Source organism: Streptomyces sp. NPDC004266, from assembly GCF_042874095.1.
Classification (GTDB): domain Bacteria; phylum Actinomycetota; class Actinomycetes; order Streptomycetales; family Streptomycetaceae; genus Streptomyces.
The window spans coordinates 1-50,508 of record NZ_JBIAMM010000027.1 but is presented as its reverse complement, the minus strand read 5'-3'; the positions used below and the strand labels follow the sequence as shown (position 1 = coordinate 50,508).

Below are 50,508 nucleotides of genomic sequence, written 5' to 3'. Positions count from 1 at the left end.
GCGACCGGCATTCTCCTGGCCCACCTGCTCGCCGACGACATGAACCAGCCCACCGTCCACCACACAGGCCAGTGGGAGCACGCAGCCCCCGTGGCCCAGCACACGCTGCCCTAGAACCGATCGAGCCCGGTACACCCGTGCCGGGCTCCCCGCCCCGCAGGCGCCGGCCCCGGCAGGGGCGCGTACCGCTTCGCGTGCTACCGATGTGCTGGTGGAATATGCCTCTCCTGCGGGTGACCGCCTCGCTGTCCCACCGTGGAGGTGGCGGGCATCGGCACCGCCTCCACAAGCCCCCGCACGAGTGGTACACCCGCATCTTCCCGCCGTCCTGGTGAGGGCGACACACGCCACGCAGCTCACACGCTGAGCGCGGCCGTGCGCGCGCTCGATCGTGTCCCCGCCACAAGTGAAGAGGCCGCCGGTCACGGGAGTGACCGGCGGCCTCATGACACCCACGCGCCAACATGAGTGCCAGAAGTTCCCTGATCCAAACTGGTTGCAGTCCACAAGTCGTCAGGGGTCAACACGCTCAGCGAAGAGCGCTGTCCACGCATAGAACCATGCTGACTCCAATCTGCTCCAACGATCGTGAACACCAGTGAGCGAAACCCCTTCGTATCCCTGCACTCGATGGCCACCCACAGTGAAAAGTGAGGGCTGCAGAGATCTGCAACGGTCCCCGCAGACCTGCGCTCACGTGCCCTGTTGCGTAACTCTGCAGGTCGCAGCGACGCTAATTTTCCGCTCTTAGTCCCGCTAATAAATCGGCGCAGAAAGTTTCTTTAATTTCGCTCGGGAACACCGGCGAACGAATCGACCCGGCGGGCCATGGAACCCGGTCTGCCCCTGGATCATCACCTGCCACAATGTGATGGCCGCCCCGAGAGCGCCAACTCCTGGAGTGGTGAATGCAATTGCAGTCCACAAGTACGTCGGGTGCGAAGCGCTCCTTCGCACCCGACCACGTCAGCCCGAAGGGGCATCCACATGCCTGTAAACAACACTCACTCCCTGATCACCGGTGTTCCGACCCCCTTGCCGGTCGTGACCGACAGCCGCACCTCCCACGCCGCCACCCTCAGCCCATCGCGGTCTTCGCCGTCCTCGGCACCGTCCTGACGCTCGCGGGTGTGGCCCTGGGCACGATCGCCCAGATCCTGCTGTGCTGCGCCGCTATCGGCGCCGGCGCCGGTGCCGCGGTGGCTGGAGGCAGGCGCCTTGCCGCCCTGCTCTCCTCCGCCATGAGCAACCCTCAGTAGGTGGTGAACATGGGACGCCCCGCGAACCCCATCAACTACGACGTGCTCACCCGGGGGCGCCTCGCTGAACTCCTGCGCCAGGAGAAAGCGGGGAGGACCTACGACGAGCTGGCCGTCCAGACGGGGGTGTCGGCCGCGACGCTCAAGCGGGCGGCCTCCGGCAACGTGGTCCCCTCGGAGAAGGTCATCGACGCCTTCCTGGCGGCCTGCGGAAGCGGACCCCGCACCGTTCGTTCGGCCAAGGCGCTACGGCATCAGGCCCGAAGGGATGAGCTCGGCGGATACACCCGAGGAGTCGCTGCGGCCACGGTCAACACGGGCGCCATGCTTGCCGACGCTCTCGATGTCCTCTACAAGAACGCCGGAGCCCCGACGTACCGGGAGATGCAGACCAGGGCCGGCGGTGCCTACCTGCTCCCGCTCAGCAGCATCTCTAGAATCCTCCGCCGACAGATGCTGCCAGTAGATGAGAAACAGATGCTCGCGTTCCTCAAGGGCTGTCATGTGCCCCAGCGTGAGCATGGCGAGTGGATCAAGGCATGGCGCCGGGCCGTAGGGCGTAGTTCGATCTCTGCGAATCAGTGGGTGGCGCTGTCGATGCTCGACGCGATCCGCGACACGGTCCTCAAGGTGGGGGAGAACTGGACCTCTGAGTGGGCCGCCGAGATGGCCTCGGTCGTGACGGCCGCGGCGAGGTTGCCGAACCAGGTCGCCGCTCCTGAGCTGGCCGCAGGGATGGCCTCGGTCGTCGAGGCCGCCGAGAAACATCTGGACACATCGCGGGTAGACGCCATCCTCTCCTCGCCCGTAGCGGCCTCCGCCGAGACATCCAGACGTCAGCTGTTCTGGAAAGCTTCCGTGTTGCCACGCACCGCCGCGCCTTCCGGAACGACTGAGGCAGCGGCCTAGAGGTCGCTTGCTCCGCCCCGAAGCCCCTGCCGTACACGGCGGGGGTTTCGTCGTTTCAGCCGCCGCTGCGCTCACCCGGGCGGGTGATTTCTGCCCTCGCGTACGCGTACGCGACTTGTGAGGCGCACCCCCAACTCGCCCTGAAAATCCGGCTATTGACATGAATCGGGATCTTTCGGCATGTTTCCGGCGCGGCCCGGTGAACGGGCCGCACCGTCGCGAGATTCGGAGGGAGTGATGCGTGAGACGTACGACGCGTACGAAGCCGCGGGCCGGCTGCGGGTGCCGGTCGCGGCCTGGCGCTGGGCCACCGCCTCGGGCCTGGTCCCGGCCGCCGACGCCGGGCCCGGCCGCTGGTCCCGGATCACGGTGGAGGCCGCCGGCCCGGAGGCCGTCCGCGCCGCGCTGCGCGGACCGGCCGGAGCGTCCTGGGTGGCGGACCGGCTCACCGCGGCCCTGGGGGAGCCCCGGCGCTTCCGCCCGCCCGTGCCCCTCTCAGCGGTCGGCCACCTCGTCGGCTCCGGCCTGCTGACCTACCTCGGCGGCGAGACCGCCTATCCCGACGTCCACCCCGACCGGGTCGCCGTCCGCGCCCGCCGCCGGGACCTGCCCGCCCTCCTCGACCGCCACGTCCCCCTCGGCCCCGACCAGGCCGCCCGCCGCCTCGGCGTGCGCCGCACCGACTTCGACCAGATCGTTCGCCTCGGCTGGATCACCCCCACCGGCACCGTGGACATCGACTACAAGCACCACGGCGGCGTCACCACCGTCCCCCTGTACTCCGCCGAGGACGTCGCCCTCCTGCCCACCGTCCGGCCGGCCGTGGACTGGCACGCCCTGCGCATCCTCGCCCCGGGCCGCCGCTCACCCCTCCACGCCCTCGCGGGATCGGTACAAGAAAGGGGTGTCTGACGAGTTGGTGCGTGGTGGTGGAGACGTGTGTGCCTGATCGGGGTGGTGGTCACGTGTTGGCGGTGCGGTCGGGGACGAGGCCGGCGATGGCCCGGTAGGGGTCGGGCAGGCCATCTCGCCGGTGGGTCCATCGGGTCAGCTGTTTCCAGGGTCTGGGGTCGGCGAGTGCGTGCTCGACGGTGGTGCGTTTCGATGAGTGTCCGTGCCGGGCTTCTTCTCGGGCGGCGTGTACGTGCGGCAAAGCGATCTTGTTCGGTTTTCCGGGTGGTGCGATCGCCTGGCCGGGGTGGTCGCGCCGTAGCCCGAGGCAGCCGTCGTCCAGAAGCGCTTCCACTTCTGGGAAGTGCCGGAAACGGATCCCGATGCCTTCGTTGCGTGCGGCGGTCGCAGCGTGCATTTTCCGGGCCGCGGGGCGTCGGTCCAGAGCGTGCGGCCCTGGTGGTCGGCGACGACGGTGGTCTTCATGGTGTTCTGCTTCTTCTCGCCCGAGACGAACGCCCGGTGTCCGCCGCGGCCGGCCGGGGACCGACGGACCTGGATCTCGGTGCGTCCAGTTGCAGTTCGACACCCTCGGTGTGGGCATAGGCGAAGACGTCGGCCAGGGTCCGCGGCCGCAGGCCGGGCCGGTCGGGGACCGCGCGGCCCGCTCGGCCAGGAGCCCGCGTATCTCCCCGATGGCGCGGGTGACGGTGGAGCGGTCGACACCGAACGGCAGGGCGAGGACGGAGTGCGGGAGGTCATGCCACAGCTGGATCTGCGTGGCGACCGGCCGGCCGGTGAACACCAGCCGATGCCGCACAGGCGTCCCGCCTCAGGTTTCCTGGCTCTGCCTCGTGCTTCATGACGACGCCCCTCGACCGCGGCGACCTTCCACGGGTCGGCCAACTCCTCCACCGACCAAGCCAGATGCTGCCGGGAGATCCCGGTGAACAGCTGAGGGGCGAGGATGTCCCGGTTGACCATGATCGCCACGGGCTGGATCGCCCCACCCTCGCGCGATCATCCCTCAACCACCCTCACGCACCAGCTCGTCATCGAGCGCATTGCGGCTCCTGGGGTCGCCACAGCCTGAGCCGTCGCGACCCCAGGGGCTCCGTGACAGTGTGGATCAGAAGTGCGGATCGAGCAGGGAGCCGAACGTGTAGGTGCCGCGGTCCCAGCCGACCGTGTTCGTGTCGGGAAGGTACGCCGTCGGCAGTCCAAGCCTGGAGAGGCTGGACGTCTGACCGTAGACGCCGTCGTACGGCACGACACAGTCCTTCCACGTGTACGTGCCGGCACTCAGATAGATCTCACGGGTCGAATATTTCGCACCGTCCCAGAGCTGGGTCCATGTGTAGGTCCCCGAGGCCAGGTAAATCGACTTGCTGGTGCAGGCGGGCGCCTCTCCCGCCGACGGGAGGCCGTTGAGCCACACGCTCCGCGTGTTGTACGCCGTGGCCCCGGCGCTCGCCGGAGCCCCTGCAAGCGTCACGACCGCCGCCGTCATCGCCGTGGCCGCCGCCACCTTGCCGAGCGTTCCCCACATGATTTCCCCTTCGCGGATTTCTTGCCGGTTCCCTGTGCTGCCCTGCGGATGGAGGTGTCAGGATCCGGTGAGGCGGCTACTGATCGTGTGATTCGCCGACGCGGACAGCCCGTAGAGGTCGGACTCCAACCTGGCTACGGAGCCGGCTCCATTCGGCAAGAGGGAGCAGTAATTCCAATACATGAAGGTTCTTTCGTATGCGGGAGAGGCGATACTGCATTTCCATTCGTACCACCCCTCCGCGAGGTAAATCCTCCTCGATGCATAGCCCAGGATCTGACCGTTGGAGTCGCGCGTGGTAGCCACCTGCCATTCGTACCAATCAGCCGCAAGGTAGATGCTTCGGCTGACGCTGGCGAGTTCACCACCGTAGGGGTACTGAACGAGGTACAGCGAGCGGCTCATCGTTGCTGTGCCCGCCTGGGCCGGCGCACTGGCCAAGCAGATCATGGCGACACCCGATGTCAATACGCCCAGAACACGAGTCAGGACTCTAGACATTCTTCCCCTTCAGGAGTGGCTTCCGGAAGACGCTACGATCTTCAATTCGATTTGGTCAAGGCTGTTTACGCAAGGCGTCTCAATTCCCGCAGAAGGGGCTTCGCCGCCAGAAATAAGACACGTCAGCACTTCAAAGGGTTGTGCCGATCTCGACGAAAGAATCGGAATACTGAGTTCCGTATTCGGGTAGAGGGCGAATGCGGAACCAAGAGCCGAGGACGCACGGCCGGTACTGACAGGCGGTGTCTTCACATGATCACGGCTGGTGGGTCATGGTGGCGTGATACGTCGTCATGAACTGTCCGATGCCGAGTGGGAGTTCGTCCGGCCGTTGCTGCCCGAGTCGTTGCGAGGGCGGAAGCGGCTGGACGACCGCCGGGTCCTGAACGGAAGCATGTGGAAGTTCCGGACCGGGACGGCCTGGCGGGACGTGCCCGAGCGTTACGGGCCGTGGGCCACGCTGCACACACGTTTCCGCAGGTGGGCGGCGGACGGAACGTTCGACCGGATGCTCCACGCTGCCCAGGCGAAAGCGGACGCGGCGGGCGACATCGACTGGCTGGTGTCGGTCGACTCCACCATCGTCCGCGCCCACCAGCACGCCGCCGGGGCCCGAAAAGGGGGCTGCGCGATCCGGCCCTCGGACGGTCCAGAGGCGGGCTGACCAGCAAGATTCACCTGGCCTGCGACGGCCGTGGCCGTCCGCTCGCCTTCGTCGTCACGGGCGGCAACACCAAAGACTGCACCCGGTTCACCGCCGTGATGGAGGCGATCCGGGTGCCCCGGATCGGTCCCGGGCGGCCCCGCGTCCGGCCCGATCATGTGCTGGGCGACAAGGGCTACAGCTCGAAGGCGATCCGCGCCTGGCTCCGCCGCAAGGGCATCGCTCACACGATTCCCGAGCGGGCCGACCAGGCCGGCAACCGGGCCCGGCGAGGTAGCCGAGGAGGCCGCCCGCCCGCCTTCGACCGCGAGGCGTACAAACATCGCAACGTCGTGGAACGGTGCTTCAACCGCCTGAAGCAGTGGCGTGGCATCGCCACCCGCTACGACAAGACCGCCCAGTCCTACGAGGCGGCCGTCACCCTCGCCTCACTCCTGATGTGGGCGTGACATTTGACGACAGAACCTAGGGGGTGTCTTTCCGATCATTGGATCGGTGGTCCGATAGGGAGGAATGGAGAGTTTTCTGCCGCCAGGTGGACAGTGATCGCACCACTGCTGCCGCCTGGGGGCCGGGCTCGTGACCAGTGGCGGGACCATTGCCAGGTGCTCGAGGGCATCATGTTCACGTTCCGCACCGGTCTGCCCTGGAGGGACCTGCCCGAGCGGTTCGGCCCCTGGCAGACCATCCACGGACGGTTCGCCCGCTGGGCCGCCGACGGCACCTTCGACCGCCTCTTGGCCGCCTCCCAGACGCGGGCGGAGGTGGACCGGCTAATCGGATCGGCGCGGATGCTGAGTGGGAACGACGGCCGTTCTTGCGGTCAGCGCCTACGCGGTCGAGGGGGGAAGAAAGGTGAAACCGTGCAGACCCCGCGTGCTGCAGGCGACTAGGCCGAGATCGTTGCCGCCGGGCCAGGAGCAGGTGAGCAACGGCGCCTCCGTACGCATCATCGTTATGCGTCTGCATGTTGCCCTGTGCCAGACCTCGATGGTTCGTGGTGAGGACACGATGCTGATCCACACCCCGTCCGGAGAGATGGCGATGCTCTTCACCGGGCCCGAATCGGTGCGGAAGGTTCCGGTGACGGTGCCCCGGGGCATGTCCAGGACGCAGACGGTTCCGTGCATGTCTCCGCTGGCGAGCCAGGTGCCGTCCGAGGCGATCGCCGTGCTCGTCACCGCGGCCGGGTGCCGGGCGATCCTGCGCGGCTTTCGAGATGTGACGTCCCAGACCTTGATCTGTGTGTCAGCACCGCCGGTCACGATCCAGCTGCCGTCCGGTGCTGAGGCCGCAGTGGTTACTTTCCCCCGGTGACCGGGCACGGCCAGAGACGTGTCCTCCGGAGCTCCGGGCGCCCAGAACATGATTCTGCCGTCCGCGGTACCGGCGGCGATCGTGCGGTCGGGGGTCACGGCGAGGGCGGTGATCGTCGCTTCGTACCACTGGTACCGGTGCAGCCGCCCTCCCGACGTGTCGAACAGCCGTATGTGAGCGGTGCCATTGCCCGGAGTCGTCCACGTTCCCTCCTCACACACGGCGATGAGCGTGCCATCCGGGGACAGGGCCGCGAACGGTTCGTAACCGTGACGGAAGGACCCGTTCCGATCGTAGAGCGGCAGCTCCGTCGTCTGGCCGGCGCCCGGGTCCACGGGAGGCCTTCGCACCGTCAGGTTCCCGGCCGTGCTGATGACTGCGAGGTACTCACCGCCTGCGGATACGGAGGCACTGAGGGCGGCTCGCGGAAACGCGACCCTACCGCCCTCCGACCGCACGGTGCGCGGTCTCTCACGCCGCAGGTCCCACGTCCTGACCGTCCCGTCCGACCCCGCGGTCATGAACCAGGAGCCCGAATGGGCGAAGGCCACGTCGTTCACCGCTCCCAGGTGCCCGGTCGCGACGACCTGGGAGCCGCTGCCGAAGGGGCGGATCCGAGTCGTGCCGGTAGGGCCCGCGATAGCGATGAGGTCGCCGTCGTCGGAAACGGCGAGAGCCGTCACCGGCCCGACATCCACGATGCGTTGCGCGTCCCCGCCGCCCAAGGCCGGCACTGCACGATGGGCGGGACGGCGCACCAAGTACAGTCCGCTGCTTGTGGACAGGACGGCCCCGCGATTACGTGCCACGGCGACAGAACCGACATGGGCGTCATTGGTAGAGACAGGGGTACTGCGCCGGGACGTGCCGGTCTCCCACCGCACCACCTCTACGAGGCAGGTGGAGAAGAAGTGAGAGCCGTCCGGGTGGAAGGAGATGCCTTTGATCGGCCACGCGTGGTGCTTGAGCTTTGCGGTGCAGGAGACGTCATCCGGATTCCAGGTTCTGAGCGTGCGATCCGCACTGCCGGTGACCAGCAGACTGTCGTCAGGGGAGAGAGCGAGAGCGGTCACCGCCTTGTGGTGGCCGGAGAATGTTCCCGCACACGTCCAGGTCGCCGTCTCCCACTTCTTCGCGGTCCCATCCGCGCTCCCCGTCACCAGCCAGGAGCCGTCCGACGCTACGGAGACGGCAGCCACCCGGTCCGTGTGCGCCCGCACCGTGGCCAGACGACTCCATGTACGTGTCTCCCACACGTGGAGGCTGCCGTCCGCACAACCGCCGACCAGCCACGCGTCATCGGGAGCCACGGCGAGTGCGGTGACCGGACCGGGATGGACCAGCGAGCTGCGCAGGAGGTCGTCGGTCAGGTCCGGTGGCTCCCACCGCTGCGCAAGCCCCGGTCCCGTCCGGTTATGGACCAGCGCGGCGACCTGACCACGCCAGGCCGAGCGATATCCGAGCCTGCTGTAGAGGACGTGCTTCAGCGCGTGCTCGGGGGTGGTGGGTGTGAGCAGGTGCGCGACGCGGGACAGCTCCCGGACACGTTGTGCTGCCTCGCGGGTGCCCAGCTGGGCGAGGTCGCTGTACGGCGCCACCGGACCGCGCTGGTACAACCGGCGTTCGATCCATCGCAGGTCCTGGGCCACCGTGCGGGCCAGTTCGGAACGATCGGCAGCGATCAGGTGGGCGATCAAGTGATCGAGCGCGTAACCGTACGGTGTTTCCCACCAGCTCGTCTCGGGCGACGGATCATCCACCACCAGCGGTTCGGCCGGCGCCAGGTCCAGAGCCATCGCGCGCGTGAGCTTGCCGTGCACGAGGCTCAGTTGTCTGCCGGTCAGTTGCCGCTGTAAGTAGTCACGGACGACGTCGTGCAGCGAGATGAATCCACCGCCTTCGCTATGCAGGGTCAGCAGGGACAGATTCGCCAGCGTGCGGATCAGCTCACGGGCGCGGCTCCCTTCATGCTCCCCGTACCAGAGGCTCGCGACCAGTGCGACCGGGATGCTCTCGTCTTCGGCGAACACGCCCAATTCGATGAAACGCCGTGTGTCCTCGGGGGTGAGCAGACGCGTGGCAGCCTCCACGGTCGCCCGGACGGCCTTGCGTCGCTCCTTGGGGTCGTCGACATCGAGCGGGACCGTAGGATCGACGCCGACCGGACCGTGGGCCCGCAGCCGCTCCAGCACGTCGCGTGTCGCGTCCGCCGGATCGGCCCCCGTCTCCAGGTCGGCGGCGATGAGGCGATTGGCCAGACGGAGCAGGAGGGGCCATCCTCCCGTCACGGCGAGGATCAGCTCGGTCGTAACCCGGGGCAGTTCCGGGAGTCCCCAGGTCAGGGCTGCGCGGGCTTGGTCGTCGGACATGGCGTCGACCCGTACTTGATAGGCGCCGCCAGGCAGGGCTTTGGGGACGCGGGTCGTGACCAGGCGTACGACATTGCGTCCCCCGTGCAGGAACGGCTCGAGCTGTTCCCGTTCCCAGATATCGTCCAGCACCAGCAGGGTCCGTGGCTGCTGGTCCAGGAGCCGGCCCAGGTGGGACCCTGCCAGTCCGGGGTCGTCGAACGTGGTGGTGTCCCCGGTGACGAACCTGGTGACCTCGGCGACCTTGGCGGCCAGAGCCTCACGACCGCGCACCTCGCGCCCGATCGTCACGACGAAGATCCGTCCCCGGAACCGTCTGCGGACCTTGGGGTCCGCGCACGCCATCTCGGCCAGTGTCGTCTTTCCGAATCCACCTGCTCCCCGCAGAGCAGTGGTGATGCCGATCGTCCCTTGTGCCCGCTGGCACAACGCCTTGATCACATCGAGGGACTCCGAGCGCGCGACCACCCATTCCGGTACGGGCGGCACCGCCGGTACCGGCGGCCTGGCCGGGGTCCACCGGCTCGTCAGCCGCTGGAGCAGGAGGCTCAACAGCACCCCGACCACGGTGAGCAGCGTTCCTGCAGGCCAGGGATGCTCCCTCAGCACGTCCAGCGGACCTGGCCAACGCTCCTGCGAGGAAGCCTGGTTGGTTGCCAGACCCAGCAGCGTGACCACCACGGCGCTCGTCACGGCCAGGGCGAGTAGCCCCGCTGCCCGCAGCGTCATTGTTCTCAACCGCACCCCCCGATGCTGTCCCTCCATAAAGGGGACGACCTGGCGTACCGAGGAGTTCCCGTCGGTTACACGGCCACACCTAGTACCCCAGTCATACTTCGCGATCTGGTTCGATGGCCATACAGCGGTGACGTTCTGAGGTGCTGCGGAGGTGGGGCGGGTTGAACGAGCGCGTGGTGGTCCTGAACCAGTTGGCGCAAGGCATCTGTCCGCTTGATCAGGGCGTCGACTGGTTCGGGAGCCTGGACGGCGCCGAGCAGTTCGAAGTCTTGCGTGACCTGGCAGGCTTCTGCATCCAGGCCCGCGCCCTCGTCGAGGACGGACCGGAGGCTATCTGCAGGGCCGGGATCCGGTCCACCCACACCCCGGCCGTGCTCATCACACGCGGGCACCTGACCGAGCAGCTGACAAAGATCATCAATCTGCCGCAGGACGAGCGCGTCAAGGCGTTCCGGCTGCTGGTCGCTCTGCTCGGCGTGGCCGACGAGCGGCGGCGGGCTCGGTTCTGTGCCCAGGGGTGCAGCCATGTCTGGCACCATCTGGGCACGGGTGTAGGAACAGGAGCGGCCATCACGTGATCATCACGGGTTGTGTGGACTCCTGAAGATCATGCTGTGACCGCGGGCCACAGCATAGATGCAGCCCGCTGGCGGGCGATGTTCGACCAGACCATGGCCCGGATCGCGGGCCGGTTCCGCAGGGTGGAACCACGGACGACCGCTCGTGCCTATCTGCTCGGACTGCTGTCCCGAACCGAGCGGAAGAACTGCTGGCAGCTGGCCGAGCAGGCTGGTCATGACCGCCCCGGGCCGATGCAGCGGCTGCTACGATCCGCCCGCTGGGACGCCGATGATGTCCGTGACGACGTCCGCTCCTACGTCCTTGACCACCTCGGCACCGACGACGGCGTACTGATCGTCGACGAGACGGGGTTCCTGAAGAAGGGCCGGAACTCGGCAGGCGTACAGCGGCAATACACCGGCACCGCAGGCAGGATCGAGAACAGCCAGGTCGGCGTCTTCCTCGCCTACGCCTCCAGCCGAGGACGGGCGCTGATCGACCGCCGGCTCTATCTGTCCGATGTCCCGTGGTGCCAGGACGCCGAGCGCCGCACCCGCTCCGGCGTGCCTGACCAAGCCCGGTTCGCAACCAAGCCTGCACTGGCCGGGCAGATGATCGCCGCGACACTGGACGCCGGGATCGACGCCTCGTGGGTGACCGGTGACGAGGCATACGGCCAGGACCCTGGCCTGCGTGCTCTGTTGGAGGGACACCGGATCGGCTACGTCCTGGCCGTCGCCTGCAGCACGCGGGTACGGATCAACCAAGGAAGGACCGCCGCCCGCTCGGACGTGGTGGCCGGCTGTCTGCCTGTCTCCGCCTGGCACCGGCAGAGCGCTGGCACCGGTGCGAAGGGGCCGCGCTACTACGACTGGGCCTGGATCGAGATCGGTGCCGACGGCCACAGGTACCTCCTGATCCGCCGCAATCCGACCAGCGGTGAACTCGCCTACTACCTGTGCTGGTCCCCGACCCGGGTCGCGCTGTCCGAGCTGGTTCGGGTGGCCGGGACCAGATGGTGCATCGAGGAGTGCTTCCAGGCTGCGAAAGGCCAGGTCGGGCTGGACCACTACCAGGTCCGCCACTGGACCGCCTGGCATCGGCACATCACCTTGGCCATGTTCGCGCTCGCATTCCTGGCGGTCCTCGCCGCCGACGCGACGCCGGAAAGGACCGCTCAGCCAGACCGAGCCGCCCGCAGCACGGACCCCATCGACCTGACCGTCCCCGAGATCCGCCGCCTGCTCGGAACTCTGCTGAACCCGATGAGCACATCTCCGCGCAAGCTGCTGCACTGGTCAACCTGGCGCAGACGACACCAGGCCGCAGCTCGCCGCAGCCACTACCGGCGGCGGCTCGCCAGCCCCTCAATCGGGTAGATCACGAAGTCGCACTGGAGTACTAGGCGTTTCTTCTGGATCTTCTCTGACCACGCCGTCTGGCAGAGCACCCCGTCGCGACATCTCTGTTTTCCGTCATCCGAGGCATGACAGCGGAGGATGAGGGCTGGCAAACAGTCGGCTCTGCACAGCAGTTCGAGGCACGATGGCCGCCATGAGCAGTGTCATCGAAGCGATCAAGGGGAACCCTGAAGTCTTCGCCGCAGTGGTGGCGTTCATCGGGATCGGTGGGGGTATCCTCGGCAACTTCATCGGTGCGCGGATCCAGCTGCGGGGTGGCCGTGCTCAAGCGGATGCCGCTCGGGATGCCGCTCGCATCACGGCAGAGGCGCAGCGGTTGGCAGCCCTGCGAGACGACCGCAGGCGTGAGATAGCCCAGTTCGTACAAAAGGCGCGAGAGACAGTGTCCTATGCGAAGGCGCTGTACCAGCGGGACCACGAGGGGGTTGACCAGGCGGCCATTCGGACTGCATATCTGGAGCTGTCACAAAAGCAGGCAGAGCTTGAATTGATCGCCCCGGCAAGCCTGGTGGAGTTGGCTCGCCAGGTTGTCGTGGTGGTGGAGAGCTGCATGGACCTCGCAGATGACCGCGCGCCGGCGGAACGAGTTCGCCGCAGGTTGGAGGCCATCCCCGTGTTGTCGCCGCACCACCTCTGGGCACAGCGAGCGCTCCGCGCGCTGGATGACGCACGTGTCGCCAACCTCGCGCGTGACGGCGATGAGTATGCGGCGTTCAGATCGGCGGCCCGTACGGCGCTGGAGGAGCTGCCCCACATGAGTGACGACGAAAGGCTTCTCTTGCTCGACGACACGTACCGGTTTCACCTTCGCGAACGGCGGCGGGACCATGAGGAGAGCCTCAACGTCGCTCTTGGCGAGCTGGTGACGGCTGCACGCCGCCTGCTGAAGTCCGAGGATGTCGGCTAGTGCCGTGACCGAGAAGGTTCACCGAGCTACGGTCTGGTGACGTTCGGAGGCCTGGGGGTGTGGAAGGCGACAGCCAGGCCGTTCTTCAGTTGATCAGAGAGGACAACACGTCCGCGAAGGACATGGCCGTGTCGGGTTGGAGGAGCGTGGTTTCGCCTCGGAAGGACCGCACTTCCAGCCAACTCTGCGGCGATGCCGTGGGCAGTACGTCCATGAGCTTCTGGAGGTCGGCCGACCGGTAGACCTTGAATTTCGGTGACGGTCGGTAGTGCGACGGCTGGATGTCGAAGCGCATGTCAACGGCGGGATACGGGGATCGTCCCCAGTCGCTGTAGGGCAGCGCGGCGTGACCATGGATGCGGGCGTCGACCAGCACTTCCGAGTCCCCGTCCCCGATCTCGCAGTTGAACACGGGAAAGGCTGTCGCGACCCTCGCTGCCACTCCCGGATATGCGACGCACGCGCGGCCCAGTGCCGGCGAGCAGAACAGCGCATGGTCGAAGGACCCGACCGGGCTCGGCAAGACCACCTTGTGGTGGGACTGGCCGCCGAAGGCGAGATCACGCCTGGTGCAGAGGAAGTCTAGGAACCCGGCAACCACCGTGTCCTGGTGGCTGCTGGCTCGCACTGTGAAGCGAACCGCGCTGTGTCCCGGCTCCCGCAGCACGTAGTACTCGAAGAAGCCCATCGGGTGATCGGGCGTGTGTGCGCGGCGGTAGACCTGGTCGAAGCCGTCGACCGGCAGGTACTGGGGTGCCAGCGCGTGGGGACCCGCAGACCTGGTAATGACGTCCAGCACCGGTGTCCCGGCCTCGGCTTCTGCCGGATCGCAGGGCGGGTCCACCTCGGTAAAGCCCTTGCGGAGACGTTCGTTGATCTTGCGTGCTGCGTGACGTCGCGCCTGTTCCTCGTCGTCGAGGATTGTCGTGCTCCCTTTGCCCGAGGTGCGGTCAGAGCCCCAGCGAAGGAAGCAGCGGATCCCTTCCTGACGGATCTCCCAAAATTCGAGCCTGGCCTCTTGGCGTTCGAACCGCCGCCATGTGGTCATCGGGCCTCCCATGCCGCCTGCGGTAGGTCTGCGCCGGGACCGCACGCGGGTGACCCTATCGCTCGCCTGCGAGCCTGCTTCTCCGGTGGTCAGGACGCCGGGATGCGCATCCGTCCGCCCCAGCGGATGCCTCTCTCGCTGCGGATACGGGCGCGTTTGCGGCGTTGGGCGGCGAGCACGTCGGGGTGGCGAGCGTTCTGGTTGCGCCGGCGCAGGTAAGCGTGCAAGGCTCGGGTCTGGACGGTGTGGTTGCGGTGGTTCGAGTTCGCGATCGTGAACTGTCGCAGCGGCCCGAAGTGCGCCTCAATCGGGTTCGCCCAGGACGCGTACGTCGGCGTGAAGCACAGCTCCACCCGGTTCTTCCGCGCCCAGCGCCGGATCGTCTCGCCCTTGTGTGCGGACAGGTTGTCCAGGATGACGTAGATCGGGGCGTCGTCCGGGCGGGCCAAACGGATCGACCGGAGCGCGGCCAAGGTGTTCGCGGCACCCTTCTTGCGGCGGTTGACGCCCCACAGGGTGTCGTCGCCGACCGAGTAGCAGCCGTGGAAGTACCGCACGCCGTGGGTGCGGTGGTAGGTCGCGGGATGCCGCTCTGGATGACCGGTAGGAGACCAGCCGGAGCCGGCCGTGGGCCGGATGCCGAGCGGCCCGAACTCGTCGAACGCGAACACCCGGTCCGGGAAGTGATGCAGGACGTGCTCGATGCGGTCGAGCTTGGTGTCCTGGTCGGGGTCCGGAGACTCCTTCCACGTCTTGGTGCGCTGGAAAGTGACGCCGCGGCAGGCAAGCAGGCACCGTAACGCCTCGCGGCCGATCCGGATCACGCGGTCGTGCACACGTCGCAGGTAGGCGGCGAGTTTGCGGATCGACCAGCGGGTGAAGGGCTGGCCGAGCTTGGTCGGGCGAGTGGGGGCCGTCGCGACGACGAAGTCCTCGTCGTCAGGATCGAGAAGGCGGGGGCGGCCTCCCGCCCACCGAGGGTCCAGTGTGGCCAGGCCGATCTCGTTGAACCGGTGGATCACATCCCGGACGGTGTCCTCATCGGCCTGCAGCAGCCGCGCGATCACCGGGACCCGGTTCCCGTCGGCCGAGGCCAGCAGCATCATCGCCCGCCGGAACCGCACCGAACTGGTGCTGCCCCGGCGCACGATCTACTACAGCTTCTGCCCCTCCTCGTCGGTCAACCTGCGCACACGGACAGGCTCAGCCACCATACCCCCTGCAGTCGGATGGACGTCGCCGCACATCAAACCGCCGCAAGGGCCACCCCGGCGAACCTAAGTGGTCAAGGCACTAGAGGCCTGGGCTCGGACGCGGTCCGGGGCAACCCGGGTGCGGCTGAAGTAGTGGACGCAGGACCGTGACCGGCGAGCCTACGTGGAGGTGCTGCTGTAGGACGGGACGAAGATAGCGCTGGAGGCGCAGCGCACGCTGATGACCGACGACGGCTGGCGTCAGCGGTACCGCGACTACGTTCGCCAGGGTGTGGTCGACGCGTGGGACCGATGATGACGCTCCAAAATCAGAGATCGTCATCGCCCGCTCCGATCAGTCGCACCGTCGGCAATGGAAGGCATGTCGGCAAAAGAGCGGACTTCCGGCGCCGCGGGCCCATGACGTGTGACTGTACGCACTGCTCACCTCCGCCTGGGGCGCGGGCCCGCTCGGTGGCGGCCGCGCGCCGTGCGGCGAGCGGGGCGCACTCTGCGAGTTGTGCGGCGCCGGCCAGCAGATGGCGAGGTGGCCTTCCCGTAATCGAACCGCAGCCCGCCGGAACCTCAGTGCAACTGTCAGACCGGACGCATAGAGTCCGCCTGTTCAAGAGTAAGGACTGGAGTTCGAATGAAGAAGATGAGCAGAACCGTCCGTGCAGCCGTCGCGCTCAGCCTCATCGGAGGTGTTGCGGGGTGCACGGCCGGTGGGAGGGCGGGGGAGGAGCTGCCGGCGGAGCCGGTTGGTTACGGGTCCGCTGAAATGCTGCCGGAGCGGCTGGCTGTGGACGGGACCACTATCTGGGTCGGGAACCCTGCAGCCCGTTCGACGGTGGAGATGTTCGAGGACCCGCGCTGCCCCGTCGTCGAGGAGTACGAACGCACTGGCGCCCGGGAACTCAAGGAGCTGCTGCTTGAGGGAGAGATCAAGGCCCAGTACACCCTCGCCTCCTTCAAGGACATTCGTCTCGGCGGCGATGGCTCGAAGCGGGCCGTCAATGCTCTGCGCGCCGCACTGCAGAAGGGGAAGTTCGTTGAGTACCACACGGTGTTGTGGAAGTTCCAGACGGAAGTCGAGGCCAGCGGCGGGTTTACCACGGAGCGGCTGCTGGAGCTTGCGCAGCAGGTGCCGGGACTTCGCGACGCGGCATTCGACCAGGCAGTCCGGACGATGAAGTACCAGGCGTTCGTCACCGCCTCCGAGCAGGCTTACGAGAACACTGGAGACGATCCGAGAGGTCCTGGCACGCCCACCATCATCGTCAACAGCCACAGCATTGATGGCGGTCTGTACGGGATCAACTTCGACCGAAAGCTGTTCCGCCAGATGATAGTGGACCTGCACGACTCCCCCTACACCTGGGAGAAGATCTACGAACCCCTCAAGGAGCAGGCCGAGGCAGAGGACGCCGAGTCCTAAGGGCTTGCAGATCATTAACACGCTGTCTTGGTCTTCCCTTCGGGATCGTTGCTCTGGGCGAGGACCCGAGCCTGGAGGGACGCGAGGGCAGCGGGTGGGGCGGCGGCCGGTTGGATGACGACGCCGTGGGCCGTGAGGAGTTTCCTGATCTTCAGGAGTGTGCGGTGCATGGCTGTGCGGCTGCTGCCGAAGAGCACGGCGAGGGGTTCCGCTGCCAGGGCGAGGTGCAGGTGGAGCACGGTGGCCAGGACCTGATCGGGGAAGTCGAGCCGGGGCGGGCGGCCGTGCCGGTCGTCCTTGTCCGGGGTCAGTGCCTGCGTGAGGTCGGTCAGTTGCTGCGGGGACATGCCGGTCAGTGCGGGGTCGGACAGCAGGGACTCGTCCCACTTTGGCGCTGGTGTCTGCGGGATTCGGGCCGCCGGGATGACCGGGACCTGCTGGGGATGCAGGACGTAGTTCCAGTCGCCGTGGAAGGCATGCCGGGTCAGTGGCAGAGCCGCCATCTCCGCCTCCCCGATCTGTACTCCGGTCGGGTAGGTGTTGTTGTCGAGTTCGGCATGGATGCGTAGTCCGGTGCGGGTGGTTGTTGCGGAGATGCACTGGACGACGACCTCGTGGCTGGTCAGCGGGCGGCCCCGCCAGTTCATGGTGATGTGGGAGAAGAGCCGGTGCTCGATCTTGTTCCACTTCGATGTGCCTGGCGGCAGGTGGCAGACGGTGATCGTCAGGCCCGTCTCGGCGGCGAGGTGGGCGAGCTCGAGTTTCCAGGCCCGGGTGCGGTAGCCGTTGGAGCCGCCCGCGTCGGCGGTGATCAGCAGCCGCGTCGCTCGCGGGTAGGAGGTGTGGCCCTGGCCGTGCCACCAGCGGCGGATCGATTCCACCGCGAACGCGGCGGTGTCGTGATCGGTGCCGACGTTGACCCAGCCGGTGTTCGCCGCAAGATCGTAGACCCCGTAAGGGATCGCCTTGCCCAGCTTCGGGTCGGCGAAGTCGTGCATGTTCACCGGCACCGGATCACCGGCCGGGCGCCACTGGCGGCCGTCGTTCCTGAACTCGCCGACGAGCTCCTTCTTCTTGGTGTCCACGCTGATGACCGGCTCGCCGGCGTCCCGGTGCATGCGGGCCTGCTCGTTGAGGTAGCGGAACTGTGCGTCCCGGTCCACATGCCGGCCGCCCTCGAGTGTCTTGGCGTTGGCCTGCAGGCTGAAGCCCTCCTCCCGCAGCAGATCGGCGACGGTGTCCGCGCTGTCCCGGTGCCCGGCCCGTGTCAGTTCCCTCGCAAGTACGCGGGTCGATTTCACCGTCCACCGCAGCGGCGACATCGGATCACCCCGCTCGTCCGGCTCAACCAGTGCCAAGAGAGCCGGCCGCAGTCCCGGATCGAGTTCCACGACTCGCTTACGGCCCCCGCCCGGACGCCGCACCCAGCCCAGGGGTTCCTCGCCGGCCTCCAGCTCGAGCACGCCTTTGCGGACCGTCGTTTCACTCACCGCGGCCGCCAGTGCGACGGCCCGGACGCCGCCGTGCCCCAGGACACGGGCCTCGGCAGCCAGCAGCAACCGACGCTGCCGCTCGTCGAGATGCGGGAACAACACCGCAAACTTCACTGAGAGCTGGCTACGAGTCTCGTCCGGGATGCGCATACCACACCAACGAGCCGCAGAACGGGAAGCAACACCTTGATTCCTTGCAAGCCCTTAGCACCCGACAGCCTTCCCTGGCGAGGCACGTGCGGTACGTGGATACAGCCAGAGGGCCCTACCGAGTCAGGCTCCGGAGTGGGCCTTGGAAGCGTGGCATGATCATGCGCATCCCTCTGTCCGGCTCAGATGGTCATGGGGTGGGTGGTCTGTGGGCCGTGCCAGTCCAGGCACAGGACGGTGGCGTCGTCCTTGGGCGGGTGGCCTTCGTAAGCGTCGGATACCGCGCCGACGAGGGTGCGTACGACCTCACGCGGGTGCTCGTCGGCCGTCTTGCGTAGAAGGCCGGGCAGGTCGACCGATTCGGCGTCACGTTCCTGCATACCGTCCGTGTGGAGCACGAGGCGGTCGCCGGGGTGCAGGTCGAGGTCCTGGACCTGGTAGGCGCCTTGCATCGGAACACCGAAGGGCATGTTCACGGCGAGGCGCAGTTCGGTGACCGTGCCGTCGCGCAGGCGCAGCGGCCAGGGGTGGCCTGCGTTGACGAGCTGGGCACCGGTGCCGTCAAGAGCGATGCGCAGCAGTTGGCCGGTGGCGATGCTTCGGTTTCCGTGGTCGAGGAGGGCCTGGTGCACCTGGCGGGCTTGTTCGGCGAGGTTTTTCCCGGCGCGGCGGGCTCTACGGGAGGCGTTGACGAGGAGGGTGGCCATAAGGGAGGCGCTCACGTCGTGGCCCATAGCGTCGGTGATCGACAGGTGCAGGGTGTTCTGGTCGAGGCTGTAGTCGTAGGTGTCCCCGGCGATGTCGGAAGCCGGGACCAGCGCTCCCGCGAGGGTGAACTGCGGGGCCTCGCAGGCGGCAGCGGTGGGCAGGAGCTGGCGCTGGATCTCTGCGGACAGGCTGACCGTGGTGGTGCGGTTGCCCCAGTGGTAGAGGTCGGTGAAGCGGCGGTCGGTGACGATGATGTACGCCAGCGCATGCGCGGCCTCCTGGATCTGCTCCAGAACGCCCGGGGTGACGTGGGTCAGGAACAGCTCCAGAACACCGACCGTGTCCCCGCGGTTGGTGACCGGGGCCAGCACACGCTGGCCCTGCCCGCCGTCCTGCGCCAGCACCGGGCGCTGATGGCGCAGGACCTCGTCGTAGACGCTGCTACCGGCGAGCGGCACCTGCTCGGCCCGCTCTTCCCGCTGCGTCCGCGCCGTGTCATGGACCCGTAGCAGACGTCGGCCAACCACGTCGACGAACAGGAACGACACGTACCGGGCTCCGAACCGGTCGCGCAGGTTGCGTGCCACGACATCGAGAGAGTCCACCGGCGCGGCCGCCTCCGCCGCCGCCAGCACCTCAGCCAGTCCGATCCGATCCTCTGCCACATCAGCCTCCAAGGGGTTTATGGGCTCTCCTTCCCGCGAAACGACCAAACCACGAAAGAGACACACGCCCTTCGTGCCCCCGGCCCGGCACGGCTCCCCCGGACTAACGAGCTGGTGCGTGATAGCGATGGAGGCGTGTTTCGCCTGATCGTGGCCTGTTCTCAGGTGTTGGCGGTGCGGTCGGAGACGAGGCCGGCGACGGCCCGGTAGGTGTCAGGAAGGGCATCTCGCCGATGCGTCCAGCGGGTCAGCTGCTTCCAGCGTTTGTGGTCGGCGAGCGCGTGCTCGACGGTGATGCGGTTCGATGAGTGATGGTGCCGGGCTTCTTCTCGGGCGGCGTGCGCGTGCGGAAGGGCGATCTTGTTCGGTTTTCTGGGCGGTGTGATCGCCTGCCCGGGGTGGTCGCGTCGGAGGCCCGGATATCCGTTGTCCAGGAGAACCTCCACGTCCGGGAAGTGCCGGAAGCAGACACCGATGCCTTCGTTGTGTGCGGCGGTCGCGTCGTGCATCCGCCCTGGCCGCAGGGCATCGGCCCAGAGCGTGCGGCCCTGGTGGTCGGCGATGACGGTGGCCTTCATCGTGTTCTGCTTCTTCTTGCCCGAGACGAATGCGCGGCGTCCGCCGCGGCCGGCCAAGGGCCTGCGGACCTGGATCTCGGTGGCGTCCAGCCGCAGCTCGACGCCCTCGGCCTGGGCATAGGCGAACACATCCGCCAGGGTCCGAAGCCGCAGGCCAGGACGGTCGGGGACCGCGCATTCCCGCTCGGCCAGAAGCGCTCGTATCTCCCCGATGCCCCGGGTGACGGTGGAACGGTCGACGCCGAGGAGCAGAGCGAGGACCGAGTGCGGCAGATCGTGCCGCAGATGAATCAGTGTGGCGACCAGCAGGTCGACGAACATCAGCCGATGCCTGGCGCCGGCACCCGCGGCCCGCTTCCTGGCCCCACCACGTGCCTCATGGCGGCGGCCTTCGACACCGGTCTGCCATGGGCCGGCCAACTCTGTGACCAGACAAGCGAGATGTTCACGGGAGATACCCGTGAACAACCGATGCGCGAGAACCGTACGACTGGCCATGATCGTCACAGCCCGGATCATGCCACCCACCAGCACGGACGCTCACCCGCAATCACGCACCAGCTCGTTAGTCATGGCGGGCGGGGGTGTCGTACGACGGTACAAGGCGGGATCTGGCTCCCTGGTACGACGACGGGAACACCGTTCCCGCCCGAAGCCACGCCTCGACCCAGCTGACCGCTTCAGGGGGGGTGCCGGGCCGCCCGCTCGGTCGCCGCCTTCACCCTGCTGACGGAGACGGAGCGGATGCCCCCGTACATGCCGCCCGTCCCGGAGACGGCCGTGCTCACCGTGCCCGGCGCGTCCGGCGGCGCTCCGACGAGAACGGCGGTAGGACCGGGGCAGGGTGGGGCCAAAGGGTTCCGTTTCAGGAGGCCGCAAGCGCGCCCCGCAGTCTCACGATGCTTTTATGCGGTGAAATGCGATCGTGGTCAGGTCCTCCGACGTTCAGTCCGGTGTCGTACGACGTCTTCACCGCGCCGCCCGGCGGGGAGCGGCGGAGCGCCGTCGGCGACGCCGCGACGTCGACCGTACCGAAATGGGGCTGGCTGGCCAGCACAGCTGGGCCGGGCTGGCGGTGAGCGCCCTGCCAGGGTTGGCCGCGGTGATCGCGGTGCTCTTCACCTGGATCTCGGTTGGGCAGGCAAGGGAAGAGCTACGGATCAGCCAGGAAGGACAGATCACTGGCCGCTACACCGCAGCCGTGACCACCTTGGGATCGCAGAGTGCGGATGTGCGGGTCGGCGGCATCTACGCCCTGGAACGCATCATGCGCGATTCGCCCCGTGACAACGCTACAGGCCTGTCGGTACTCACTGCGTACATGCGTGCCCACGCCCGCCTTCCCTCTGCCGATATCCAGCGAGCCAAACCCGCTCTCACATCCCCTGTTGAACCCCTAGCCGTCGACCTCCAAGCGGCCATGACCGTGTTGGCCAACCGCCCCGTCAACGACGAGGATCGAAGGATCCTTCAGCTCCGCTACGTCAACCTGCAAGGGCTAGCGGACATGGGCGAACTCGACCTGGCCCAGGAAAACCGCACGCCCGGCGTGTCCAGTGGCCAAGACCACGCTCCGAGCGGAGTCAGAGCCAACCTCACCGGGGTTGACCTGACCGGATCGAACCTGAGCGGAGCGCAGCTCTACAAGGCCAGATTCTCGCGCGCACTCCTCCCCGGCGCGGATCTGCGCCGGGCCAACCTCGAAGAGACGGTGTTCGTCGGCGCGGTCATGACTGGTGCCGACCTCCAAGACGCCGACCTTCGGGGCGCCGATCTCAGCGCCCCTTCCTTCGGTTCGCGCGAAGGGCTAGAGCGGGCCGACCTACGACGAGCTGACCTTGGCGGCGCCAAGCTTGTCGGTACCAACCTGCGTGACGTGGACCTCCGGGACGCCAATCTGAAGAACGCGGACTTGCGCGGTGCAAACCTGCTTGGCGCCAAACTTGGCGGAGCGAACCTGACTGGAGCAGATCTCGAAGGCGCGCACCTGGAGCCGGAGGCGGAGATTACGGTGGAGGGGGTGCCAGGCCCCTTCAAACGGCATTAAGAATCAGCGACATCACTGAGCCTCTTTCATCCTGTGCTGGTGGGTGAAATGGGCTGGTCAGCGGGTGTGGTGACGAGGCAGGGCCCCTTGTCGTTGGCGTGGTGATTCCACTCATCACACCGGCGACCGAAGGAGCCCTGTTGGTTCCGTATCGAGCCATGCTCGACGTCCCGCACGAGCTCGTCGAGCATGTCGCCTGGCTGCTGCACGAGCACCGTCAGGCCCGCAACACCCGCTGGCGCAAGCTCGGCTGCTTCAAGCAGGCGTTACTCACCCTCGTCCACCTACGGAAGAACGAGACGTTCTCGCAGCTCGGAGCCGGTTTCGGGATATCCCAGGCCACCGCCTGGCGCTACGTCGACGAGACGCTGGATGTCCTGGCCGGCTGGGCCCCCGGCCTCTACGAAGCCCTCACCGGCCTCGGCGAAGGCGACCACGTCATCGTTGACGGCACCCTCATCCCCGCCGACCGGATCCGCGCAGACGAGCCGTACTACTCGATGAAGCACCGCAAGCACGGTATGAACGTGCAGGTCATCGCCCGTCCTGACGGCACACCGCTGTGGTTCTCCCGTGCGGCACCCGGGCGGATTCACGATCTGACCGCGGCCCGGGCCCATGGCATCGTCCAGGCCTGTCTGACCCGGCAGATCCTCGTTCCCGCGGACCGCGCCTACCAGGGCGCCGGCGTCACCGTCCGCACCTCATACTACCGTCACCGCGAACAGCCTGAGCACTACCAGCAGTTCAACAGCGACCACGCCTGGCTGAGGGCTCCTGGAGAACAGGCCTTCGTGTAGTTGAAGTCCTGGCGGATCCTCCGCCGGGCCCGATGCTCCACCCGCCGCATCGGTACCATCGTCCAAGCCGTCCACACCCTGCTGACCTGCAGCTATTCAGGATGAAAAAGGCTCACTGCTGCCCGGTCCGGTTGATGCGGGGCTGTGGCGAGACGGTCGGTGGTGCGAAGAGGGCCTGGACGGTTTCGGTGGCCGTCTCTCGCAGCCAGGTGTGGGCACGGTCCTCCTCGTAGCGCTGGTGCCACAGCAGGTACAGGGGAACGTCGGGCAGCGGGAGTGGCGGCGGCAGTGTGGCGAGGCCGAGTTGTTCCCGGGCCGTGCGGGTGACCGCGTCGGGGAGGGTGACGACCAGGGAGGGGGGTATGCCAGCGATCGATTCGGTTTGGGGCCGGCGCCAGACCGAGCGTGACACAGGTGAGGGAGTCCGCGATCCCGCAGGAGTGGCCGCCTTTCTTATCGCCGTACCGGCCGCGAACTCATGCTGATCGCCGAGGTCGCGAAGCACGGATTCACCATGATCGCGGTGCAGCTGGGGCGTTGGCGTCCTGGAAGGCACCTGCCATGGGGATGAAGCTCGCGGTGCCCGGGGTCGACGTTTCATCTGCCCGCATGCTTGAGCTGGAGTGGAGCGAGCCGACGCTCGGACGTGGAGCGGTCGCGGGGCGGGGGGCCCGGGCGCGGGGTCGTCACGGAGCGGCGGCGTGCTGCGGTGTCTGCTGTGCGTGGAGACCTGACAGATGGTTCCCCCCGGCGTCCGGAATTTGTGTGGCATACGTCACCCCGAAATAGGACGTGTGTCCGATTTTCTTGTGGTGGTCGGTCGGAGATGTCTGATCTAAGTCGGCGCCTGCTAGGCGTTTGTGCTGGTCAAGTGCGTTGACGGGGTGATGCTCAAGGCGTTGGATCCCCTGGCACAGGAAGATCACAGGAAGTGCTTTTGATCTTCACTTCACATGCATGTAGGTCACATGCCATGCCGGACCGTGCGCGTTGCGCGTCCGGTTGAGTCGCGGGTGGGGAATGAACGTGAGATCGGGGCGTGCTCGGCATGCCCGAAGAAGAGGACGGGTACTCGCTCTGACAGCGGCCTGGACCCTGTTGGCCGGCGCTGCGCCGGCTCTGACTGTCGGTCCTGCACTGGCGGATGACGTTCCGGCGCATGCTCTTACGGAGTCGGAGCAGGCGCTGAGGGAAGCCGCTGCCTCAGGTGGCCGGGTGGAGGTCGTGGGGGAGCGCACGGAGCGGGAGACCGTGTTCGCGAACCCCGACGGTGCGACGTTCACGCTGGAGAAGTCGATCGCCCCGGTCCGCGTCGACACGAAAAGCGGCTGGGCCACGCCCGACGCGACGCTCGTACGCCGCGAAGACGGGTCCATCGGCCCGAAGGCCGCCGTGGTGGACCTGTCGTTCTCCGGCGGAGGTTCGGGTACCGGCCTGGTGACGATCGGCCAGGACGGACAGTCGGTGTCGATGGGCTGGCCGGGCAACCTGCCCGAGCCGCGCCTCGACGGCGAGCGCGCCGTCTATGAGAACGTCCTGCCGGACGTGAACCTGATCCTGACCGCGACGGTCGAGGGCTTTCGCCAGGTTCTGGAAGTCGAGACTCCCGAAGCGGCAGCGCTTCCCGAGCTGAAGGCCATCGAGTACGGACTGAAGGCCGACGGCCTCCGGCTGCGCGAGGGCTCGGTGGGCAGTGTGGAGGCGTTGGACGGCAACGGCCAAGTGGTCTTCCGCTCACCCACCGCGCGCATGTGGAACTCCGCCGGCGACGGCAACGTCGGCGCACCGGCCTCGGGTGTGAGCGCGCAGAGCGCCGGATTCCGCGTGCTCTCCGCCGCATCCGCCTCGGTGGCGGACGCGGTGACGGAGCCGGTGGCGCCTCCTCAGGAGGGTGACCCGCTGGCAGGCCCCGGGGCCGGAGACGAAGCCGCGCTGATGGGTGTCGACCTGGCGCAAGGATCGCTGACGGTGACGCCAGATGCCGATCTGGTCGCCCGTACCCAGGCGGAGGACTTCCCGCTCTACATCGACCCGTCGGTCGAGCTGAACGAAGCCGAGCGGACGGTGCTGTCCTCGGACGGCGACGTCTTCTACAACTTCTCCGGCGGCGACAACGGCATGAGCGTCGGCAAGTGCGGCAGTGCGGTGGTCAACGGTGTGACGTACTACTGCGGCTCCGGCTATGTGAACCGCATGTACTTCGAGTTCCTGCCCACCGTGCTCATGGGAAAGCACGTCCTGGACGCCACCTTCGCGGTGACCGAGACGTGGTCGTTCTCCTGCAGCCCCCGCTGGGTGGACCTGAAGCGCACCGACCCCATCTCCTCCTCCTCCCGATGGCCAGGTCCAACAGCCCGGGACCACATGGGCGACCGCTACGTGTCGGCCGGCCGCGGAACGGCATGCTCCCCGTCCCAGCCTCGCGCTCCCATCGAGTTCCACGACAACCCGGACGAGCCCGACGAGAACCTGACCTCGACGGTCCGGTCGTTCGCCGACGGCAAGCTGAGCCTTCTGACACTGCGGCTGTCTGCACAGGACGAGACGGACACGGAATCCTGGAAGCGTTTCGACGACGACGCCGTGATCCGTGTGACGTACATGAGCAAGCCGGCGACGCCCGGCGAGTACGGATTCCCGTCGGGTTCCGATTCGGCTTCCGCCCAACTCTGCAGCAAGTCCGAATCGGCGCCGACCACGATCTCTGCCACGACCCCGGAGCTGGTGGCGACGCCGCGCGTGATGACGGGCGGCGACCGGGCCGCTCTGCTGAGGGTGTACTACGACGTCGATGGCAAGGGCACGGATGGCACGTGGTTCGACGCACCGGAGCCGACGACCGGCTCCGTGGCCCCGAACACAGGCCGCGTGACCTACGACATCAATAAGAGGGACTGGATCAACCAGAAAACATTGTGGAACGTGCCCCTCAAGGAGGGGACCCTCTACCGCTACCACGCCTTCACGCAGTCATTCCCCGACACCTCCTACACCGGAGCACTCAGCAGCGGTCCCACCCCCTGGTGCTACTTCAAGGTGGACCCCACCGCGCCCAAGCCGCCGATCGTCACGTTCGGGACCCCCTACTCCGAGTGCGTTACTAGTGGGTCTTGTGTGCCTGCCGGCGAGGCAGAGAAGGCAGGCACCGTCACCTTCAGCCCGGCCTCCGGTGACGTGAACACCGACTATCAGTACCGGTTGTCCACGGATAAGGTCTGGAGCGCATGGAAGCCCGCCGTTTCCGGCTCCTACACCGCCACCATCGTCCCTCCAGTAGACGGCATCCTGCTTCTGAACGTTGCAGCCAGGGACGCCAAGGGGCGCGTGGGTGAGAGAGCTGTCAAGTTCTTGGTGGCTCAGGGAAGCGGCCCTAGCGGCCGCTGGAGCTTCAATGAACCGTCCGGTGTAGCGTACGACAGCTCGACAGCGGATCCCATGTCGCAGAACAACCTGACGCTCACCACCGCAGGCGCGACACGAACCGACCACGGCCGGCGCGGCGAGCTCGCGGCGTCCGACGGTACGAAGGCTCAGGACAAGACCCTGTCTCTGTCGAGCACGAGCCAGGGATCCGCATCCACCGTCAAGCAGGTGATCGAGACACTCTCGGCCTATACCGTCACGGCCTGGGCCCGGCTCGATGCTGCCAGCTCCCTCAACGCCACCGTCCTCGGACAGAACGGCAACCGGCACAGCGCCTTCTACATGGGCTACTGCGCGAACGTGAAGACCTGGTGCGTCCGGCTGCCCGAGGCGGACTCCGACGCGGCCTCCCTCTCGACCCAGCGAATCAACGCAACGAAGACGCCGCAGCTCGGCACCTGGACCCACCTTGCCCTCGTGGTGGATCCGAGCCCGACGAAGAAGATCTCCTTCTACGTCAATGGCGTTTCGCAGGGCAGCACGCCGTTTACCACCGGTGCCTGGACATCCACAGGCGGCCTGCAGGTGGGACGGGCCAAGTACGCCGGCGCCTACGGCGACTACTTCCCCGGCGAGATCGACGAAGTGGCCGTCTGGCAGCGAGCACTGGTGGACGGAGACGTAAAGAAGGAAGCCGGGGCCAAGGCCGCGGACGGCAGCGGATACGTCGAGCTCGTCGCCCAATACACGCCGGAGGGTGCGTCCAGTTCCGCACTGCAAGACACCAGCGGTTACGGCAACACACTGAGCCTGTCCGGTGGTGCCACGCTGGGAAGCGAGGGCATCAGCCTCGACGGCGTGGACGGCTCCGGCTCAACGGCCCGGCCGCTCGTGGACGATACCGGTTCCTTCACAGTGTCCACCGCAGTGAACGTGACCACGGCAAAGCTGAAGACGATGCCTGACGGATCACGGATGCAGGTCCTGGGACAGCAAACGGGCACAGGCTCCTCGTGGGGCATCTGGTTCGAAAAGACCGGCATGCAGGAACAGATTATTGAATCGCCCAACCCGGATGACCTGCCCACCACGGAGCTGGTTCCGGTGGGACGCTGGTTCTTCGGTCGCTGGTCTTCGGACGGCTCGGGCTCGGTCCAGAGCGACGAACTCCTCACACCCAACGGCGAGATCCGGCTGACAGGCGTCCACGACGCCACGACGGGGACAGTCAGCCTCTACACCAGCACTACACGGCAGGGCGATCCGAAGGCTTACCAGGCCACGCTGGGGTCAGGCTTCAGCATCGGAAAAGAGTGGACCGGGACCACCTGGGGGAGCTACCTGCCCGGCACGATCAGCGACATCCGCCTGTGGGCGGGAGCACTGAGCGACGAAAACCAGGTGCTTGCCGTCGTCGGACCCTGAGCCGGCATAAGCCCGCTCATTCCCACCTGGGGTAACGGGACAGGGGCACACGATCACGCCCCGCCCCGTTACCCCAGCTTGCCCGCGCGCCCATCCAGGGCCGCTACTTCCCTCATCTCGATCGAAGATCAGAAGGAGTCCTTTCGTCGTGTCCAGACGTACACGTCTGCGCAGACGCCAAGGTGCCGTGACCGGCATACTGGCGCTGGCGTTGACCATACCCACACCCCTGGTGCCCCTGGCCCAGGCCGCAGAGCTTCCAGGCCGACCGGAGGTCCCCGCCTCCGCACCGGTGAAGGTGCACGCCGTCACCGAACCGGGCGCAAAGAAGGAGCGTGCAAAGGTCGCACAGGATCGGGCGGCCAACCGCCGCCTGTCGGAACTGGCCGACCAGGAGCGCGCCCGGAACGCCTGGCCGAAGGCACAGATACTGACCGGCCGGCTGACCTCGACCCCTGCCACCGACGGCAACGCGCTGGTGCGCCTGCGCGGTGTGGAGAGGACGGGCGAGGCCCGGTTCGTCCGGCACCCGGCGTCCGGCACTTCGACAGTGAAGGTGCTGGATCAGAAAGCAGCTCGGGCGGCCGGTGTGACCGGTGTGCTGTTCACCGTGGCGGCCCAGGGCACAGGGGCTGCAAAGGTCGAGGTCGACTACAGCTCCTTCGGTTCCGCGATCGGTGGCGCATGGGCCACTCGATTGGGTCTCGTGTCGCTGCCGGCGTGTGCGCTGACCACTCCGCAGAAGGCCGAGTGCCGCAAGACGAGCCCCGTCGCCTCGGAGAACAAGGCCGAGGACCAGACCGTCACCGCGAACCTGGCGCAAGTCAACGCCGCACCGCAGGTGCTGGCCCTCACGGCCACGACGACGGGCGGTTCGGACAAGGGCGCGGGCGACTACACGGCGACCCCGCTGGCAAGCTCCGCTTCCTGGGAGGCCGGCGGCTCCTCGGGCTCGTTCACGTGGTCCTACCCGATCTCAGTACCCCCGGCGGCAGCCGGACCCGCCCCGTCTCTGGGACTCTCCTATGACTCGGGCAGCGTCGATGGCCGCACGGCGAACACCAACAACCAGGGCTCCCTGGTCGGTGAGGGCTTCGACCTGACCTCGTCGTACATCGAGCGCAAGTACGGCTCGTGCGACGACGACGGTCAGACCGGCAAGCACGACCTGTGCTGGAAGTACGAGAACGCCTCTCTCGTCCTGAACGGCAAGGCCACCGAACTCGTCAAGGACGACACCAGCAACCACTGGCGGCTGAAGAACGACGACGCCTCCATTGTCACTCACGCGATCGGCGCCGACAACGACGACAAGGGTGACGACGCCATCGACGGCGCCGGCGAGTACTGGAAGGTCGTCACCGGCAACGGCACCACCTACACCTTCGGCCTGAACAAGCTCGACGGCGCCGGCACCGAGCGCACCAACTCGGTGTGGACCGTCCCAGTCTTCGGCGACGACAGCGGCGAACCCGGCTACTCCTCCGGCACCTCCTTCTCCGGCCGTGCCAAGCAGCAGGCATGGCGCTGGAACCTCGACCTGGTCGAGGACATCCATGGCAACGCCTCCACCTACTGGTACTCGGCGGATCCGAACTACTACGCAAAGGATGGCGACAAGACCGCCCTTGCCGCCTACACCCGTGGCGGCTACCTGAACGAGATCCGCTACGGCCAGCGCTCCGACACCCTGTTCACCGGCACCGCCTCGGGCAAGGTGACCTTCGACTACAAGGAGCGCTGCAAGGACATCGGCGGGGGCTGCGGCGCCCTGACCGAGGACACGGCCAAGAACTGGCCGGACGTGCCCTTCGACTCGATCTGCACCTCGAGCGAGACGGACTGCAAGGCCAGCGGCCCGGCGTTCTTCACCCGGAAGATCCTCACCGGCATCAACACCCACGTCTGGTCCACGGCCGCCGAGCCCGACGACTACCAGCCGGTCGACACCTACACCCTGACCCAGGACATCTTCGACGGCCAGGACATCGGCAACAGCTCCGACCAGGTCTGGACCCTGACCGGGCTGAAGCGGACCGGCAAGAACGGCACCGCCCTCGGTCTGCCGACCATCGGCTTCACCTACCAACAGCGCGCCAACCGCGTGGAACAGGCCCCCACGGAGGAGCCGGACAACGTCGTGCCGCTGACCCGCCCTCGGATCTCCACCATCGTCTCCGAAACCGGCGCGATCACCAGCGTGGACCTCTCCGAGCCGGACTGCCTCCGCGGCTCACGGATGCCCACGGCCGAAGACAACAACAACCTGTCCTGCTACCCCGTGTACTGGCCGATCAACGGCGGCGCCCCCCAGCTGGACTGGTTCAACAAGTACCGAGTGACCGCGGTCAACACGTCCGACACCGGCGGTGGCAGCCTCACCGTCCAAAACACCTACAGCTATGAAGGACCCGCCTGGCACTACAACGACGACCCCTTCACCAAGGAAAGCGAACGCACCTGGTCCTCCTGGCGCGGCTACCAGAAGGTGACCGCACAGACCGGAGCGATCGGCAACACCCGCTCCAAGACCGTCAGCCTCTACATGCAGGGCATGAACGGCGACCGACGCCTGGCCAAGGACGCCAACGAAAACCCGCTGACCAAGAGCGTCACCGTCCCCGGCATCGACATCGACAACATCGCCGGCAGCACCGGCGACGAAGTGACGGTCGGCGACGCCACCGACAGCGACCAGTACGCCGGCCAGCTGCGCCAGCAGATCACCTACAACGGCACCCTCGCGGTCGGCAACCAGGTCAACGACCTCTGGTACAAGCAGACCGCCAGCCAGCAGAAGTCCTACGCCCACATCACCGCCGGCTACGTCCGCACCGCACGGACCTACTCCAACACCTACCTGACCGCCGCGAAAAAGTGGCGCACCACAGCCGTCAGCACCACCTACGACGGCTACGGCATGACCATCAAGTCGGACAACCACAGCGACTGGTCGACCACCGGCGACGAGACCTGCACCCGCACCTGGTACGCACGCAACGACACCAAGGGCCTGACCAGCCTGGTCTCCCGCACCCGCACCGTCGGCCAGGCCTGCTCGGTCACCGACGACCTGCTGAAGATGCCCACCAGCATCACCCAGAAGTTCACGAGCACCGAGGCTCCGGACCAGCGCGGTGACATCCTGTCCGACACCGCAGTGGTCTACGACGCCCCCGCTGCCACCGGCTGGACCGCCGACCAGACGCTCACCCTCGGCCTGCCCACCTGGACCGGCCGAGCCAAGGGCTACCCGGCCGCTGTCGCCGGCAGCACCGCCGACCGGCACCCCACCGGCTGGCAGACGCTGACCAAGGTCACCTACGACACAGCGACCGCGAAGCTCGGCCGTCCGCTCACCGTGACCGACGCCGCCGGCAAGGTCACCACCACGGCGTACGTCCCGGCCACCACGGGCCCCCTCACGGCCACGATCCTCACCAAGCCAACCCTCGCCAACGGCCAGGCCCACAGGTCCTACACCTACTACGACCCCGCGCGCGGCTCGGTGACCCAGACCCTGGACGCCAACCTCAAGCGGACCGAAAGCACCTACGACGCCCTCGGCCGCATCACCGCGACCTGGGCACCCAACCGCTCCAAGTCCGGCGGCGACACGCCCACCGCCACCTTCGGCTACGGCATCAACCAGACCAAGGACCCTTCCTGGACCTCGGTCTCCACCCTCAAGGCCGACGGCCAGTCCTACACCACTAGCTACAGCCTGTTCGACTCCCTGCTCCGCCCCCTCCAGACCCAGACCCCGGCCCCCAACGGCGGCCGCATCCTGACCGACACCCGCTACAACGACCGCGGCCTGGCCTACGAGACCTACGCCGGCGTCTTCGACTCCACCACCGCGCCCGACAGCACGTACCACCGTGCCGAGTACGGCGGCGCACCCCAGCAGTACAACGTGGAGTTCGACGGCCTCGGCCGCCAGGTGAAGTCCACGCTCCTGGTCAAGGGCGTGCCCAAGTTCGCGCCGGTCCTCACCACCTACACCGGTGACTCGGTAGCCACCACCGCCCAGCAGGGCGGCACCGCCACCCGCACCATCACCGACGTCCTGGGCCGCACCACCGAGACCCGCACCTACGCCGGCACCCAGCCCGACGACACCGCCTACGGCGCGACCCTCGGAGCCTCCTACACCTCCGTCAAGTACGGCTACCTCCGCGACGGCAAGCAGAAGCAGATCACCGGTCCCGACAACGTCAAGTGGTCGTACACCTACGACCTCTACGGCCGGCAGGACACCGCCAGCGACCCCGACAAGGGAACGGCCAGCACGTCCTACACCGATCTCGACCAGATCCAGACGACCAAGGATGCGGAACAGCGGGTCCTCGTCTACGGCTACGACGAGCTCGGCCGCAAGACCGGCCTGTGGCAGAACAGCGCCACCGACGCCAACCGTCTGGCGGAGTGGACCTACGACTCGCTCCTCAAGGGCCTGCCCGACGCCTCCATCCGCTACACCGGCGGCAAGGGCCAGACCGGCAGCAAGACCTACACCAAGAAGGTCACCGCTTATGACTCCATGAGCCGGCCGACCACCACCACCCTGACCCTCCCGGCCGACGACGCCCTGGTCACCTCAGGAGCCGTCACCGCCACCACCACGGCCAAGGTCAACTACCGACTCGACGGCACGGTCGGCAGCACCACCGAACCGGCCGGCGGCGGCCTCACCGGCGAGATCGTCAGCACCGACTACAACCCCTACGGCCTCCAGATCGGCCTCTCCGGCGCCTCCGGCTACCTCCTGGGCGCCTCCTACACCGATCTGGGCCAGGTGCAGCAGCTCACCCTGGGCCCCTCCACCGCCGTCGGCACCAAGAAGGTCTTCCTCACCAACTTCTACGAGGAAGGCACCGGCCGCCTCACCGACGCCGACGTCGACGACCAGACCCGCGGACCCGTACGCGACACCGCCTACACCTACGACCCCGCCGGCAACGTCACCTCCATCTTCGACCACGCCAACACCGGCAACGGCGCCGACTTCCAGTGCTTCACCTACGACGGCCAGCGCCGCATGACCGAAGCCTGGACGCCCAAAACCGCCGACTGCGCCACCTCCGGCCGCACGGTGGCCAACCTCGGCGGAGCCGCTCCCTACTGGACCTCCTACACCTACAACGCCGCAGGCCAGCGGGGCACGGAGAAGCAGAACACCGCCACCCCCGTCACCCGCACCTACTGCTACAACGCAGCCCCCCGCACGCACGCGCTGAAGGCCACCACGACCGACGGCAACTGTACGGACGAGGCTGCCCGCTACACCTACGACGCGACGGGCAACACCATCGCCCGTGTCGAGACGGCTGGGAGCGCCACCACCCAGTCTCTGAGCTGGTCCGCCGAGGGCAAGCTCACCAAGCTCACCGAAGGCACCGCCACCACGGACTACCTCTACGACGCCGACGGCCAACTCCTCATCCGCCGCGCCTCCGGCACCACGGGTGAAACTGTCCTCTACCTCGGCGCCACCGAAGTCCACCTCAAGGGCACCCAGAAGTGGGCCAACCGCTACTACACCGCGGCCGGCACCACCATCGCCCTGCGCACTAACGAAACCGGCACCGAGAAGCTCCACTTCCTCGCCGCCGACCACCACGGCACCGGCAACCTTTCCGTCACGGGAGACACGACCCAGGCCCTGACCAAGCGCTACACCACCCCCTTCGGCGCCGCCCGCGGCACCACCAGCGGCACGTGGCCCGACGACAAGACCTTCCTCGGCAAGCCCGCCGACACGGGGACCAACCTCACCCATGTCGGAGCCCGCGAGTACGACCCCACTCTCGGCCAGTTCATCAGCGTCGACCCTGTCCTCTTTGTGGACCAGCACCAGTCGCTGAACGGCTATGCGTACGCCAACAACGCCCCTGTGACGTCCAGCGACTCCACTGGTCTGTGGATCGATGACGGAACTGGCCACAACGAGCCGGGCGGCGGACCCGGCGGGGGGCAAAGCACCACACCCGGTGTCCCAGCGGGCGGAACAGGACCTGGCGGCTGCTACTACCACTGCGGCGGAAACGGCGGCGGTGGTGGAAATGGCGGTGCCAGCGGGGGTGGTGGCAATGACGGTGCCAGTAGCGGTGGCGGCGATTTCAATTCCACTTGCGACAGCTCGTGCCAGGAACAGATTTCTGCACTCAACGCGACTGGTTCGAATGCAGGCCAGTGCGGAGCTACGTTCGGGGGTAGTAATTGTCCGGGGTTCAAGGGTGCCCCTGAGGCCCATGGACCTCTGGCCAACGTTGACTGGTGGGAGGGTTTTCGGGCTCTGCTGCGCAAAATTCTCGGAGGCGGGGAACCGGAGCCACAGTACCCCTGCACGCCAGGCATTGCGTGTAAAAATAAGACGCTCAACGAGGTTCCTATTCTGCCCTTTGGGACGAACCCAGGGCGTATGCGTCCTGGGCCCGGTGGGGTTGCAGGACTCCCCGCAGCGGGTTCGATATCGCCAAAGGCAATCAGGTACTCGCAGGACAGCATCAAGGGTACATTTAAGGATGGGCAGGGTTTCAAGCAGGCGATAGACGACCTGGTGGAGGGTCGGACGGCAGCCAACGACTTCCCGGCTATTCGAATATTCGAGAAAGAAGGGAAAATCTATACTCTAGATAATCGAAGGCTCTATGTGTTCAAGGAGGCAAATGTGCCCATTAATTTCAGGCGGGCGACGCCTCAGGAGATAGCGAACGAGAGCTGGAAAATGACGACACAGAATGACGGAACTTCGATCAGGATTAGGTGACAAAATGGATGAGATTTCGCAAATTGCCGAGTGTATTGAGACGCGACAGGATCTCGCTGAATTCTTGAGAGTTGCGGTCGATGACCTCAAGGCTAATCCTGAGGCGTGGGAGAATTCTTCACTTGAAGAATTCCTGTCGGCGTGGTCTGCGTGGGTGGTGGATTGCCCGGGATGGTTTGCGGCGCGCGGTGAAGTCGTCCCGGATGTTCCGAATTGGCAGATGATCGGACGGATGGTCCTAGCTGCTAGGGTCTACGAGTAAAGCGGGGCTCCCAGGTAGGCGCCGTTGAGTTCTTTCCTGTGCGATGGCCGACCGAGCCGTTTCCAACCTGACGGCGTTGGTTGCGTGTTGGACGGATCTGCGGAGCGATGAAGCTCCTGGTAGACGGGTTCACGACCAAGATCCACCGTCCGCCAGGAGCTTCGTGTGCTTGTCTACCCTTCCTCAAGCTCTCGGCTTCGCTCGAGCAGGGGAGACCCCATTCGATCGACCTGTCCAGCTGCACCCTGCGGCGCCTGACCGGGCGACTCGCTGCCCGGCGAGGGGAGATCGGGACCTGGTGGCGGCGTCTGACCGCCGGCCGTCAGGCTCTCCTCGCTCTGGCCCCTCTGCGATGCGGCGACACCTACGCCCAGCTCGCTGCCGGGTTCGGTATCGGCATCGCGACCGTGTACCGGTACATACGCGAGGCCGTCGACGTACTGGCCGCGCCCGACCTCACCCTCATCTTCTCCAGGGCAGATCTGAGCCGTGCCCTGCGTCGGCAACACATCTGGGCCGGTTACCTCCCGTCGGGGGAGAGGCAACGAATCGCGGGCTCGTGGTCACTGCCGTCAGCACCGCCTGCCGCGTCATCGCGGGCGACACCCTTCTCGTCGACCCTCACCAGACCGCTGCGTTCCTGAGGGCCTGCTACATACTCGAACTCGCGGAGCTGGAGCTCTGGCTTCACGCCACCGCCCGGGCACACGACTACGGGATGCGCTGGGTCAGGGCCTCGCGGCCGTGCTTCTGGCCAGCGGCGCGCTCGGCGCGGTGAACGCCACCGGCGACGAAGCCAACGCCTCGGCGCAGCCCGGCCCCCGCGCCGGCTCCCACGCCACCTCCCTGAAGACGGCGTGGCCGACGCTGAAGAGCGGCTCCCGGAGCACCGACGTCCTGACCGCCCAGCACCTCCTGGCCGTCCGCGGCCACCGTCTCACCGCCGACGGCGCCTTCGGCCCCAAGACCGCCAAGGCGGTGAGGGACTTCCAGAGGAAGAACCGCCTCCCCGTCGACGGAGCCATCGGCTCCAGGACCTGGGCCAAGCTGACCAACCTGACCCTCGCCTCTGGAGCCCGGGGCCAAGCGGTCAAGGCCGCCCAGGTCCAGCTCGGAGTGAACCCCGACGGTGTCTTCGGCAAGAAGACGACGGCCGCGGTCAGTAACTTCCAGAAGAAGAACCGCCTCACCGTCGACGGCATCGTCAGGCCCGCCACCTGGCACCGCCTCGTCGTCGGCACCCACACCCTCCCCGTCCCCAACTCCCCCCCCGCGATGTCCGCCTCGACCACAAGATGGCGCTCCGCCAGCTCGCCGCCGCCGGCATCAAGCCCCCTGTCGGCCGCATCTCTCTCCACGGCGTCCGCGCCCGCACCATCCAGGGCGTCATCGCCCTGAAGAAGGCCAGCCGCTGCACCATCGTCATCACCGGCGGCACCGAGTCGGGCCACAGCACCAAGGGCCCCTACTCCCACGCAGGCGGCTACAAGCTCGACCTGCGCACCCGTGACGAGGGCCGCTGCGTCACCAACTGGAGCAAGAACACCCAGCGCAAGGGCAAGCCCCGCGGCAACGACCCCCGCTGGCACGGCACCCTCAACGGCATCTCCACCGAATACGTCTACGAGACCCCCCGCAAGGGCGGCGTCCACTGGGACATCACCTTCAAGTAACCCACCCCGCGGCACCCCCCCCGCGCCCGCTGACCCTGGCCCCGGCAAGCACGACGCCGCGGGGGCCACGGCCATGCCCCGGGCCACTCCAGGCAGGAGCCCACCGATACGGACGGGGGTGTTCGGCCCAGGGGCACCCAGGCGCCACTGCTCGTGGGACTGGAGTGATCTTCCGTAAGGCTCCGTCCTTCTACGTCCCCCGATAGGGTCAGTGGCAGCCCGTGCCGATATGGCGTGCGCGGGCGAGGCCCGGCGCCCAGATGCGCTCTGGAAGCAGTACCACCGGGCCGCCCCTCCCTTCCCGAGCAAGACGCCCCGGGCCGGGATGAGCCCGGTACAGGGTTCGGGCCCGAAAGTCGCTCGTTGCCTGTGTATGCGGTTCTAGGCTTCCTCAATGAACCAGCCCGATGAGCCCGTCCCCGACGAGACCCAGGCCGTACTGGGTCCGATGCTGCTCACCTTTCTGGTGGCTCTGCCTTTCCCGTGCCCGCTGCCGCATGGGGCGGTGATCAGCAAGATGCTGCCAGGCACAGTCGAAGGACTGGAGGGCATGCAGGCGCGTGCCACCCAGGACGGGCCTGCACTTCCGCCCACCGTGCAGGACCGGCCGTTTGTGTCACTGAAGTTTTGGCAGCTCAAAGAACGCCAGAGCGGTGGGAGCATGCATCTGCCGGCCTTGGCCCAGGTCTGCGCCGAGATCATCGGCAAACCCGCGCCCGAGGACCTTACCGACGAGACGGTCGATACCTACCGCACAGTCGTGGAGATGGTCACTGTCCAGGGCGCCGATCGTCTGCACCCGCAGGAAGAAGCTCTGCACGAGGCGTTCACCCGCTGCTTCGACGTGCTGACCGACGTCTCCTCCATGGCCAAACTGACCCTGCCCCACGGTCACCCGGTGGCCGCTCCGGAACAGATAGCGGTGACCATCTGGCTCGCCAGGACGTTGACCGGTAGCTACGCCGACGGCTGGATGGGCGTGATGCCCCTGACACCCCCTGCCGGGCCGCCCGACGCCGTCCTCGACGAGGATCAGATGACCCGCCTCAACGCACACCTGCACCGCTTCTGGGACGGATCACCCTTCGAGCTCGCGATGGAGCGCTCCATCGAAGCCAACCGCGCCTTCCGCCACGAAGGCGACTACCGCAACGCTGTCGTCCAGGCCGCCATGTTCGCCGAGATCATCCTGACCAGCACCCTGTCCCTGATGCTGTGGGAAGAACAGCTGCAGGCTCCCTCCATCGAAGCGGCTGTGGCCGTGTTCGACTTCTCCCGGGGCGGCGGCCTGGCCACCCGAGTGAAGACCGAGTACGCCCCCCGACTCGGCGGCACGTGGGACAGCACCCGCCCCGGCCCGATCCACGACTGGGCACACGCCGTGGCAGCACTGCGCAACAGAGTCGTCCACCGCGGCTACCGCCCGACGTACCAAGAGACCGAAGCCGCCCTTGCTGCGGCAGACGCGCTCCCTGAGTTCATCAAAGCCCTACTGGCCCAGCGCGTGGCACGCTACCCGCGCACCGCGCTGCTGACCCTGGGGGAACCCGGTCTTCGCAGGCTCGGCGGATGGTCACGGGCAAACGCTTATCTGAAGGATCCCGCCCAGGTACCGGACCTGTGGTTCCGCGAGTTCACCACATGGCGCGAAGCGGTCGACAGCCGCCTCGCCTAACCCGCCAGGCCGCACAGCGGGACCGGTCCCCAAGTCACCGTGCCACCGGGCGGGACGGGCTGGCCCATCCGACGGCGCCAGCCCACCACAGGCCCTACACAGGCGGTATGAGACGCACCCGAGAAGAGACCGCAGCCCAGGATCTGCCGGGCGAGCTGTGGCACGCCCTGGTCCAGCTCCACCACACCCATCCCGACCCCGTGGGCCGCGTCGGACCACTCGCCCGCCCGGCCGGGCTGCTGTCCTTCACCGCGGCCGCCGACACCATCCTCGCGGCCCGGGTACAGCTGACCGGCGCGGAGACGATGCACCAGGTGAACGACATTCTCCGCGCGATGACCGGGAACCTGCCCCACGCCCACTTCACCGGCCCCGGCGTCGCCCTGGAACGCACCCTCGGCAGACGCCAGGAACTCCCGGTCCACCCGGCACACATCGCCGGACTCACCCGGCACACATCGCCGGACTCACCCGGCTCTTCCGGCACGCCTCCGGCACCATCGGCGCCCGCAGTACCCCGGGCGGCGGCCGCTACTTCCACTGCGACGGGACGGGACGTGCCCGCCCACTGTGGGAGCCGGCGGCAGGGCACGCCTGAGCCACCTTCCGAAGACCTCGCCCGTTCGAGGGAACCGGCGGTTCGTGGCTTCGGCTGGCGCTGTGCCGGGACAGCCCGATCGCGCTCGCCGTCAGTCGTCTGTGTCCGGAGTGTCTGCGTCGCTCGGTTCGGCCTTCGGGTCCGAGCTGTCGTCGGCCTCGGAGATGGAGGCATCGTCGTCTGTGTCAGGGATTTGGATTCCCGCCGCCAGCGCTGCTGCCGCGATCTGATTGAGGTCTGTCTGCGGAAAGAGGCTGCTGTAGTCGACCTTTGGTACGAGGTGACTGAAGTCCATCTGAGGAACCAGCCCGCTGAAGTCGGGCTTGGGCAGCACGCTGGCGATGTCGAGCGTGGGCATTGACGCCCTGATCTGCTCGATGAAGCTCAGATCGACCGGGGGGACCACGCCGGAGAGGCTGCGGGTCAGGGCGCTGGCGACATCGAGTGTGGGCATGGCATCGGCGAACAGGTTGCCACCGGAAGAGTGGAACATCTGGTTGCGCAGGACCCGCGCCATGCGGGCAGCCCTGGCCTTCAGCTTCTTCAGGATCTCCATGCACCGCGCGTCCGCCGTGTCCGGGAGCACGGGCTCGCCGGGGGTCAGCAGGGTCGGCGCCTCGTCCCCGTCGTTCGCGGAGAAGAGGACCTTCATCTCCCAGACGCACGACACGTACCGCACGTCCTCGCTGTCGCCGTTGACGGCTGCCCCGTACAGCAGCCACCGGGTGTTGGCCGTGTACCAGATGCTGTCCTCGATCTCGTGACCGAGGACGTTCGTGATGCTCAGCAGCTCGGCTTCGGGAGATGCCAGCCACTGGCGCCACTGCACGGAAGCCTCGGCGCTGTCCAGGCCGACGAATCCGATCGGCGAGCTGAGCACCTCAACCGCCGTCTGTGCCACCCGCTTGCGGACGGACAGCGACTTCAGCAGCTCCTCGGCGGTTGCTTCGGCGTCCTGCCCGGACACCTCCTTGGTGAACTTCGAGACGACCGCGTTGAAGTCGGTGAGCCGATTGAGCCGGCCCTCCAGGCCACGTACGTCCTCGTTCATCGGATAGGGATAGGTGACCCCGTCGCCGAAGTCCTTGGTGTTGTTCGTGACGAAGCAGACTTCCTCGTCCGGGTTCTCCCTCATGTACTCGAGGATGGAGAACCAGACCGCCGCGTCGCGGCCGCCCTCCGACCGGTCCTTGGTCGCCTTCGCCGGAGGAAGGGCCATGGCCTCTCGCGACAGAGCCCTGCGGGCGGCGTCCCCGCTCGTGTCGATGACCTCGAAGATCTCCTCGTACGCGCTGCACCAGTGCGCAACGAGACGGTCCAGATCGAGCGGCTCCAGGGAGCTCTCCAGCTCCCACGGCAGTGTCTCGTTCAGCTTTGCCAGGGTGTTCACGACAGCCCGGTACTTGTCGGGGTAGTGCTTCGTCTGGTGGGCGACCAGTTCCTCCATGACCATCCACGGTACGGCCACCTTGTGATGGCCGGACTGCCGCAGCTTGCGGATGATGTCGGCCCGAGGACCGGACGGCGGGAGAAGATTCACCGCGTTCGTATCAAAGATGATCAACCGTGCCTCCGTTGTGCTGACAGGCATCATCTCGTGCGACTCCCCACCTGTTCTAGGCCGGATCCGGAGAACGAACGCCAGGGCAATAGCGGGCTGCGCGGTGACGTGCGGGGCCCCGGGCCCTATCGGGGGGCCCGGCCGGTCAGAGAGGGGAATCCGTAGACGTCGTGCTCAGAGCCTGGTCCGTCGTGCACGGGGCGTGTGCCAGCGGGAACCCGGCGGTCTCCTCGACGATGTTGGCGCCGCTGAGGTCCTCGCACACCCGCAAGTCCAGCGCGACGGCTGCCGCGTCGATACGCGCCCACTGCTCGTCGGTGAGGTCGGGCAGGAGCGAGCGCAGGTGGTGCAGAGCGAACGCGACGATGCCCAGTGTCACGCTGTGCAGGAGGTTGGCGAGAGCGGCGCTGTGCGCGTCGGGATGGAGCTCACCCCCGCGCGACAGGGCGTACGCCAGCCTGTACGTGGAGTCGGCCTGCTCGGTGAGGGTGGCGTTCGCGGCGCCGCGAACGCCCGTGAGCCAGTCGGTGGTGAACAGCAACTGCTCGATTGCGGCACCTGGCACCGTGGTCCCGGCCGCGGTGGTGATGTTCTCCATGCCCGGTCAACTCCCCGACCGGTGAAGCGGACACGGCTCCGCTCTGGCCACTGCACGGTGCGGGTTACTCACCTGCGGCGTCGGCCGTGCCCTTCACGGCGAGGATCTCCGAGACCGGGCAGCCCCAGGCCGCGCCCGGTCCGGCGGGGCCGTAGAGCGTGAGCCCACACGCCTGGAAGAACGCTTGCCGGCCGGCCGAATCGGCGCCGTCCTGTGGGACCAGGGCCAGGAACGTGTCGCCGGCTTCCTGGGCCCGGCGGGCGATCTCGGTGAGCAGCGCCCGGCCGACCCCGCCGCGACGATCGGTAGGGGCGACGGCCATCGTCGAGATGAACGTCTGCTCGCCGGGGTGCGCCTCCCGGCCTTCGTCGTGCCCGAAGTCGCAGTGGAGCTCGAACTCGGCGACTCCGACGAGCCGCCCGTGGAACTCGGCCACGACGACGTCCAGGCCCCCGGGGTTGTAGGACATGCCGTCTCCCAGACGGTTCGAGTACAGCAGCTCCTCCACCACCGGGTAGTCGGCTGGGGCGATGTCACGGATGAGCGGCATGCGCCGAGTATCCGCGACCACAGCACAGAAGGTGGGGCTACCGCTTCGGCTTCTGTTTTTTGCGTTTTGGAGTGGTTTTCGTGCCTTGTGAGGGTCGCTTCACGTTCCGGTGGATCGAGCGTTGCAGGCGTGTGGCGGGCAACAGGGTTTGCAAGGTGGCAGTCAGCGTGGCGTCGAGCGGCCCGATGTGTCCGTCGTAGAGGACCCCGACGAGATCGCGAGTCGGTTCGTCGTAGAGGAAGACGACGCCACGCGGCAGGCCGAGCTGATGCTTCTTAGCTCGCAGGTAGCCACGGAGGCTCTTCTCGGCGTCGTCGGGGTCCTGTCCAGCTGGGCGTGTCGCCCACACGAACAACCATCCTTCGGCCGGATCGACGCTGGCCGTGACGGGCACCGTCATACTGCGGCCTTGGCCGTTCGGGCGCGGGTTGTTGAGGAGCATGTCACCATGGCACGCGAACTTGTGCTGGGCGGGCGTTGCCAGGGATAGCAGCGTCGCGCCGATGCTGAGCCATCCGGTGACGTTGCGTGATTGCAGTTCGTCGATGAGAGGCGCGAGTGGTGAGGGCACCATCGTTGGCTTGGGAGCGGATCCGGCAGTCACATCGTCACGTTGTCTGCTGTGGAACCACCGGTCGAGCGCGTCGGTTCGACTGGTCAGGAAGGTCAGCTCTTGTGCGCGGTAGCGGCGTAGCTCGGCTGTGGTCGGCTCGGGGAGGAAGGGATACGCGACACGCACCTGTGCCGGGTCAGGTTCGACCCACAGGCCCGCCTCGTAAAAGTACAGGAACAGATCCAACTCGTCCGGTGCGCGAAACATGACGGTGACGTCGGGGTTGCGGCGGCGGCGCAGGTACAGGAGGAACTCTGCCGGGCGTGCAACGAGCTCGGTGATCAGCTCTAGGTCGTGCAGGGACACGGTCCAGGGGATGTTGTCACGGGTGAGCAGGCCGGCCCGCACCAGCTCCGCGGTGGCGGTCAGGACAGTGGAGATGTCGTCGAGGCTGACGGCGATGGTGTGAATCTCGCGGATGTGGCGAAGGTCGACCCAGCCTTCGTCCTCGATGCGCAGACCGCCGTCTCGCTCGATGGCATCCTTCATACGGCCGGACTGCTCGGCCGCTTTTGTGATGATGCCGGTTAGGTCCGTGCGAATGCGTGTCGCCTTGCCGCCGCGTGACAGGGCGCTCAAGGCGATGGCCTTGTCCTCCACGATGATGGCGACGTCGTCGAGGACGATGAGGTGGTCGCCCTCGACGCGCTTGGTGTACCGCGCCGGATTGGCGGCCGTGGCTTGTGCGTCGTTCGCGGGTATGTAGTACTCGAAGGCGTCCCGGAAGCGGGCCCCGGGCAGTACACGGCTCAGCGCGTCGCGCGTGCGGGCCTCGAGAAGGTCGCCGCGGTGCTTGGCGTACTGGTTCCAGACGGGCTTCGATGTCTTCAGGTGCTCTTCGAGGTTTTCCCGGACGGCGAACACATGCAGGGCCGGGTGCGGCAGCATGAGGCGTCCGTGGCCGTCGACAATGAGTGGCCGGGTGCGCATCGGGTTCTTGCCGGTGGTGAATGCGTCGACAAACTCCGCAGCAGTGGCCTTCACGTGGTCCAGGCGGAACCGCTCGACCACGGCTCTGGCACGTTCCACGGTGATGCCCGTGTGCGCGGCGACGGCGTCGAGCGTGACCGCGGCCCGGTCGGCGTCGGGCTCGAACAGCGACATGAAACTGGCTCCGGCCAGTGCCGTCAGCCTGTCATCCGGCTGGCCTTCCTTCGTCGCCTTCATCGCCTCCTGCACGGCGGCGTCCATTGCTTGCAGCCGGGTGTTCAGGCCGTCCTGCTGCAAGTGGTGGACTGTGTCGAGGACCGCCAGGGCATCGGTCGCGTCGAAGCCGAGCTGAGTGTTCAGGGCCGCGCGAACGCTCGGATTGCCGTCCAGAAGAGCCAGGTTGGTCGTTGCGACCATTTCCGGGTAGGACGCATTGCGCACCCAGACCTCGGCGCCCCGGATGAGTAGGGACATGAGGGCGAGCTTATCGGCGGGGTCGACGGCGGCGAGCGACCGGAGCTGAGCGAGGTGCAAGAGTTCGTCGAGTTGCTGCTTCACCTCGGAGACGAAGTGGCTCATCTGCTGGTGTTCGACAGCGGGAGCTGTGGCCTCCGCCGTCTCCTGCCGGGCGGCGAGAGCGACCAGCGCCAGCAGTTCCACGTAGGCGGCGCCCGCCTCCGCAGTGACGGGTATCTCGTCTCCGAACGCCATCGGTAGGAACCGTTGGCGCGCTACCTCGATGAGTCGGATGGGATCGAACCGCTGCAGCTTCGCGACGAGCTTGTCGACAGCCTTGTCGAATGCTGCGTCGACCGCTGTCGCGGGATCGTCGTCGTCGGCGAAGGTGGCCATCAGCGATGTCAACGCCTCCCAGGTGTCCGCCATCACTTGGGCGTGCGGGTCGAACGTCGACGATGGCGCCGGCCCAGCATGGCGCTGCCTTTTATTGCGCGTCGCGCGGCGTTTCGAGCGGGAACCCATGAGGCCACCTCATCACACATCGCAGTCGGACAACGAGGGATTTGTATCCATCTCGATCAGCGGAGCCGCTGGACTCTCCCTGCTCGCTTCTGCGGCGGTCGGCAGGCGTACTCACATGGGCGCAACGGCTGCGCCGATCCCGGGTCTGTCAAACGAGTGGCGCAACTGGGGTTGATGGTTACTGACGGTCTGCGGAGAGGCGGCCGTCGAGGCGATGTCGAAGGCGTTCAGCGTGGTCTTCCAGCGTATGTCCAGCGGGCTTGGCCCTTGCTGGGGTTTGTCGAACGAGAGAGATCTTGCCGACGACCGTCAGATCCACCCAACACCGAGTTCTCGTAGTGCGTTCCGCTGTTCCTGGCTCAGCCGGTCTCTCCTGGCCCGGGTGTTGGAGATCCACACGCCCAGCTTCACAGCCACCGGTTCGGTCTCGCCGTTGACGGTGATCTGCTCGCTGTGGCCGCGGGGGACGGGCCGGTGGGCGCCTTCCCGTTCGACCCACTGGGTGAGGGCGGTCAGGCCGCGTTGGAATGCCTGCTGTGCCTTGTTCGGTCCCTTTGCCGCGTGGGGCGCCGCCGAGGCGGGAGAGGGCTTCTCCAGCGGCTTGATGCCCAGCTTTGCCAGTCGTTTCTGCTGTTCGGGGAGCAGCTGCGCCCAGGTGCTCGGGTTCTTCTGCCGCTGAAGCCACCGCCCGATGTCATCACCCTCGAACAGCACCCCGGGTGCGATGGCCGGCAGGACACCGTCGGCGTCGACCAGGTCCGCGAGGACGCGGTAGTGGCGTTGCCAGTTCAGCGGCCACTGGTAGTTCCAGTCCTCGTCGATCTCGGCGAGCTGCGCGGCCCGGGTAGCCGCGGTGTCCTCATCCTTCCCGAGCCCGTTCTTCGTGCCTTTGCGGCGGAGGTTGGCCATGTGCTGCCCGATGGGCACCATCTCGGTGCCCTCGCCCCACACCGCGTCCTGTTGGGGCGCGAGGTGTCCGGTGGCCCGCCGATACGACCGGAGCGCGGCGAGCTTGGCCTCCCACGCCTCCTCACCGGGCTCCCACACCATGCCGGCTTCCGGCGCGTCCAGGAGGACCTTGCGCCGGTCCTCGAGCTCGCCGGCGCGCAGGGCTTTGCGCTGCTGGTGCACCCACCGACCGAGGGGGAAGTTCTTGGTGACGCCGACCTCGGTCTCGGTGTCGTAGGGGACGGCGTGGACGCCGGTGATCTCATTCTCCGCGCGCCACCGGATGAGGGCCTGGTAGCCCTCCAGCCACACCAGGGATTCGGGCCGGTACACCCGCGTACGGAGGTAGGCCGCGATCGTTGCCGCGTCGCGCGGGCTTGCGATCTTTCGGTTTCATGACAGTGGAGTGAGAGGCAGTGAGGCCTGTGCGTTGGTGCTGCTCAGCTTCGGTTGCCGGGTGAGGCGCACTGCCTAGGTATGAGAAATTGGGGCGATTCCACTGACACGGGGCGATATTCATGCAGGTCGCGCATCGACACGAAACCGAGAGCTCGCAGGCGGGCTGTTTCTAGCGGGGTATGTGAGAGCCCCTGGGACGAGCTTTTCTGGAGCCATCGGTGGTCCGGGCGATGAGATGGGGAGCCACCCCGTGTGAGGGGCGGCGGCGTGCCGCTATGGGAGTAATGGGGCGGTCGGGCTGTTCGGCCGCTCATGCTGTGCCTGGTGGAGGACAACTCGAACTCCGACGACCCGGGCCTGCTTGATATCTGCGATCTCTGCCACCGGGCGATCCCGCCGGCGAGGGCGTCTACGGGTGTGTCCGCGACTCCTCCTGGGCCGATCCCATCGACGCCAGACGCGACGGCCAGCGACCGATCGCCGCCTGCGGCATCGCGCACCTGGCCGAACTGCAGCAGCAATACCGGCGCCGCCCGTTCGTCAACGAAGAGCTCTGGAGCGCGCAGATCGACCGGGCCCAGACACAGCAACCTCACCTCGACCAAGAACAGCTCGCCAAAGAAACCGGACTCACCCTGCTCCAGCTCGAAGCAGCCGCACGATGGGGCGCCACACGAAGAGTCCGAGGGGCCGACGCTCTCAACGAACCGCTGAAACCGCCAGGCGACTGAACCAGGACCGGGCCGGCCTTGTTCACGAGCTCGGGTTCCGGCACCTGGCTTTGCTCACGAGTTTCGGTTCTGGTCCAAGTTCTGTGGAGCTCTCACGCTCTGTAACCTGCCGGGACTGGATATCCCTTCGTGGCTCGTTGACAGACCTGTTTGGGATCATGCCCACATGGACTTCGACCTCGCCCCACCGACCGGCGTTGGCCCGTTGCGGATCGGTATGACTCGGCAGGCGGCCAACACGGCGCTGGACTCGCTCCGCGATCTCTCTGCGATCTCGGAGTCTGATCGGCCGGGGCAGCACATCTTCCGTCCCAGCGGGCTGATGATCAGCATCTACTGCATGCGAGACATGCTTGAGGCCATCGAGTTGGGAAGGCCGTCGTCCCAGACGGACCGAGTGTTGTTTCAGGGTGTGGACGTGTTCGCGCTTTCGGCCCGCGAGGTTGTCCAGCGCATGGGCAAGTTCACCTCGATCGAGGAAGATCCTGACGACGATGCCTCATTCATTGCCCCGGACTTGCTGCTGAGCTTCTGGCGTCCGTTCGCAGCCGACGATGAGCCCGAGGAAGAGCAGGGCTACCACTTCAGCTCGGTCCTGCTGGCACGGCCTGGCTACTACGACACCCCTGCTCAGGCTGCGGAGCGACTCCAACAGAGCTCGTGACAGGCCCGTCAGGACGCCAGCAAGACTCGTTTCCGCAAGAGGCCGAACCCAGCCCGACCGTACATCTGACGCTTGATCATTTTGATCCGGTTGACGTGGCCTTCGACGACGCCGGAGCTCCACGGCAGTGTGAGGCCAGCGGTGACAGCTACGAGATCGCGTTCGAGGCCGTTGACGAAGGTGAACGAAGCCAGCGCCGCCGTCCGCGGATATCCCCCCGAGTCGTGGATGGCGGCGACCGAACCACGCACCGCCCGCATTCTTCCCCTTCCCGCAGGCCGGGGCGCATGAGACGTACGACAGGCAGGGGCGGCCACGGCCTGGAGCCGGGCCACGGGCCTGGGAGCGACGCCGACCGCCGAACCGGAGGAACTGTTCGTCCAGGGCACCCCGCAGCACAGCCACGCAAGGACGGTGCGCACCGAGCGCCCGGCAGAGGCAGGGGACCACCGGACCGAGTCCGGGCGTGTGGAGTGGCATGACCGAACGCGAACGCCGCGCCCTGCCGCGCCGCGGGCCTGATGGCGTCTCCGGGCGACAGATCCTCGACGACGCCCGCCACGCCCAGGGACACCCCTGCATATAGGGGCTTCCCCTGTCGTGAGGTGGTTGACCAGATGCAGGCGACAGGCCGGGTGAGGTCTTCCACGAGGCGGACAGAGGTGTGCCTGCTCTGCCTGGTGAGCGGACAGAACGAGAGAGGGCGATTCGGCCGGTTTGCCGGTTTCGGTGAAAGTGGTTCAGCTGAAGCCGTACGTACGGTAGAACTGCAGGTCACAGAGTCTGCTCCCCGCACCCGCGGGGATGGCCCCTCATCGCATCGCCCCCAAGGAGCGCACTGGACCTGCTCCCCGCATCCGCGGGGATGGTCCCATCAGCGAGGCGCGCCAGACTCCCACGGACCCCCGCTCCCGCGCCCGCGCCCGCGGGAATGGGGTCCTCTCTGGTACCGCAAGACCATCCGAGATTGCGACTGTCCCCTCAGCTGGGGTGGGGTGGGTTGTGCGACGTCTGCGGGACTTCGGGGCGGGTCTGTTCCTTGGTCGTGCGGGTGTGTGGGTGTTCCGGTCGCTTGGGTCGCTGTGTCGTCCGGGTGTGGTGGGCATCGATGGGTGCATTGACCCTGCCCGTGGTCTGCTCACCACCCGGGCTCACCGAACAACCCCGCACGTGGTGCAGGGATTATCCCGTGGCCTTCTGGGGTGGGACCAGGCGCCGCCGGCCGCCGCTCTCCGCACCTGACGGGGATCGCCCTGGTTGCCGGTCCGCCGCATCGCAGCCGGCTCCTGACTCCCTTGCCTGCCATGGCGCTTCCGCACGTGTTCCTGCCCGCGGCGAGGCACCTTGCCGGCCCGTGGGGGTGGGCCCGTCCCGTGCCGGACCCTTTCGGCTCGTCCGGCAGCCCCGCGCCCACCGCTTGCCGTTGGTGGGGGCTGGTCGGGGCCGTGCGGGTTCCCGTGTTGGCGAGGCGGGCCGGGTGCGTCGGGGCCTGGACGGGTGATGCGGTTTCCGCATACAGGATCACGCATGGTGTATGCGTTTTCCGTATGCGGGGTGAGGCGCGGCCCGGGCCCCGGGTTTGTCATGCCGGGGCCGGTGTGTCTGCATGCCCGTCTCGGGGCCGAGGGGAGAGTCGCAGGCTCTCCTTCCTCTCGTTCCCGTCAGCTTCCCCGTCCCCGGGCAGCCCGCCCCGCCGCATCCGCGCCGGCATTGTCTGATCAGCGGGGGCGGTGGTGCAGCGGGGTCCTCCTGGTCCTCGGCCTTGGCGCCGTGGCTTTGTTCGTGAGAACCGGCTCTGGCACAACTTCTGTGGTGTCGGGTCGAAGCTCGGTGTCCGAGGCCGGAGCACGCCGGGAACCGGCAGGTCAGGTGCTTGTCACGAGGCAGACAGAAGCCCGGTCGGCGTAGCTCCACAAAAGTTGCGCCAGAACCCGAGAACCGACAGCAGATGTTCATCACTTCGGGAGTCACCGAGTCGGCGGCCGTTCGATTCTGCTGAGGCGAGCTACCGACTGGTCGCCGGTGAAGTATTCGGTTGTCCACGAAGGGCTGAACCTGCGACGGTCAACGGCATGAACGTGGTTCTGGGAGACAAATCGAGGTTCGCCGCAGAGGTCGGCGAGCCAGGCGCCCTGTGCCGGGTCGATCTCTGGGCGGCTGGCAAGTGGCTGACCTGCGACGACAATATGGCGTACGTCCCCCAGTTCCGCCGCGATGTGCTGGAGACCGCCGCCTGGCTGCGCTCGGGAGAAGGCCGTTCCCTGCCGTTCGCCGGCTTGTCCGCCGAGGCCACACACAGGCGCCTCAGGGAGCAGGCGGGGGACGACGACGAGTCCGAGGCCGACTACCAGCTGCGCAGCCGGTTTCGGGTCCTGCTCTGGGGTCCCACCACCGACAACCTGACGGCTTACCTGTTCCGCGAAGGGGACCACCTGGTCATCACGCTGGGGTTCTGGCGTGAGGAACACCTGCTCAGCCACCCTGAAGACGCCGGTGCGGTCTTCGTGGCCGAGCTCCCGGCCGAGGAACTCATCGGCATCCTTGAAGGCATCGTGGCCGCGCTCGACGCCGGTTAGAGCGAGAGCCATTCAAGACCCTTCGGCGACATCAGAACGTCTCTCCCGACGGAGCTGAGCCGAGAAGCGCCCCCGCTGCCGCACCGCTTGGCCGTCGCTCGGGCAGCCGTCTTGCTTCATGTGCCTGGGGGTGTGGTGAACGGGAGCCTGTGAGCCTCTCAGACTGTTTCCCAGCTGGCCGGGTGGGCTGGGAGCTGTGAGGAGTGGTGGACTCACCACGGCTCGCGTCCAGGGGCCGGCCGTGATGGGAAGAGGGACAGCCCCCTGCCCCGCGGCGAGTCACGTGACATGCGGACGCCCGGCCGGCCCCGTCCCCGTTGCCGCGCCCTGCCCCTTTGGAGGGCGCGGGGGAGGGGTGTGTGGTGGTTCGTCTGATGCGTTTTCTGTATGGGCTGTTGGTGTGGTGTCAGGAGGCGTTTCCTGCCGGTATTTTGCGTTTTCGTCATAAAGATGCGCGATTCTGGTAGTTGGCGATTCATGCTGCGGTTTGCGTTTTTCGCATGTCTCTTCTGCTGCAGTGGTCGGCTCCGCAGGGGCCGGAACCCCATCCAGGTGATCATGAAGTGGTCTAGATAACAGATTTCGATGCAGACCCCTACTCATTACGTAGAGTAGTTATCTCTGTCACGCTCACAGACTCCGGAGTGTCACTCCACCCCGTGCGCACCGCGACCGCTCCACGGAGCACAGCAGGAAGCCAACATGCCTCCGCCGGCCCCGCAGGGGCCCACCCCACTCACCACCGACACACCATCAACCACCAATCAAACCAAGCCACTTACCAGCACCAGGCCCCGCCGCAGGCGGGCGCCAAACCACAAACAACCCCCACCCACACCCGCACCCCTCAACCCAACTCCACCACCCCGCTGCCACCACAGGTGCCCGCCCCTCAGGCAGCCAGCCCGGCGCCGCGCAGCGGCGCAGCGGCATTGGGAGTGACGCAGTCACTCCGCGTCGTGTCTCCGCAGGAGACCGCGCGC

General features: G+C 67.1%; 28 protein-coding genes and 6 pseudogenes. 19 read left to right on the top strand and 15 right to left on the bottom strand.

The genetic code is table 11. The features are described from left to right. Window positions 1-1,268 precede the first annotated feature (1,268 nt). Together ACFYUZ_RS37530 and ACFYUZ_RS37525 are read left to right on the top strand one after the other, a co-directional pair. On the top strand, window positions 1,269-2,168 hold the full coding sequence (locus tag ACFYUZ_RS37530) for a helix-turn-helix domain-containing protein (RefSeq protein WP_389317145.1): 900 nt from the start codon (window positions 1,269-1,271) through the stop codon (window positions 2,166-2,168). A gap of 237 nt (window positions 2,169-2,405) precedes the next feature. After that, complete coding sequence (locus ACFYUZ_RS37525; protein WP_389317132.1) at window positions 2,406-3,080, top strand: hypothetical protein; 675 nt, start codon at window positions 2,406-2,408, stop codon at window positions 3,078-3,080. A 49-nt stretch (window positions 3,081-3,129) separates the two neighbouring features. Here ACFYUZ_RS37525 and ACFYUZ_RS37520 read toward each other — a convergent pair. Continuing rightward, window positions 3,130-4,043, bottom strand: a pseudogene (locus ACFYUZ_RS37520) (transposase family protein). 145 nt (window positions 4,044-4,188) lie between these two features. After that, window positions 4,189-4,608: a hypothetical protein gene (locus ACFYUZ_RS37515; RefSeq protein WP_389317129.1), complete on the bottom strand. Its 420-nt coding sequence runs from the start codon at window positions 4,606-4,608 to the stop codon at window positions 4,189-4,191. 784 nt (window positions 4,609-5,392) lie between these two features. On the opposite strand from ACFYUZ_RS37515, the gene ACFYUZ_RS37510 reads away from it, so the two are divergent. Together ACFYUZ_RS37510 and ACFYUZ_RS37505 are read left to right on the top strand one after the other, a co-directional pair. After that, window positions 5,393-6,222 (top strand): IS5 family transposase gene (locus ACFYUZ_RS37510; RefSeq protein ID WP_389317142.1). Its coding sequence is split into 2 segments (ribosomal slippage): window positions 5,393-5,732 and window positions 5,732-6,222, totalling 831 coding nucleotides; the frame shifts between segments, so codons are not numbered across the junction. A 3-nt stretch (window positions 6,223-6,225) separates the two neighbouring features. Further along, entirely contained in the window at window positions 6,226-6,666 is a 441-nt protein-coding gene (locus ACFYUZ_RS37505) for a transposase (protein WP_389317127.1), read from the top strand. On the opposite strand, the gene ACFYUZ_RS37500 is transcribed toward ACFYUZ_RS37505, so the two are convergent. Then, window positions 6,604-10,188, bottom strand: a complete 3,585-nt coding sequence (locus ACFYUZ_RS37500) for an NB-ARC domain-containing protein (RefSeq protein ID WP_389317124.1) — start codon at window positions 10,186-10,188, stop codon at window positions 6,604-6,606. The genes ACFYUZ_RS37505 and ACFYUZ_RS37500 overlap by 63 nt on opposite strands. Window positions 10,189-10,358: 170 nt before the next feature. Here ACFYUZ_RS37500 and ACFYUZ_RS37495 point away from each other — a divergent pair, with 170 nt between their 5' ends. The 3 genes from ACFYUZ_RS37495 to ACFYUZ_RS37485 all read left to right on the top strand — a co-directional run bounded on the left by ACFYUZ_RS37495 (window position 10,359) and on the right by ACFYUZ_RS37485 (window position 13,086). Continuing rightward, a complete protein-coding gene (locus tag ACFYUZ_RS37495; RefSeq protein WP_389317121.1) occupies window positions 10,359-10,775 on the top strand; it encodes a DUF5958 family protein in 417 nt (138 codons plus the stop codon). 78 nt (window positions 10,776-10,853) lie between these two features. Continuing rightward, on the top strand, window positions 10,854-12,137 hold the full coding sequence (locus ACFYUZ_RS37490; protein WP_389317118.1) for an IS701 family transposase: 1,284 nt from the start codon (window positions 10,854-10,856) through the stop codon (window positions 12,135-12,137). Between the two features lie 175 nt (window positions 12,138-12,312). After that, a complete protein-coding gene (locus ACFYUZ_RS37485) occupies window positions 12,313-13,086 on the top strand; it encodes a hypothetical protein (RefSeq protein WP_389317115.1) in 774 nt (257 codons plus the stop codon). Window positions 13,087-13,171: 85 nt separating this feature from the next. Here ACFYUZ_RS37485 and ACFYUZ_RS37480 read toward each other — a convergent pair whose 3' ends face one another. Continuing rightward, on the bottom strand, window positions 13,172-14,134 hold the full coding sequence (locus ACFYUZ_RS37480) for a WGR domain-containing protein (RefSeq protein ID WP_389317112.1): 963 nt from the start codon (window positions 14,132-14,134) through the stop codon (window positions 13,172-13,174). 89 nt (window positions 14,135-14,223) lie between these two features. After that, window positions 14,224-15,285: an IS630 family transposase gene (locus tag ACFYUZ_RS37475; protein WP_389317140.1), complete on the bottom strand. Its 1,062-nt coding sequence runs from the start codon at window positions 15,283-15,285 to the stop codon at window positions 14,224-14,226. 691 nt (window positions 15,286-15,976) lie between these two features. Between ACFYUZ_RS37475 and ACFYUZ_RS37470 the strand changes: the two genes are divergently transcribed. Beyond that, window positions 15,977-16,765, top strand: coding sequence for a thioredoxin domain-containing protein (locus ACFYUZ_RS37470; RefSeq protein ID WP_389317109.1), 789 nt, complete (start codon window positions 15,977-15,979; stop codon window positions 16,763-16,765). Window positions 16,766-16,779: 14 nt separating this feature from the next. Here the strand turns inward: ACFYUZ_RS37470 and ACFYUZ_RS37465 are convergent, their stop codons facing one another. The 3 genes from ACFYUZ_RS37465 to ACFYUZ_RS37455 form a co-directional block, all read right to left on the bottom strand. Further along, window positions 16,780-18,408, bottom strand: a complete 1,629-nt coding sequence (locus ACFYUZ_RS37465; RefSeq protein WP_389317106.1) for an ISAzo13 family transposase — start codon at window positions 18,406-18,408, stop codon at window positions 16,780-16,782. Between the two features lie 182 nt (window positions 18,409-18,590). After that, the gene (locus ACFYUZ_RS37460; protein WP_389317137.1) at window positions 18,591-19,781 is read right to left on the bottom strand and encodes a PP2C family protein-serine/threonine phosphatase; all 1,191 of its coding nucleotides are present in this window, start codon (window positions 19,779-19,781) and stop codon (window positions 18,591-18,593) included. A gap of 161 nt (window positions 19,782-19,942) precedes the next feature. Next, window positions 19,943-20,857 (bottom strand): transposase family protein, encoded by a 915-nt coding sequence (locus ACFYUZ_RS37455; protein WP_389317135.1) that lies wholly within the window; start codon window positions 20,855-20,857, stop codon window positions 19,943-19,945. A 538-nt stretch (window positions 20,858-21,395) separates the two neighbouring features. Here ACFYUZ_RS37455 and ACFYUZ_RS37450 point away from each other — a divergent pair. Both ACFYUZ_RS37450 and ACFYUZ_RS37445 read left to right on the top strand, forming a co-directional pair. Next, window positions 21,396-22,406 carry a pentapeptide repeat-containing protein gene (locus tag ACFYUZ_RS37450; protein ID WP_389317103.1) on the top strand — a complete coding sequence of 337 codons (1,011 nt, stop codon included), beginning with the start codon at window positions 21,396-21,398 and terminating at the stop codon, window positions 22,404-22,406. 98 nt (window positions 22,407-22,504) lie between these two features. Continuing rightward, window positions 22,505-23,311 (top strand): annotated as a pseudogene (locus ACFYUZ_RS37445) (transposase family protein). 7 nt (window positions 23,312-23,318) lie between these two features. On the opposite strand, the pseudogene ACFYUZ_RS37440 reads toward ACFYUZ_RS37445, so the two are convergent. After that, window positions 23,319-23,558 (bottom strand): annotated as a pseudogene (locus tag ACFYUZ_RS37440) (LysR family transcriptional regulator); the annotation flags it as partial. 899 nt (window positions 23,559-24,457) lie between these two features. Between ACFYUZ_RS37440 and ACFYUZ_RS37435 the strand changes: the two are divergent. From ACFYUZ_RS37435 to ACFYUZ_RS37405, 7 genes and pseudogenes are all read left to right on the top strand, one after another. Next, entirely contained in the window at window positions 24,458-27,994 is a 3,537-nt protein-coding gene (locus tag ACFYUZ_RS37435; RefSeq protein ID WP_389317100.1) for a LamG-like jellyroll fold domain-containing protein, read from the top strand. A gap of 187 nt (window positions 27,995-28,181) precedes the next feature. Then, window positions 28,182-34,766, top strand: a complete 6,585-nt coding sequence (locus ACFYUZ_RS37430; protein WP_389317097.1) for an RHS repeat-associated core domain-containing protein — start codon at window positions 28,182-28,184, stop codon at window positions 34,764-34,766. A 4-nt stretch (window positions 34,767-34,770) separates the two neighbouring features. Beyond that, the gene (locus ACFYUZ_RS37425) at window positions 34,771-35,028 is read left to right on the top strand and encodes a hypothetical protein (protein ID WP_389317094.1); all 258 of its coding nucleotides are present in this window, start codon (window positions 34,771-34,773) and stop codon (window positions 35,026-35,028) included. Between the two features lie 224 nt (window positions 35,029-35,252). Then, window positions 35,253-35,492: pseudogene (locus tag ACFYUZ_RS37420) on the top strand (transposase family protein); the annotation flags it as partial. Window positions 35,493-35,517: 25 nt separating this feature from the next. Then, window positions 35,518-36,426 (top strand): peptidoglycan-binding protein, encoded by a 909-nt coding sequence (locus ACFYUZ_RS37415; RefSeq protein ID WP_389317092.1) that lies wholly within the window; start codon window positions 35,518-35,520, stop codon window positions 36,424-36,426. Beyond that, complete coding sequence (locus tag ACFYUZ_RS37410) at window positions 36,324-36,701, top strand: hypothetical protein (RefSeq protein WP_389317089.1); 378 nt, start codon at window positions 36,324-36,326, stop codon at window positions 36,699-36,701. The genes ACFYUZ_RS37415 and ACFYUZ_RS37410 overlap by 103 nt, the downstream gene beginning before the upstream one ends. 394 nt (window positions 36,702-37,095) lie before the next feature. Next, on the top strand, window positions 37,096-38,376 hold the full coding sequence (locus tag ACFYUZ_RS37405; RefSeq protein WP_389317086.1) for a hypothetical protein: 1,281 nt from the start codon (window positions 37,096-37,098) through the stop codon (window positions 38,374-38,376). A 689-nt stretch (window positions 38,377-39,065) separates the two neighbouring features. On the opposite strand, the gene ACFYUZ_RS37400 is transcribed toward ACFYUZ_RS37405, so the two are convergent. From ACFYUZ_RS37400 to ACFYUZ_RS37380, 5 genes and pseudogenes are all read right to left on the bottom strand, one after another. Further along, window positions 39,066-40,538, bottom strand: a complete 1,473-nt coding sequence (locus tag ACFYUZ_RS37400; RefSeq protein ID WP_389317084.1) for a PIN domain-containing protein — start codon at window positions 40,536-40,538, stop codon at window positions 39,066-39,068. A gap of 142 nt (window positions 40,539-40,680) precedes the next feature. Continuing rightward, a complete protein-coding gene (locus ACFYUZ_RS37395) occupies window positions 40,681-41,133 on the bottom strand; it encodes a hypothetical protein (RefSeq protein ID WP_389317081.1) in 453 nt (150 codons plus the stop codon). 64 nt (window positions 41,134-41,197) lie between these two features. Beyond that, the gene (locus tag ACFYUZ_RS37390) at window positions 41,198-41,683 is read right to left on the bottom strand and encodes a GNAT family N-acetyltransferase (RefSeq protein ID WP_389317078.1); all 486 of its coding nucleotides are present in this window, start codon (window positions 41,681-41,683) and stop codon (window positions 41,198-41,200) included. 37 nt (window positions 41,684-41,720) lie between these two features. Further along, window positions 41,721-44,207 (bottom strand): preprotein translocase subunit SecA, encoded by a 2,487-nt coding sequence (locus tag ACFYUZ_RS37385; RefSeq protein WP_389317075.1) that lies wholly within the window; start codon window positions 44,205-44,207, stop codon window positions 41,721-41,723. A 309-nt stretch (window positions 44,208-44,516) separates the two neighbouring features. Beyond that, a pseudogene (locus ACFYUZ_RS37380) lies at window positions 44,517-45,536 on the bottom strand (helicase associated domain-containing protein); the annotation flags it as partial. Window positions 45,537-46,451: 915 nt separating this feature from the next. Here ACFYUZ_RS37380 and ACFYUZ_RS37375 point away from each other — a divergent pair. After that, window positions 46,452-46,949: a hypothetical protein gene (locus tag ACFYUZ_RS37375; protein WP_389317072.1), complete on the top strand. Its 498-nt coding sequence runs from the start codon at window positions 46,452-46,454 to the stop codon at window positions 46,947-46,949. Between the two features lie 8 nt (window positions 46,950-46,957). On the opposite strand, the pseudogene ACFYUZ_RS37370 reads toward ACFYUZ_RS37375, so the two are convergent. Beyond that, window positions 46,958-47,119: pseudogene (locus tag ACFYUZ_RS37370) on the bottom strand (ISL3 family transposase); the annotation flags it as partial. A gap of 1,902 nt (window positions 47,120-49,021) precedes the next feature. Between ACFYUZ_RS37370 and ACFYUZ_RS37365 the strand changes: the two are divergent. Further along, window positions 49,022-49,525 (top strand): hypothetical protein, encoded by a 504-nt coding sequence (locus ACFYUZ_RS37365; protein ID WP_389317069.1) that lies wholly within the window; start codon window positions 49,022-49,024, stop codon window positions 49,523-49,525. Window positions 49,526-50,508 lie beyond the last annotated feature (983 nt).

Excerpts from the sequence above, each read along its gene's own strand:
- ACFYUZ_RS37530 (WP_389317145.1), top strand. The coding sequence starts at position 1,269 with ATGGGACGCCCCGCGAACCCCATCAACTACGACGTGCTCACCCGGGGG.
- ACFYUZ_RS37525 (WP_389317132.1), top strand. The coding sequence starts at position 2,406 with ATGCGTGAGACGTACGACGCGTACGAAGCCGCGGGCCGGCTGCGGGTG.
- ACFYUZ_RS37515 (WP_389317129.1), bottom strand. The coding sequence starts at position 4,608 with ATGTGGGGAACGCTCGGCAAGGTGGCGGCGGCCACGGCGATGACGGCG.
- ACFYUZ_RS37500 (WP_389317124.1), bottom strand. The coding sequence starts at position 10,188 with ATGACGCTGCGGGCAGCGGGGCTACTCGCCCTGGCCGTGACGAGCGCC.
- ACFYUZ_RS37490 (WP_389317118.1), top strand. The coding sequence starts at position 10,854 with ATGTTCGACCAGACCATGGCCCGGATCGCGGGCCGGTTCCGCAGGGTG.
- ACFYUZ_RS37485 (WP_389317115.1), top strand. The coding sequence starts at position 12,313 with ATGAGCAGTGTCATCGAAGCGATCAAGGGGAACCCTGAAGTCTTCGCC.
- ACFYUZ_RS37480 (WP_389317112.1), bottom strand. The coding sequence starts at position 14,134 with ATGACCACATGGCGGCGGTTCGAACGCCAAGAGGCCAGGCTCGAATTT.
- ACFYUZ_RS37470 (WP_389317109.1), top strand. The coding sequence starts at position 15,977 with ATGAAGAAGATGAGCAGAACCGTCCGTGCAGCCGTCGCGCTCAGCCTC.
- ACFYUZ_RS37465 (WP_389317106.1), bottom strand. The coding sequence starts at position 18,408 with ATGCGCATCCCGGACGAGACTCGTAGCCAGCTCTCAGTGAAGTTTGCG.
- ACFYUZ_RS37455 (WP_389317135.1), bottom strand. The coding sequence starts at position 20,857 with ATGGCCAGTCGTACGGTTCTCGCGCATCGGTTGTTCACGGGTATCTCC.
- ACFYUZ_RS37450 (WP_389317103.1), top strand. The coding sequence starts at position 21,396 with ATGGGGCTGGCTGGCCAGCACAGCTGGGCCGGGCTGGCGGTGAGCGCC.
- ACFYUZ_RS37425 (WP_389317094.1), top strand. The coding sequence starts at position 34,771 with ATGGATGAGATTTCGCAAATTGCCGAGTGTATTGAGACGCGACAGGAT.
- ACFYUZ_RS37410 (WP_389317089.1), top strand. The coding sequence starts at position 36,324 with ATGGCGCTCCGCCAGCTCGCCGCCGCCGGCATCAAGCCCCCTGTCGGC.
- ACFYUZ_RS37405 (WP_389317086.1), top strand. The coding sequence starts at position 37,096 with ATGAACCAGCCCGATGAGCCCGTCCCCGACGAGACCCAGGCCGTACTG.
- ACFYUZ_RS37395 (WP_389317081.1), bottom strand. The coding sequence starts at position 41,133 with ATGGAGAACATCACCACCGCGGCCGGGACCACGGTGCCAGGTGCCGCA.
- ACFYUZ_RS37390 (WP_389317078.1), bottom strand. The coding sequence starts at position 41,683 with ATGCCGCTCATCCGTGACATCGCCCCAGCCGACTACCCGGTGGTGGAG.
- ACFYUZ_RS37385 (WP_389317075.1), bottom strand. The coding sequence starts at position 44,207 with ATGGGTTCCCGCTCGAAACGCCGCGCGACGCGCAATAAAAGGCAGCGC.
- ACFYUZ_RS37375 (WP_389317072.1), top strand. The coding sequence starts at position 46,452 with ATGGACTTCGACCTCGCCCCACCGACCGGCGTTGGCCCGTTGCGGATC.
- ACFYUZ_RS37365 (WP_389317069.1), top strand. The coding sequence starts at position 49,022 with ATGAACGTGGTTCTGGGAGACAAATCGAGGTTCGCCGCAGAGGTCGGC.